The 47,410-nt window shown below is 72.4% G+C and carries 42 protein-coding genes, 1 pseudogene and 1 riboswitch; of the genes and pseudogenes, 16 read left to right on the forward strand and 27 right to left on the reverse strand.

Annotated elements, in window-relative coordinates:
• Positions 1 to 353: 353 nt before the first annotated feature.
• From fxsA to ACFVIM_RS05900, 4 genes are all read right to left on the reverse strand, one after another.
• Positions 354 to 956: an FxsA family membrane protein gene (fxsA, locus tag ACFVIM_RS05885; RefSeq protein ID WP_384298977.1), complete on the reverse strand. Its 603-nt coding sequence runs from the start codon at positions 954 to 956 to the stop codon at positions 354 to 356.
• Between the two features lie 122 nt (positions 957 to 1,078).
• Entirely contained in the window at positions 1,079 to 1,864 is a 786-nt protein-coding gene (locus tag ACFVIM_RS05890) for a polyprenol monophosphomannose synthase (RefSeq protein ID WP_384298980.1), read from the reverse strand.
• Positions 1,865 to 2,441: 577 nt separating this feature from the next.
• On the reverse strand, positions 2,442 to 4,091 hold the full coding sequence (locus ACFVIM_RS05895) for an amidohydrolase (RefSeq protein WP_384298982.1): 1,650 nt from the start codon (positions 4,089 to 4,091) through the stop codon (positions 2,442 to 2,444).
• A 79-nt stretch (positions 4,092 to 4,170) separates the two neighbouring features.
• Complete coding sequence (locus ACFVIM_RS05900) at positions 4,171 to 4,611, reverse strand: Lrp/AsnC family transcriptional regulator (RefSeq protein ID WP_384298984.1); 441 nt, start codon at positions 4,609 to 4,611, stop codon at positions 4,171 to 4,173.
• Between the two features lie 202 nt (positions 4,612 to 4,813).
• Between ACFVIM_RS05900 and ACFVIM_RS05905 the strand changes: the two genes are divergently transcribed.
• A complete protein-coding gene (locus ACFVIM_RS05905; protein WP_384298987.1) occupies positions 4,814 to 5,281 on the forward strand; it encodes a hypothetical protein in 468 nt (155 codons plus the stop codon).
• Between the two features lie 354 nt (positions 5,282 to 5,635).
• Here the strand turns inward: ACFVIM_RS05905 and ACFVIM_RS05910 are convergent, their stop codons facing one another.
• The 4 genes from ACFVIM_RS05910 to ACFVIM_RS05925 form a co-directional block, all read right to left on the reverse strand.
• The gene (locus tag ACFVIM_RS05910; RefSeq protein ID WP_384298989.1) at positions 5,636 to 6,808 is read right to left on the reverse strand and encodes an acyl-CoA dehydrogenase family protein; all 1,173 of its coding nucleotides are present in this window, start codon (positions 6,806 to 6,808) and stop codon (positions 5,636 to 5,638) included.
• Between the two features lie 188 nt (positions 6,809 to 6,996).
• On the reverse strand, positions 6,997 to 7,689 hold the full coding sequence (locus ACFVIM_RS05915; RefSeq protein WP_384298991.1) for a TetR/AcrR family transcriptional regulator: 693 nt from the start codon (positions 7,687 to 7,689) through the stop codon (positions 6,997 to 6,999).
• Between the two features lie 108 nt (positions 7,690 to 7,797).
• A complete protein-coding gene (locus ACFVIM_RS05920; protein ID WP_384298994.1) occupies positions 7,798 to 7,953 on the reverse strand; it encodes an SCO1431 family membrane protein in 156 nt (51 codons plus the stop codon).
• A gap of 140 nt (positions 7,954 to 8,093) precedes the next feature.
• Complete coding sequence (locus tag ACFVIM_RS05925; protein ID WP_384298996.1) at positions 8,094 to 9,434, reverse strand: C39 family peptidase; 1,341 nt, start codon at positions 9,432 to 9,434, stop codon at positions 8,094 to 8,096.
• A gap of 196 nt (positions 9,435 to 9,630) precedes the next feature.
• Between ACFVIM_RS05925 and ACFVIM_RS05930 the strand changes: the two genes are divergently transcribed.
• Positions 9,631 to 10,308, forward strand: a complete 678-nt coding sequence (locus ACFVIM_RS05930; RefSeq protein ID WP_384298998.1) for a uridine kinase — start codon at positions 9,631 to 9,633, stop codon at positions 10,306 to 10,308.
• A gap of 282 nt (positions 10,309 to 10,590) precedes the next feature.
• On the forward strand, positions 10,591 to 12,495 hold the full coding sequence (locus tag ACFVIM_RS05935; protein WP_384299001.1) for an AAA family ATPase: 1,905 nt from the start codon (positions 10,591 to 10,593) through the stop codon (positions 12,493 to 12,495).
• Positions 12,496 to 12,698: 203 nt separating this feature from the next.
• Here ACFVIM_RS05935 and ACFVIM_RS05940 read toward each other — a convergent pair whose 3' ends face one another.
• The 3 genes from ACFVIM_RS05940 to ACFVIM_RS05950 form a co-directional block, all read right to left on the reverse strand.
• Positions 12,699 to 13,769 carry a hemolysin family protein gene (locus ACFVIM_RS05940; RefSeq protein ID WP_384299003.1) on the reverse strand — a complete coding sequence of 357 codons (1,071 nt, stop codon included), beginning with the start codon at positions 13,767 to 13,769 and terminating at the stop codon, positions 12,699 to 12,701.
• Positions 13,766 to 15,145, reverse strand: a complete 1,380-nt coding sequence (locus tag ACFVIM_RS05945; RefSeq protein ID WP_384299005.1) for a hemolysin family protein — start codon at positions 15,143 to 15,145, stop codon at positions 13,766 to 13,768. The genes ACFVIM_RS05940 and ACFVIM_RS05945 overlap by 4 nt, the downstream gene beginning before the upstream one ends.
• 409 nt (positions 15,146 to 15,554) lie before the next feature.
• Positions 15,555 to 15,998: a PH domain-containing protein gene (locus ACFVIM_RS05950; RefSeq protein WP_384299008.1), complete on the reverse strand. Its 444-nt coding sequence runs from the start codon at positions 15,996 to 15,998 to the stop codon at positions 15,555 to 15,557.
• Positions 15,999 to 16,013: 15 nt separating this feature from the next.
• On the opposite strand from ACFVIM_RS05950, the gene ACFVIM_RS05955 reads away from it, so the two are divergent.
• Positions 16,014 to 16,208, forward strand: coding sequence for a hypothetical protein (locus ACFVIM_RS05955; RefSeq protein ID WP_384299010.1), 195 nt, complete (start codon positions 16,014 to 16,016; stop codon positions 16,206 to 16,208).
• 31 nt (positions 16,209 to 16,239) lie between these two features.
• Here the strand turns inward: ACFVIM_RS05955 and hisG are convergent, their stop codons facing one another.
• The 7 genes from hisG to ribD form a co-directional block, all read right to left on the reverse strand.
• Positions 16,240 to 17,088 carry an ATP phosphoribosyltransferase gene (gene hisG, locus ACFVIM_RS05960; RefSeq protein WP_384299012.1) on the reverse strand — a complete coding sequence of 283 codons (849 nt, stop codon included), beginning with the start codon at positions 17,086 to 17,088 and terminating at the stop codon, positions 16,240 to 16,242.
• A 76-nt stretch (positions 17,089 to 17,164) separates the two neighbouring features.
• Positions 17,165 to 17,437 (reverse strand): phosphoribosyl-ATP diphosphatase, encoded by a 273-nt coding sequence (locus ACFVIM_RS05965; RefSeq protein WP_384299015.1) that lies wholly within the window; start codon positions 17,435 to 17,437, stop codon positions 17,165 to 17,167.
• Between the two features lie 285 nt (positions 17,438 to 17,722).
• Complete coding sequence (gene ribH, locus ACFVIM_RS05970; protein ID WP_384299018.1) at positions 17,723 to 18,208, reverse strand: 6,7-dimethyl-8-ribityllumazine synthase; 486 nt, start codon at positions 18,206 to 18,208, stop codon at positions 17,723 to 17,725.
• Between the two features lie 147 nt (positions 18,209 to 18,355).
• On the reverse strand, positions 18,356 to 19,795 hold the full coding sequence (locus ACFVIM_RS05975; protein ID WP_384299021.1) for a bifunctional 3,4-dihydroxy-2-butanone-4-phosphate synthase/GTP cyclohydrolase II: 1,440 nt from the start codon (positions 19,793 to 19,795) through the stop codon (positions 18,356 to 18,358).
• A complete protein-coding gene (locus tag ACFVIM_RS05980; RefSeq protein WP_384299022.1) occupies positions 19,792 to 20,433 on the reverse strand; it encodes a nicotinamide riboside transporter PnuC in 642 nt (213 codons plus the stop codon). Before ACFVIM_RS05980 ends, ACFVIM_RS05975 begins: the two co-directional genes overlap by 4 nt.
• Positions 20,430 to 21,038, reverse strand: coding sequence for a riboflavin synthase (locus ACFVIM_RS05985; protein ID WP_384299025.1), 609 nt, complete (start codon positions 21,036 to 21,038; stop codon positions 20,430 to 20,432). The genes ACFVIM_RS05980 and ACFVIM_RS05985 overlap by 4 nt, the downstream gene beginning before the upstream one ends.
• 1 nt (position 21,039) lies before the next feature.
• A complete protein-coding gene (ribD, locus tag ACFVIM_RS05990; protein WP_384299028.1) occupies positions 21,040 to 22,287 on the reverse strand; it encodes a bifunctional diaminohydroxyphosphoribosylaminopyrimidine deaminase/5-amino-6-(5-phosphoribosylamino)uracil reductase RibD in 1,248 nt (415 codons plus the stop codon).
• 186 nt (positions 22,288 to 22,473) lie between these two features.
• A riboswitch (FMN riboswitch) is annotated at positions 22,474 to 22,604 on the reverse strand.
• Between the two features lie 752 nt (positions 22,605 to 23,356).
• On the opposite strand from ribD, the gene ACFVIM_RS05995 reads away from it, so the two are divergent.
• The 3 genes from ACFVIM_RS05995 to ACFVIM_RS06005 all read left to right on the forward strand — a co-directional run bounded on the left by ACFVIM_RS05995 (position 23,357) and on the right by ACFVIM_RS06005 (position 26,392).
• Positions 23,357 to 24,244 (forward strand): peptidase S1, encoded by an 888-nt coding sequence (locus tag ACFVIM_RS05995; protein WP_384299030.1) that lies wholly within the window; start codon positions 23,357 to 23,359, stop codon positions 24,242 to 24,244.
• An 806-nt stretch (positions 24,245 to 25,050) separates the two neighbouring features.
• Positions 25,051 to 25,296: a hypothetical protein gene (locus tag ACFVIM_RS06000; protein WP_384299032.1), complete on the forward strand. Its 246-nt coding sequence runs from the start codon at positions 25,051 to 25,053 to the stop codon at positions 25,294 to 25,296.
• The gene (locus tag ACFVIM_RS06005) at positions 25,289 to 26,392 is read left to right on the forward strand and encodes a response regulator (protein WP_384299035.1); all 1,104 of its coding nucleotides are present in this window, start codon (positions 25,289 to 25,291) and stop codon (positions 26,390 to 26,392) included. Before ACFVIM_RS06000 ends, ACFVIM_RS06005 begins: the two co-directional genes overlap by 8 nt.
• A gap of 384 nt (positions 26,393 to 26,776) precedes the next feature.
• On the opposite strand, the gene ACFVIM_RS06010 is transcribed toward ACFVIM_RS06005, so the two are convergent.
• A complete protein-coding gene (locus tag ACFVIM_RS06010; RefSeq protein WP_384299037.1) occupies positions 26,777 to 27,958 on the reverse strand; it encodes an ROK family transcriptional regulator in 1,182 nt (393 codons plus the stop codon).
• Positions 27,959 to 28,058: 100 nt separating this feature from the next.
• Between ACFVIM_RS06010 and ACFVIM_RS06015 the strand changes: the two genes are divergently transcribed.
• Complete coding sequence (locus ACFVIM_RS06015; protein ID WP_384299040.1) at positions 28,059 to 29,276, forward strand: MFS transporter; 1,218 nt, start codon at positions 28,059 to 28,061, stop codon at positions 29,274 to 29,276.
• A gap of 34 nt (positions 29,277 to 29,310) precedes the next feature.
• Here ACFVIM_RS06015 and ACFVIM_RS06020 read toward each other — a convergent pair whose 3' ends face one another.
• Complete coding sequence (locus tag ACFVIM_RS06020) at positions 29,311 to 30,642, reverse strand: alginate lyase family protein (RefSeq protein ID WP_384299042.1); 1,332 nt, start codon at positions 30,640 to 30,642, stop codon at positions 29,311 to 29,313.
• A gap of 170 nt (positions 30,643 to 30,812) precedes the next feature.
• On the opposite strand from ACFVIM_RS06020, the gene ACFVIM_RS06025 reads away from it, so the two are divergent.
• The gene (locus tag ACFVIM_RS06025) at positions 30,813 to 32,267 is read left to right on the forward strand and encodes a uracil-xanthine permease family protein (RefSeq protein WP_384299044.1); all 1,455 of its coding nucleotides are present in this window, start codon (positions 30,813 to 30,815) and stop codon (positions 32,265 to 32,267) included.
• Between the two features lie 239 nt (positions 32,268 to 32,506).
• Positions 32,507 to 33,226, forward strand: a complete 720-nt coding sequence (locus tag ACFVIM_RS06030; RefSeq protein WP_384299047.1) for a DUF5995 family protein — start codon at positions 32,507 to 32,509, stop codon at positions 33,224 to 33,226.
• Between the two features lie 79 nt (positions 33,227 to 33,305).
• Here the strand turns inward: ACFVIM_RS06030 and ACFVIM_RS06035 are convergent, their stop codons facing one another.
• The gene (locus ACFVIM_RS06035) at positions 33,306 to 34,055 is read right to left on the reverse strand and encodes an SDR family NAD(P)-dependent oxidoreductase (RefSeq protein ID WP_384299049.1); all 750 of its coding nucleotides are present in this window, start codon (positions 34,053 to 34,055) and stop codon (positions 33,306 to 33,308) included.
• Positions 34,056 to 34,177: 122 nt separating this feature from the next.
• Here ACFVIM_RS06035 and ACFVIM_RS06040 point away from each other — a divergent pair, with 122 nt between their 5' ends.
• On the forward strand, positions 34,178 to 34,798 hold the full coding sequence (locus ACFVIM_RS06040) for a TetR/AcrR family transcriptional regulator (RefSeq protein ID WP_384299051.1): 621 nt from the start codon (positions 34,178 to 34,180) through the stop codon (positions 34,796 to 34,798).
• Between the two features lie 135 nt (positions 34,799 to 34,933).
• Here the strand turns inward: ACFVIM_RS06040 and ACFVIM_RS06045 are convergent, their stop codons facing one another.
• Complete coding sequence (locus tag ACFVIM_RS06045; RefSeq protein WP_384299053.1) at positions 34,934 to 35,122, reverse strand: hypothetical protein; 189 nt, start codon at positions 35,120 to 35,122, stop codon at positions 34,934 to 34,936.
• 360 nt (positions 35,123 to 35,482) lie between these two features.
• Here ACFVIM_RS06045 and ACFVIM_RS06050 point away from each other — a divergent pair, with 360 nt between their 5' ends.
• Positions 35,483 to 38,380 carry a BTAD domain-containing putative transcriptional regulator gene (locus ACFVIM_RS06050; RefSeq protein ID WP_384299056.1) on the forward strand — a complete coding sequence of 966 codons (2,898 nt, stop codon included), beginning with the start codon at positions 35,483 to 35,485 and terminating at the stop codon, positions 38,378 to 38,380.
• A 108-nt stretch (positions 38,381 to 38,488) separates the two neighbouring features.
• Positions 38,489 to 39,364 (forward strand): annotated as a pseudogene (locus ACFVIM_RS06055) (IS481 family transposase); the annotation flags it as partial.
• A 41-nt stretch (positions 39,365 to 39,405) separates the two neighbouring features.
• Here ACFVIM_RS06055 and ACFVIM_RS06060 read toward each other — a convergent pair.
• Positions 39,406 to 40,401, reverse strand: a complete 996-nt coding sequence (locus ACFVIM_RS06060; RefSeq protein WP_384299058.1) for a recombinase family protein — start codon at positions 40,399 to 40,401, stop codon at positions 39,406 to 39,408.
• Positions 40,402 to 40,997: 596 nt separating this feature from the next.
• Here ACFVIM_RS06060 and ACFVIM_RS06065 point away from each other — a divergent pair.
• Together ACFVIM_RS06065 and ACFVIM_RS06070 are read left to right on the forward strand one after the other, a co-directional pair.
• A complete protein-coding gene (locus ACFVIM_RS06065) occupies positions 40,998 to 41,519 on the forward strand; it encodes a SigE family RNA polymerase sigma factor (RefSeq protein WP_384299072.1) in 522 nt (173 codons plus the stop codon).
• Complete coding sequence (locus ACFVIM_RS06070) at positions 41,516 to 42,100, forward strand: PASTA domain-containing protein (RefSeq protein ID WP_384299060.1); 585 nt, start codon at positions 41,516 to 41,518, stop codon at positions 42,098 to 42,100. The genes ACFVIM_RS06065 and ACFVIM_RS06070 overlap by 4 nt, the downstream gene beginning before the upstream one ends.
• Here ACFVIM_RS06070 and ACFVIM_RS06075 read toward each other — a convergent pair.
• The 3 genes from ACFVIM_RS06075 to ACFVIM_RS06085 all read right to left on the reverse strand — a co-directional run bounded on the left by ACFVIM_RS06075 (position 42,009) and on the right by ACFVIM_RS06085 (position 45,740).
• Positions 42,009 to 42,803 carry a Tn3 family transposase gene (locus tag ACFVIM_RS06075; protein WP_384299074.1) on the reverse strand — a complete coding sequence of 265 codons (795 nt, stop codon included), beginning with the start codon at positions 42,801 to 42,803 and terminating at the stop codon, positions 42,009 to 42,011. The two genes, ACFVIM_RS06070 and ACFVIM_RS06075, sit on opposite strands and share 92 nt — an antisense overlap.
• Before the next feature lie 395 nt (positions 42,804 to 43,198).
• A complete protein-coding gene (locus ACFVIM_RS06080; RefSeq protein ID WP_384299063.1) occupies positions 43,199 to 44,890 on the reverse strand; it encodes a flavin monoamine oxidase family protein in 1,692 nt (563 codons plus the stop codon).
• A gap of 52 nt (positions 44,891 to 44,942) precedes the next feature.
• On the reverse strand, positions 44,943 to 45,740 hold the full coding sequence (locus ACFVIM_RS06085; RefSeq protein ID WP_384299065.1) for a carbon-nitrogen hydrolase family protein: 798 nt from the start codon (positions 45,738 to 45,740) through the stop codon (positions 44,943 to 44,945).
• Positions 45,741 to 46,141: 401 nt separating this feature from the next.
• On the opposite strand from ACFVIM_RS06085, the gene ACFVIM_RS06090 reads away from it, so the two are divergent.
• Positions 46,142 to 46,699 carry a Repetin gene (locus ACFVIM_RS06090; RefSeq protein WP_384299067.1) on the forward strand — a complete coding sequence of 186 codons (558 nt, stop codon included), beginning with the start codon at positions 46,142 to 46,144 and terminating at the stop codon, positions 46,697 to 46,699.
• Between the two features lie 51 nt (positions 46,700 to 46,750).
• On the opposite strand, the gene ACFVIM_RS06095 is transcribed toward ACFVIM_RS06090, so the two are convergent.
• Positions 46,751 to 47,206 (reverse strand): Lrp/AsnC family transcriptional regulator, encoded by a 456-nt coding sequence (locus ACFVIM_RS06095; RefSeq protein WP_384299070.1) that lies wholly within the window; start codon positions 47,204 to 47,206, stop codon positions 46,751 to 46,753.
• Positions 47,207 to 47,410: the final 204 nt, after the last annotated feature.

Below are 47,410 nucleotides of genomic sequence, written 5' to 3' on the forward strand. Positions count from 1 at the left end.
CCACCATCCGGGTCCTGCTCGGCCTGCTGCGCGCCGACACGGGCACGGCCACGCTGCTCGGACGTGACACGGCCCGCGGCTTTTCTGTCGCTACGGCTCCGCCAATCCGGCCGAGCTACGGTTTCGCCGACCCGGCCGCCGTGGCCCCGCTCCCTGGCCGCTACGGGGCCTCTCCCGGCCCGCCACTCCCCCACTCCCAGGGGCCCGGCAACGGGGTCAAGCCCTCTCGTACACGCTCCTCCCGGACGGCACAGCGGGCCGCCAGGGGGCCACACGGAGGCGGGCACCCGGTCCCGCACGGACCCCAGGTCCCTGCGGGACCGGCATGGACCCCAGGGTCCGGCCAGCCGGTCTCAGGGCGTCAGCGGCGGCCGGGGCCCGTCCCCGGAGGAACGGCCCCCATCCCCATACGCACCGCCGCGCGGATGGTCCGGGCGGTCCGGGTCGATCACCTCGCCCGGGACGACCTTCCCGTCCGGACGGTGGATCCTGGCCTGCTGGAAGGCGTCGCCCAGGGAACCGGGCGAGGCCGCGCGCATCCGGCGCTCCAGCGAGCGCTCCGCGTACCGCGCGAGCGCCGCACGGACCGGGGGCACCAGCAGCACGAGTCCCACGGCGTCGGAGATCAGCCCGGGGATCATCAGCAGCAGCCCGGCGAGCATCAGGAACCCGTTGCCCTCGCCCGCGGGCGGGGCCTGGGGAACCTCCCCGGCCTGGGCCCGCTGGAGGGTCTCGCTCAGCGACTGGAAGGCCCGGCGGCCCGCACGTTTGATCACCGCACCGCCGACCACGGCTCCGCCGATGAGCAGGGCGAGCACGGTCAGCGCGCCGGTCGCCTGGGCGACCAGGGCCAGCAGCCAGATCTCCAGGACCAGCCAGGCCAGGATGGCCAGCGGCGTGATGCGTCGGGCGCGGGAGCGCTTGGGGGTGGTCGGGGGCATGGCGCCGGTCGTCATGCCCCCAGTGTGCCTGGGTGGCCGCCGGAGCGGCGTAAGGGGGTGATCAAGAGGCATCCGGCCCCTCAAGCCCGCCCCTGCCACGCCCCGGCGCCTCCGGGCCCGCCGACCGGGGCCACGGCTCAGGAGTGCGGCCGGCCCCGCAGCTTGCCGGCCCGGTCCGACAGACCCCAGCCCGCGACACGCCAGAGCGCCTCGACCGCGATGTCACGGTTCATCTTGGAGTCGCCCAGCTCGCGCTCCACGAAGGTGATGGGCACCTCCACCACCTGGTACCCGGCGGCGACCGCCCGGCGCGCCAGGTCGACCTGGAAGCAGTAGCCCTGGGAGGAGACCTGGTCCAGGCCGAGGCCGCGCAGGGTCTCGGCGCGGAAGGCCCGGAATCCCCCGGTGACATCGCGGATGGAGAGTCCGAGCAGCAGCCGGGAGTAGGTGCTGCCGCCGCGGGAGAGGAACTCGCGGTGCTTGGGCCAGTTCACCACCCGTCCACCGGGCACCCAGCGCGAGCCGAGGACCAGATCGGCCCCCTTGAGCGCGGTCAGCAGCCGGGGCAGTTCCTCGGGCTGGTGGGAGCCGTCGGCGTCCATCTCGACGAGGACCCCGTAATCGCGCTCCAGGCCCCAGGCGAAGCCCGCCAGATAAGCGGCGCCGAGGCCCTCCTTGCCCTTGCGGTGGAGGACCTTGACCCGCTCATCGACGGCGGCCAGCTCGTCGGCGAGCTTGCCGGTGCCGTCGGGGCTGTTGTCGTCGGCGACGAGGACGTCGGCGTCGGGCACGGCGTCGCGCACCCGGGCGACGATGGCCTTGATGTTCTCGGCCTCGTTGTAGGTCGGAATGATCACCAAGGACCGGCCGAGCGGTCCGTACCGCTTCCCCTCGGCTTCGCTGACCCTAGCGCCGTCGTTCACTGCTGCCCCTTTAATGTCCGTGCACAGAGCCCCACCATAGCGACCGCTGGACACGGCTCCACGGCGGCCGGGATCTGGGGTGTCGAACGGAATGGGCCCGTCCGGGTGGATCGCGCTCGGACTCATGGCCGGAAAGCGCGGTCGGGCGCCCCTCGGGGTGTCCGCGCGGGGGTGCGGAGCGGGGTCCGGCGTCCTTCGGGCCGACCTGGAACCCGCTGGCTGCGGGTCGACCGAGAGCCGTTGTCTACTGAACGCCGGACCCCATCCGGGTCGCACCTGCCGTCCGGCTGAAACCTTCCCTCGCCCCCGAGGCGCGGGCGCTGGACCTGGCTCCCAGTGGCAGTGCCCCGGTGCGGCGCACTGCCCCATGGCCCAGCGGCGTTCGACGACTGCGTGGAGATCCAGCCGGCCGGACGTCCTGTGGTGGACTCGGCCGAACCTACCCGTCCGCAGGCGCTCCGTGTCAACAGTCGTGCGATCTGCGCGGTTTGCCTCATTCAGCCGGTCCCATCGGGAAGATCCGCAGGTCGGCGAGGAGCGTCCGGAGCGGCGACGGACGGTGCGAAATGTCCGTATGTCACTCGTTTGGGCGCTCTTCGCTTGCCCAGACCGTTTCCCCGGCCACGGCCGTCCACAGACAGACCGGCAGCTCGGCTCCGGGGCTGAGGTCGGGGAGTCCCGGAGTGCCCGAGCGGGGGTCCGTGGACCACCGGGCGACCCGGTCGTCGGGCGCCTGGACCAGCAGCTCCCCGGTCCGCCACACCGCGTAGTCGGCGGGCGCGCCCGGCACCAGGATCCCCGCGTCGTCCCGGCCGACCGCGCGCCAGCCGCCACGGGTGTGGGCGGTGAAGGCGGCCCGTACGGAGATCCGGTGCTCGGGGGTGCGGTGGAAGGCGGCCGCACGGACCGTCCCCCAGGGGTCCAGCGGGGTCACGGGGGCGTCCGAGCCGAGCGCCAGCGGCACCCCGGCCCGCAGCAGCGCGGCGTACGGATTGAGGGTCCGCGCCCGCTCCACCCCGAGCCGCTCGGCGTACATCCCGCCGTCCCCACCCCAGGCCGCGTCGAAGGCAGGCTGTACGGAGGCGGTGAGCCCGAGTTCGGCGAAGGCGGCGATGGTCTCGGGGGTGAGCATCTCGGCGTGCTCCACCCGGTGGCGCGCGGCCCGCACCCGGGCCAGCCCGACCTTCTCGGCGGCGGCCCGCACCCCCGCCACGACGGTGGTGAGCGCGGCGTCGCCGATGGCGTGGAAACCGGCCTGGAGCCCGGCCTCCGTACAGGCGGCGACATGGGCGGCGACGGCGTCCGCGTCGAGATGGGCGAGCCCGGTGTGGTTCCCGTCGGTGTAGGGCTCGTGCAGACAGGCGGTGTGGGAGCCGAGGGAACCGTCGACGAAGAGGTCGCCCGCCGCGCCCAGGGCCCCCAGCCCGCGGATCCGCGCGGCCCCCTCGGCGTCGGCGATGGCCTCGGCCCAGTAGCCGACGACCCGGGGGCCGGGCCGGGTCCGCGCCAGCTCCAGCAGGGCGCCCAGATCGGCCTCGTCGGAGATGTCGGGCCCGGCGCACTCGTGGACCGTGCCGATGCCCAGGGAGACGGCCCGCTCCAGGGCGGCGCGCTGGGCGGCGTCCCGCTGCGCGGGCGTGATCGCGGCGTGCGCGGCGGCCCGTACGGCGTGGTGGGCGGCGGCCGTGAGCGGCCCCTCCGGGTGATAGCCGGCCAGGCCGGTGACCCCGGGTACGAGATCGAGCAGCGCCGTGGTGACGACGGCCGAGTGGACGTCGATCCGGGTCAGGTAGAGCGGTCGGCCACCGGCGGCCTCATCCAGTTCGGCCCGGCCCGGGTGGCGCCGCTCGGGCCAGCGGCTGGCGTCCCAGCCGTGCCCGAGGAGCACCCCACCGCCCGGGTGCGCGCGGGCGTGCTCCCGCACCCGGCGCAGCGCGTCCGCGAGGCTGTCCGCCATGGACAGGTCGAGCCCGGTCAGGGCGATCCCGGTCGCGGTGGTGTGGACATGGGCGTCGGTGAACGCGGGGGTCACCAGGGCCCCGTCGAGGTCGACGACCTCGTCCACCCCGTCGGCGAAGGCGTCGGCCGCACCCTCGGAGCCGACCCAGGCGACATGACCCCGTTCGACGACCATCGCGGTGGCGAAGGGGTCGGCGGGGCTGTGGACTTCGCCACGGCGCAGCAGGATCGTGCGGGGGTCGCCGTGCGGGGCGGTGCTCTCGGTCATGGGCCCAGCCTAGGCAGTGCGCCCGGCCCCCCGGGGACCGGGCTCGGGGCCCGCGCCGCCCCCGGCGCGGGAAGGGTGTTCAGATGCGTGGCGGCCGGGCCTCGTACGGGGTGGAGAGGACCACGGTGGTACGTGTGGAGACCCCGGCGAGCGAGCGGATCCGGGTGAGCAGGTGTTCCAGCTCCAGCGGAGTGGCGACGCGCACCTTGAGGATGTAGTTCTCGTCGCCCGCCACGCTGTGGCACGCCTCGATCTCGGGGACGCCCGCGAGTCGCTCGGCGATGTCGTCGGGCGCGCTGGGGTCGAAGGGCTTGGCCGAGATGAACGCGGTGAGCGGCAGCCCGACCGCCTCGGGGTCCACGACGGCGGCATAGCCGCGGATCACTCCGCGCTGCTCCAGCCGGCGGACGCGCTGATGCACCGCGGAGGTGGACAGGCCGGTGGCCTTGCCCAGATCCGTGTAGCTCATGCGCCCGTCCTTGACAAGCAGTTCAACGATCTGACGATCCAGCTCCTCCATGCGGATCAACTTAATTGCCCAGGTCGTCTCCGCACAGCCGGAAGCGTCTCACCGGGGCATCTGCGGCTGGCATGTGACGAACGCCACACAATCGGTGGCCCCTCGGCCGTGACCTCATGGTTACCGGCAGGGGGCATGGGGAAGTGCTTGCTGTGGTCGGGGCCACAGACGCCCGTCCGGCCCACCCGAGGGGGAGAAACCCATGCAGAGTGTGAAGAACGTCCGCCCCGAATCGGAGCCTCTCGATCCGGCTGACGCCGCCGAGGTGGACGAGCTCGACGAGTACGACACCTTCGAGATGTACCGGGTCATCTGCGCGGACTGTGCCCAGCCCATCGCTCTCCTCCCGGGCGAAGAGGTCCTTCCGGAGCACGCGCTGTGCCCCACTCCCTGGAAGCCGTTCGGCCTCACCGTCTGTGCTGGAACCGGTCGCTCCGCCTCCTCGGCCCAGCCCGCCGACGAGTCCCTGGAACCCCAGGAGCAGGACATGGGGCTGCTGCTGACGCTCCCTCAGGGACTGGACTGGCGGATGCAGCCCTTCTCCCACGTGGGTGGTCCCGGCTCCCGCCCGCTGCGGCCGCGCGTGGCCATGCCCCCCGTCCCCGCCACCGCCGTGATTCCGGTCCCGGCCCGCGACCGTAGCGCCCAGACCCACCGCCGCGCGGCCTGAGCCCCGGTCAATGGTCGTCCCCGACCGGACGCGAGGCTCCACCGCGGCTCCCGAAGACGTCCCCGGCACCGGCGCCGAAGCGCCCGGTCCACCCGGCGGACTCGATGGCCTGACGCCCCTGACGGCGTCAGGCCCTTTCTTATGCGCGCCCCTCGCGTCTTCTGACCCGCACCCCTCGCCTCGCCGCCGGTGCCCGGTGGACGCCCGTTCCCGGTATACGCCGTCGTACGGACGCCGGAACCCCGGACGGTCCGTACGGGCTCCGCGACCACGGGCGCGCCACACCGGTTCCGCGACCGCGGGCCCGCGCCGTGGCGGGCCGCCGACACGGTCCCGCCTGCGGCCAGCGGCCCGTCAGCGGCTCTCGGGGCCCAGCAGATGGCGGGCGATGACCATCCGCTGGATCTGGTTGGTCCCCTCCACGATCTGGAGGACCTTGGCCTCGCGCATATAGCGCTCGGCCGGGAAGTCGGCGGTGTAGCCGTAGCCGCCGAGCACCTGGACGGCGTCGGTCGTGACGCTCATCGCCGCGTCCGTGCAGAACAGCTTGGCCATCGCGGCCTGCCGGGAGAAGGGCCGGCCGGCGTCCCGCAGCCGGGCCGCGGCCAGGTAGAGCGCCCGGCCCGCCTCGACCCGGGTCGCCATGTCGGCGATCAGGAAGCGCAGTCCCTGGAAGTCCGCGATGGGCCGTCCGAACTGCTCCCGCCCGGTGGCGTATCCGCGCGCCGTGTCCAGGGCCGCCTGGGCGACGCCCACGGCGCAGGCGGCGATCCCCAGCCGCCCCGCGTCCAGGGCGGCGAGCGCGATCGAGAAGCCCTGTCCCTCCTGGCCGACGCGGCGGTCGTCGGAGACCCGCACGCCGTCGAAGTGGAGCTGGGCCGTGGGTGAGCCCTTCATCCCCATCTTCTTCTCCGGGGCGGCGGCCGCAAGGCCCGGCGCGTCCCCGGGCACCAGGAACGCGGTGATCCCCCGGGAGCCCTCCTCGCCGGTGCGGGCGAGCACGGTGTAGAAGTCGGCGACTCCCCCATGGGTGATCCACGCCTTCGTCCCGCTGATCACCCAGTCGTCGCCGTCGCGGACCGCCTTGGTCCGCAGGGAGGCGGCGTCGGAGCCGGACGCGGGCTCGGAGAGGCAGTACGCGCCGAGGAGACCGCCGCCGAGCATGGCGGGCAGCTGCTCGGTCAGCTGCTCCTTGGTGCCGTACCCGGCGAGGGCGTGGCAGGCGAGGGAGTGCACGCTGACGCCGAGGCCCACGGTGAGACGGGCGGCGGCCAGCTCCTCCAGGACCTGGAGGTAGACCTCGTAGGGCTGGTCCCCACCGCCGTACTCACCGTCGTACGGCAGTCCGAGGAGACCGGACTCCGAGAGGAGGGTGAAGAGTTCACGGGGGAAGAGGCCCGCTTCCTCCTCCTCGGCGGCGCGCGGGACGATCTCCCGCTCGGCGATATCACGGACCAGGCCGATCAGTTCCCTGGCCTCTTCGGTGGGCAGGGGACGCTCCACCTGCTGCGGGGCGCGGTCGGGCATTGCGGCGCTCTCCTCCCTGTACGGGGCGTCACGGCGTCGCGCGCCGGGGTCTGGGCGCGGCACCCGCCGGTCGTGCTGCCAGGCCGATGCTGCCCTTCTGGATCACAGAAGAACCGCGGTGGACGGCCCGTGGCGCGACGAGTATGCCCGATCAGCGGATTTACGTCACGGGTCACAGCGACGCGTGATCACGGCGCCGCGGCCCCCGACGGCGGGGGGACGGCGGTCCCGTGCTGCGGATAGGGCGGAGGTACGTACTCCAGGGGCGGCTGGGGGCAGCCGGGCTCGAACTCCTCGATCGTCGCCAGCGTGGCCCGCAGCAGCCGGATCAGCAGGGCGCACAGCAGCTCCCGGTCCACCTCCTGGTGGGAGAGCCAGTCGAGGGTGATCTGTTCGACGCTGCCGAGCCAGCCGAGGAGCGCCAGCCGGGCGAGGACCGGCACGTCCCGGGTGCCGTAGGCGCCCTCGGCGATGGTGGCGGCCAGTTCCTCGCGTACCGCGCCGCGGATGGACTGCACCTGGGTGTCGAAGCCGACACCGCCCGTGACGATGGCGCGGAAGGCGGCCTGGTGGGTCTGGGCGTACCGCAGATAGCCGTCGATGGTTCCGCGCAGCCGCTGGGCGCGGGGAAGTTCGGGGTGACCGGCCGCACGGGAGAGGAGATCGGCGACGGAGTCCTCGATGATGGCGAGGTAGTAGCCGCGTTTGCTCTCGAAGTAGTAGTAGATCAGGCCCTTGGCGACGCCCGCGTGTCGGGCGATGTCGTCCATGGAGAGGGCGTCGTACGAGGTGTCGGCGAACAACTTCCGCCCGATCGCGAGCAGTTCCGCCCGGCGGGCCCGGGATCTCGCGGTCGTACCGCGCCGTTCACCCTGATGCATGTACGCCCTTGTCTCACAGGGACGGGGGATCTTCGCAGTATGGCAGACCCGCCAGGGGACCTTCCGGAGGTGCGGGCCGGGTCCTCCGGCGGGCCGGCGATACGCGGATCAGAGCAGACCGAGGCGGGTGACGAGCATCGCGACCACGACCACGAGGATCCAGCCGAGGACGTGTTCGAGCAGTTCCGGCCCGTCGTCGGGGCCGCCGGTACGGGAGCGGGGAACGGCGGGCGCGGTGGGGTGCGCTGAATTCGCTGAGTTCACTGAGTTCACTGCGTTCACAGCGTTCACAGCGGTCATGGGCGTCTCACGGGGTCGTACGGTGGGGGGCCGCCCCGGTGGCACCCGGGGGCTGTGACCACAGTGCCAGCCGGGGCCCCCGAGGGGTAGAGACGCGGGTCACGTCAGCGCAGGCCGAGACCGGCGAGGACCCGGCGCTGGGGGCTGGTGAGGCCCTGGGGCCAGTAGAGGTAGCAGACCCCGCCGCTGCCCGAGCGGACCCGGCCCTGGGCGTCGTAGCGCTTGGTGCGCAGCCAGATGGTCTCCCACTCGCGACGGCGGTAGACCCTGCGTACGGCCGCGTTCCCCGGGGAGGCGGGATCGTTGGCGATCACGTCGCCATCGGGTGTGAAACCGACCACGGTCATCAGATGGCCCGTCGTGCCGTAGCCCGCGCCGGTGAGCTCGGAGGCGAGGAAGGACTGGGAGGTGATCACCGGGATCCCCGCCGCGACCAGGCGTTCGACGTCGGCCAGCGAGGATAGCCGGGTGACGGCCGCGTTCATCCCGGGGTAGGTGGCGGCATAGGCGGCGTTGAAGGGCCAGTTCCCGCACCCCTGGTACTGGTGGTCGTAGGTGGCGCGGGCGGCGTGGCAGATCTGGGGGTCGTCATAGGCGGGGTCCACCCAGGCCAGCTGTTCGGGGGTGGCGCGGCGGCCCCAGTACTCGATGATCATCTGGGACGAGGTGGGGCTGCACCAGGCCTGGCCACCGTTGTCATACTCGGGGTAACGCCCGATATGGACATTCTGGGAGTACCGGGGCACGGACAGTTCCCCGGAGTGCCGGGGTACGGAGGCGGGGACCGTGAAGCGCGCCGGGACGTCGGACGCCATCGCGCCGACCCGCCAGACCAGCGGCGTGACGGCGCCGCCGGGGGTACGGAAGAGGGTGAGCCGCAGCCGGTGGCCGGTCAGCCGGGTGCCCCCGTCCGCGTCATCGACCGCGAGCGTGTCGGTCCATACGCTCGCCCGGCCGTCGCCCTGACCGTCGACGGAGGTCCGCCGCAGCTCGCTGTCACCGGACGCCCAGCGCCCCATCACGAACCAGGGGGTGTCGGTGCCGTCCGCGTACGTGCCGGAGAGCTCCAGCTGGATCCAGGTGCCCGCCGGGGTGTGGGCGTTCCAGGAGGCGATCAGCTCGGTCGCCGGGACCGTGGAGCGATGGCGGGGCGAGGTCCAGGTGGCGTACTCCCAGGCGGTGGTGGTCCCCGTATGGGGGTCGGTGTGGTCGATCCGGCCCACCGGACGGCCGATGACGATTCCGGGACGGCGGCCGGGGACCGCGCGGACGCCGTCGGCGTCACCCCGGCGCCAGTCGGACCAGGTACTCCAGAAGCGGTTCTCCACCAGCGGCGGCGTGGACCGGGGGCGCGGAGGGGCGGCATGGGCGACGGAGGTGGACAGAGCGCCGGCGCCCGCGGCGGCGAGGGCGGCCGACAGCACGTTTCTGCGCGTGGTAGCCATGGATCTCCCATGATCGTCGTTGGACAACGGCCTCACTATCACCTGAGCCCCACCCACCCCACCAGCACCCGGGAGCGGTGTTTTTACGGCCGTGCGCCGTCCGGGCCGTATTCCTTCCCGTTCCCCGCCGCCAGGGGAGCGAGACATCGCGGGGACCCGGCGCGGGGAAAACCGACCACCGGCATAGGCTGGGTGGATGGACGGTCTCGAACGGGTGACATCGTGGGTGCGGGCGCGGCCCCCCTCCTGCGGCCCGGTGCGCCTCGTCGCCGTCGACGGCCACGCCGGTTCCGGCAAGAGCACCTTCACCCGCCGTCTCGCCGCGGCCCTGGGGGAAGCCGCCACCCCCGTACTCCACCTCGACGACCTCGCCACCCACGAGGAACTGTTCGCCTGGACCGACCGCGTGCTCACCCAGGTCATCACCCCCCTCGCACACAGCCGCACGGCCCACTACACCCCCTATGACTGGGTCCGGCGCGGCTTCGGACCGCCCCACCCCCTCCCTGCGGCCCCGGTGGTGCTGGTGGAGGGCGTCGGCGCCGGACGACGGGCGCTGCGGCCGTATCTGGCGGGGCTGCTGTGGATGGACCGGGCGGCCGAGGACTCCTGGCGGCGCGGCCGGACCCGGGACGGACGGGAGCAGTCCGCCTTCTGGGACGGCTGGACAGTGGCGGAGACTCGCCATTTCGCCAGCGACCCGTCCCGCCCGTTCGCCCATGCGCTGATACGAGAGATTCCCCTGGGATACGCGGTGCGTCCGGGGCCCGCCGCACCACCCGGACCCCACCGGAAGATCACTCTGAGTAGCGATACTCCAGGGACATACCAAGCAGTCGGAAATCTGACGGAAGAGGGCCGGAACTCTGCTTGACCCCTGGGGCGTAAAGGTCTTACGTTCTCAATGTGCGGCCTGTTGAGCCGCCTCAGACGCGAAGCCCCCGGTTGTTCCCCCGTGATCGGGGGCTTCGTTCTGCCCGCGGCCACCCCGTACGGGCCCGCGAAAGCCGCTCCGAAGCCCCGATTTCCTCACCCTCGGTCACCGAAGCTGGATCATCTCGCGCCCTTCGGCTGAGCCTCCCTGCGCAGGTACGATGCCCTTCGGTGGGGTCAAATCCCGTCCACCGCACGGCGGTTGCACTTCGTGGGGGATCTGATGGACATCGGCACGCAGGGCGCACCGGCCCCGGCCGACCTCGCCTGGGTGCGCGGCGTGGACGCCTACACCATGGGGGCCTACCCGCAGGCCGAGGAAGAGTTCCGGACAGCGGTGCGGCTCGATCCCGGGATGGCCGACGGCTGGCTCGGACTGCACGCGCTGCGCGTCGACCCCACGACCGCGCTGCTGCGGATGCACCGCGCCCGCGAACGCTTCGGCGAACAGCGCTCCCGCCATCGGCGCACCCTCAACTCGTGGTACTGGCTGGGCTGGTGGGTCCAGCCCGTACTGGAGAGCCAGCGGGACCTCCTGCTCGCCCATGCCTCCCACTGGCTCGACGGGCGCCATGTACCCGAGCTGGACCGGGCACTCGCCGCGCTGCCGCCCGTCGACGCCGACCCCCAGGTCCGCTTTCTGCACGCCTGCCGCTCCTATCTCGTCAAGGACTGGGAGCAGCTCGTCCGCCACACCGAACCGCTGGTCAACGACGCGCTGCTGGGCATCGAGGCCGGGCTGTTCGGCGGCATGGCCCGGGTCCGGCTGGAGATGTACGCCCAGGCCGAGCCCCTGCTGACGGCCGCCCTGATGCGCTGCCGCAGCGAGCAGCCACAGCGCAAGGAGCTGCGGTACTGGCTCGCCCGCGCCCATGAGGGCAACGGCCGCAGCGCGGCGGCGCTCCCGCTCTACCGCGCGGTGCACCGGGTGGACCCGGCGTTCATGGACACCTCGGCGCGGCTGGCCGCCATCACGGACTACGACGGCATGGACGGCATGGACGGCTACGACGACTCCACCGGGCTCGCCGTCTCCCTCGCCGGGTTCGGCCAGGACTCCTCCGAGGAGCGGCTCGACGCGGACCCCGCCCCGGCCGCCGAGACCCGTTTCGGCTACGACACCCAGACCCAGGTGCCCGGCGCCGTCACTCCCGTACCGCTGCCGGAGATCATCCGTCAGCGCTCGGTGCTGCCCGTGGAGCCGGTGCCGCCGGTCTTCCCCCAGGGCCCCACCGATCCGGAGCTGCTCGCCAGGACCCTCGCGGAACTGGACGCGATGGTCGGTCTGGAGCCGGTGAAGCGGCAGGTGAAGGCGTTGTCGGCACAACTGGAGATGGCGCGGCTCCGCGCCGGTCAGGGCCTTCCCGTGGCGCCGCCGAAACGACACTTCGTCTTCTCCGGCCCCTCCGGGACCGGAAAGACCACCGTCGCCCGCATACTCGGCCGGGTCTTCTACGCCCTCGGGCTGCTCGGCGGCGACCATCTGGTGGAGGCACAGCGCTCCGACCTGGTCGGCGAGTTCCTCGGCCAGACCGCCGTCAAGGCCGGTCAGCTGATCGACTCCGCCCTCGGCGGTGTGCTCTTCGTGGACGAGGCCTACAGCCTCTCCAACACCGGCTACTCCAAGGGCGACGCCTACGGCGACGAGGCCCTCCAGGTACTGCTCAAGCGCGCCGAGGACAACCGCGACCAGCTCGTGGTCATCCTGGCCGGGTATCCCGAGGGCATGGACCGGCTCCTCGCCGCCAACCCCGGGCTGACCTCGCGCTTCAACACCCGGGTCGACTTCCCCTCGTACCGCCCGCTGGAACTGACCGCGATCGGGGTGGCCCTCGCCGCGCAGAGCGACGACATCTGGGACGAGGAGGCCGTCGAGGAGCTGCGCTCCATCAGCGGCCATGTCGTCGACCAGCGGTGGATCGACGAACTCGGCAACGGCCGCTTTCTGCGCACGCTGTACGAGAAGAGCTGCGCCTACCGCGATCTGCGGCTCTCCGGCTACCCGGGCACCCCGACCCGGGAGGACCTCGCCACCCTGCGACTGCCCGATCTGATGCAGGCGTACGGGGAGGTCCTCTCCGGCCGCGGCCCCCTCGGCAAGGGGCAGCAGGAGCCACCGGCGAGCTGAACCGGGCGGCCAGACGGGCTCCTACAGTAGGGCGTGTTTCGAAAGTCCCGCCTGGCCCGCGACGCCCGGCACGCACACTCGCCGCGTTGTCGGAATCGCCCAAGTACGTCCAGTACGAGGGCGACCCTCCGCCTTGCGATTGCACGCACCGGACGCCGCAGGCCCCGCCCTGCGGGCGGACGCCGCTACTTTCGAAACACGCCCTAGCTCGCCAGCGCGATCTCCTCCGGCCGGGGGTGCGGGGGGTCCCGGTGGGACGGGTCGCGCACCTCGCCGACCAGGGTCTCCAGCACATCCTCCAGCGCCACCAGCCCCAGCACCTCCCCGGTGCCGTCGGCGACCTGCGCCAGATGGGCCGCGGCCCGGCGCATCACGGTGAGCGCGTCGTCCAGCGGCAGTTCGGCGCCGAGGGTGACCATCGGCCGCCAGACCCGCTGGGGCACCGCCCGGTCGGGTTCCTCCAGGTCAAGGACGTCCTTGACATGGAGATAGCCGAGATAGGGACCCGGCCCCTCACCGCGCACCGGGAAGCGCGAGTATCCCGTCCGTACCGTCAGCGCCTCGATCTGGCGGGGTGTCACCGAGGGCTCCACGGTCACCAGGGACGCGCGGATCATCACCACCTCGCTCACCCGGCGGCTGCCCAGGCCCAGGGCGTCGGCCACCCGTTCCCGTACGGCCGGGTCCAGCAGCCCCGCCTGGCCCGAGTCCTCCACCAGGCGGCTGAGCTGGGCCCGGGTGAAGACGGTGGCCACCTCGTCCCGGGGTTCGACACCGCAGCGCCGCAGCACCCAGTCGGCCGCGGCGCCGAAGGCCGCGGTCACCGGATGGCTGAGCCGGGCGAACGCGACCAGCCCCGGGCTGAGCCAGAGCGCGGTCCGCTCGGGGGCGGCCAGCGCGAGGTTCTTGGGCACCATCTCCCCGATGACGAGGTGGAGGACGACGACCACCGCGAGCGCCCCGGCGTACCCCAGCGGGTGGACCAGCCCCTCGTCCACCCCCACCAGGGGGAAGAGAGGTTCCAGCAGATGGGCCACGGCGGGTTCCGCGACGGCGCCGAGGGTGAGGGAGCAGACCGTGATGCCGAACTGGGCCGCCGCCATCATCCGGGGCAGGTTCTCCAGCCCGTACAGCACCCGCCGGGCGCGCGCCGAGGTCACGGCGAGCGGCTCGATCTGACTGCGCCGTACGGAGACGAGCGCGAACTCGGCCCCCACGAAGAAGCCGTTGGCCAGCACCAGCAGCGCGGCCAGGGCCAGTTGGCAGGCGCTCACCGCCCGGCCCCCGCCACCGGGGCGCCGACGGACGGCACCGGGGCCCGTTCCGGCGGCGGCGCTCCCGGTTCCACCCGTACCAGGCGGACCCGGTCGGCGCGGTGCCGGTCCACCTGGCGGACCGAGAGCAGCCATCCGGGCAGTTCGGCCCGGTCGCCGGGGGCCGGGATGCGGCCGAGCAGTCCGGCGACGAGCCCCGCGACCGTCTCGTACGGCCCGTCGGGCACCTCGACGCCCATCCGCCGCAGGGTGATCACCCGGCAGCTTCCGTCCGCCTCCCAGACCGGGGGGCCGCCGTCGGCGGCGAGGGGCGACAGCTCGGGCCGGTCGGCGCCGTCCCCGTCGTGCTCGTCCCGGACCTCGCCCACCAGCTCCTCCACGATGTCCTCCAGGGTGACCACCCCCGCCGTACCGCCGTACTCGTCGACGACGACGGCGATCGGCTGTTCGCTGCGGAGCCGGTCCAGCAGCCGCTGCGCCGACAGGGTCTGGGGCACCAGCAGGGGCGCGACGGCGAGTGCGGCGACCGGGGTGCGGGCCCGCTCGGCGGCGGGGACCGCGAGGGCGTCCTTGAGCTGGACCATGCCGATGACCTCGTCGATGCGCTCCCGGTAGACAGGGAAACGGGAGAGGCCGGTGGCACGGGTGAGGTTGACGATGTCAGCGGCGGTGGTGTCACTGCGCAGCGCCACCGTCTCCACCCTCGGGGTCATCACATGGCGCACGGTGAGCCCGCCGAGGGAGAGCGCCCGGACGAAGAGGTCCGCCGTGTCCGGTGTCAGCGCGCCCCGGCGCGCCGAGTGCCGGGCGAGGGCCACCAATTCACCGGGGGTACGGGCGGAGGCCAGCTCATCGGCGGGCTCCACCCCGAAGAGCCGTACGAGCCGGTTGGCGACCGTGTTCAGCAGGGTGATCATGGGCCGGAACACGGTCGCGAAGAGCTGCTGGGGTCCGGCGACGAACCGCGCGACCTGGAGCGGCCGGGAGACGGCCCAGTTCTTGGGGACCAGTTCCCCGACGACCATCTGGACGGCGGAGGCACACAGCATCCCGACCACCACCGCCACACCGGGGACCACCGCGCGAGGCAGCCCGGTCGCCGTCAGCGGCCCGTCGAGCAGCCGTCCGAGCGCGGGCTGCGCCAGCATGCCGACGGCGAGGGAGGTGAGGGTGATGCCGAGCTGGGTGCCGGAGAGCTGGAACGACAGCTCGCGCAGGGCCGAGACCACCCGGCGGGCGCGGCGGTCACCGTCGGCCGCGGCCCGTTCGGCCTCCGGCCGTTCCACGGTGACCAGGCCGAACTCGGCCGCCACGAAGAAGCCGTTGGCGAGAATCAGCAGCAGGGCGAGAGCGAGGAGGGAGAGAGGAACGATCATGCCGCCACCCCGGCGGAGGGGGCGGCGCGGGTACTGCCGGACGGTCCGTCCATGGCCGGAGGGTGTCACTCCCCTGGTCGCAGGAGCCCCGCGGGCCGCGCTCGGCGGTCGCGTCGGCGGACGACGCGTGGGCGGCGGACGCGCGGACGTGGCTGGCCGTGACCGCCGCGACGGCGGACGGATCCACGACACTCGCGTCAGGACGGTCGTGTCACGGAGGTCGCCGGTCGGGCGACGGGCGCGTCACGAGGGTCGTCTCGCCACGGCCGCCGGGAGCGGCCGCCGAGCGGTGCAGGACAGCGGGACGGGGCGCACGGGGCGCCGCCGCCACCAGAGTAGTCACGCCCCGTGCGCATCCGGTGACATCAGCGCGCCACCAGGGCGGCGCGGTGGAGTGCGCGGATGCGCGCTACGGCCGTGCCGCACCGCGCGACTCGACAAGCGCCTTCAGCGCGCGGGCGTCCTGGATCGCGCGCTCCCGGGCGATTCCCGGCTGGATACCGAGCACGGGCTGGCTGGTGCCGTCGCTCAGATCGAGGAAGACCCAGGGATCACCCGGACGGAGGTTCACCCGGAGGATCTCCGCCCACGCCAGTCGGCGCACCCGGGTGAAGTTGACGACGGTGACACCCTCCTCGTCGGCGACCACCTTGGGCCTGCTGAGGACCCAGAGGGCACCGGCGAACAGCAGCGCGGTGAAGACGAAGCTGATCCGCTCCCCCAGGCTGAGCCGCTCCAGGATGACGGCGACGGCGACGATCACGGTCACCATCACCGCGCCGACGGCCAGGAGTACGGCCCGGGTGCGGTTCGGCCGGAAGACCACGGGGAGGGCGGGGATGGTGGTGGGCATGGTGTCGCTCATTCGTTGCTCGCCTGGTGTGTCGCGGGGGCCTGGTGTGTCGCGGAGGTGCTGAGGGGGTCCGGGGTCCGTGCGGCCGGCCCGGCCACGATCGCCGCCGGGGCCATCGCCGGAGCCGGAGTCATCACCGGTGCCGGATCCGTCGAGGCCGAGGGCCGGGCCGAGAGCCGGGCCGAGGTCGTCGCCGGGACCCCGGCCTGAGCCATGGCCGGGGTCAGGGCGCGGGATCCGGTCAGAGCCTGCACGCGTGGATGGCCGTGGTCAGGATGGCGCGCGCGCCCAGCTCATAGAGATCGTCCATGATCCGCTGCGCCTCCTTGGCGGCGACCATCGACCGGACCGCGACCCAGCCCTCGTGGTGGAGGGGCGAGATGGTCGGGGACTCAAGACCGGGGGTGAGCGCGACCGCGCGCTCCAGGTGCTCCACCCGGCAGTCGTAGTCCATCATCACGTAGGAGCGGGCGACCAGGACGCCCTGGAGACGGCGGAGGAACTGCGCCACCTTCGGGTCGTCCTCCGCGGCGCCGGTACGCCGGATGACCACGGCCTCCGAGGTCATGATCGGCTCGCCGACGATCTCCAGACCGGCGTTCCGCAGCGAGGTGCCGGTCTCGACGACATCCGCGATGACCTGGGCGACCCCCAGCTCGATCGCGGTCTCCACCGCGCCGTCGAGGTGGACCACGGAGGCGTCGGTGCCGTTGTCGGCGAGGTGCTTGGCGACGATCCCCTCGTAGGAGGTGGCGATCGTCATCCCGGCGAAGTCCGCGAGACCGGTGGCCGTGCCCGGCTTGGCGGCGTAGCGGAAGGTGGAGCGGGCGAAGCCGAGCTGGAGGATCTCCTCGGCGTTCGCGCCGGAGTCCAGCAGCAGGTCACGGCCGGTGATGCCGATGTCGAGACGGCCGGAGCTGACGTAGATGGCGATGTCGCGCGGGCGGAGGTAGAAGAACTCCACCTCGTTCACCGGGTCCACGAGCACCAGCTCCTTGGACTCCTTGCGCTGCTGGTACCCGGCCTCATGGAGCATCGCCGACGCAGGTCCGGACAGTGAACCCTTGTTGGGGACGGCGATGCGCAGCATGAGATGGGCTTCCTTACGTCGATGTGGTGGGGGAACGTGCGGACGTGCTTCGGGTGGTGCTCGGAGAGGGTGACGCTCAGAGATGGGCGTAGACGTCGTCAAGCGAGATCCCGCGCGCCACCATCATCACCTGGACGTGGTAGAGCAGCTGGGAGATCTCCTCGGCGGCGGCCTCCTTGCCCTCGTACTCGGCGGCCATCCAGACTTCGGCGGCCTCCTCGACGACCTTCTTGCCGATGGCGTGGACCCCCTTGTCCACGAGCTCGGCGGTACGGGAGGTGGCGGGGTCGCCGTTCTGCGCCTTGAGCTGGAGCTCGGCGAAGAGCTCTTCGAAGGTTTTGTTCGCCATGATGGTCTTTAGGGTACGGGGTCGCGGGCGCGGCGGGGTCCGAGGGGCGCCCGCAGAACCGCCTCCGTACGAGAAGGGCGGATCGCTCCGTACGGGAGCGGAGAATCGGCCGATACGAACGGAACGGATCGCTCCGTACAGCCGGGGCAGAGCGCCGGGGCGCGCGGGGCGCCCCGGTCCGTACGGGAGCGGGGAAGGGAGCCACTGCGGTGAGGGGCCCCCGGGCCATCGGGCCCAGGGGTGCGAGTACCAGGGCGCGTGAGCCCGGCACGGTCCATCAAAGCGCTAGCGCCAGGGCTCGCTCACCGTGCGGAGCGTCGCCGCCGTCGCCACCGCCGCCGTCACGGCCTCGTGGCCCTTGTCCTCGGTGGAGCCCTCGATCCCGGCCCGGTCCAGGGCCTGCTCCTCGGTGTCGCAGGTCAGCACGCCGAAGCCGATGGGGACACCGGTCTCCACGGCGACCTGGGTGAGCCCCTGGGTGACGCCCTGGCAGACGTAGTCGAAGTGCGGGGTGCCGCCCCGGATGACCACGCCGAGCGCCACGATCGCGTCATAGCCCCGGCCCGCGAGCACCTTGGCGACCACCGGCAGTTCGAAGCTGCCGGGGACCCTCAGCAGGGTGGGCTCGTCGATACCGAGCTCGCGCAGGGCGCGCAGGGCGCCCTCGACCAGCCCGTCCATCACCTTGTCGTGCCACTGGGCGGCGATGACGGCCACCCTCAGGTCTCCACAGTTGCGTACGGACAGTTCGGGTGCGCCCTTGCCGCTCACGCTGCTCTGCCTTTCCTCGGGGCCGCGCCGGAGGCCCGGCGGTGGTCCCCGGCTCTGTCGGGGGTCAAAAGGGTGATGAAAAGGGTGATAACGGTGATGAGGAGGGTGATGAGAGGGGTGCTGACGTGAGGGTGCGGCGGAGCCGCGTCACGGTGCCTCGCGGCACGCCCCGCTGGCGACGCCGTCGAGTCCGGGCAGGTCATGCCCCATCCGGTCGCGCTTGGTCCGCAGATAGCGCAGGTTGTGCTCCCCGGCCTGCACCGGCACCGGCTCCCGTCCGGAGACGGTCATCCCGTGTCGTACCAGCGCCGTGACCTTGTCGGGGTTGTTGGTCATCAGCCGGACGCTGCGGACACCGAGGTCGGCGAGGATCCGCGCGCCCGCCTCGTAGTCGCGGGCGTCCGCGGGCAGCCCGAGTTCGAGGTTGGCGTCGAGGGTGTCGTGACCGCGCTCCTGGAGTTCGTACGCGCGGAGCTTGGACATCAGCCCGATGCCACGGCCCTCGTGACCGCGGAGATAGACCACGACGCCCCGGCCCTCGCGGGCGACGCGCTCCAGCGACGCCTGGAGCTGGGGGCCGCAGTCGCAGCGCAGGGAGTGCAGGACATCGCCGGTCAGGCACTCGGAGTGGAGCCGGACCAGAAGGTCCTCGCCGTCGCCGACCGAACCGTGGACGAGGGCGACATGCTCGACGCCGTCGGCGGTGGCGCGGTAGCCGTAGGCGGTGAAGCGGCCGTGGGCGGTCGGCAGGTCGACCTCGGCCTCCCGGCGGACGACCGGACCGGCGGCGGCGCGGCGGTAGGCGATCAGATCCTCGATCGAGATGATCGCGAGCCCGTGCGCCCGGGCGAAGGGGATCAGCTGGGGCAGCCGCAGCATGACCCCGTCCGCGCCCGCGATCTCCACGATGACACCCGCCGGGCGCAGCCCGGCCAGCCGGGCGAGGTCGACCGCGGCCTCGGTGTGGCCGGGGCGCGCCAGCACCCCGCCGGGCCGGGCGCGGAGCGGGAAGATATGACCGGGCCGTACGAAGTCGTCGGGCCCCGCGGTCCCGCCGGCCAGCAGCCTCAGGGTGGTGGCCCGGTCGGCGGCGGAGATCCCGGTGGTCACCCCGTGCTCCGGACCGGCGTCCACGGAGACGGTGAACGCGGTCCGCATCGACTCGGTGTTCCGCTCGACCATCTGCGGGAGCCGGAGCCGGTCCAGTTCCTCGCCCTCCATGGGCGCGCAGATCAGTCCCCGGCACTCGCTCATCATGAAGGCGATGACCTCGGGGGTGACCTTCTCGGCGGCGATCACGAGGTCGCCCTCGTTCTCCCGGTTCTCGTCGTCGACGACCACGACGGGCCGTCCGGCCGCGATGTCGCGGATGGCGCGCTCGACGGGGTCGAGTCCCGGGGCCGGGGCCGACGCCTCGGGCGGGTCCTGTCCGTACCAGGGCAGGGACGGAACGGAACCGTCCGCCGCCAGACCGGCACCGGGGGCGTCGGTGACGGCGGAGGCCGCGGCGTTCGCGGGGCGGGACCCGGGAGCGTCCACGAGGTCGGGCACGGGCTGGAGGGTCATGCCGGGACTCCTTTCGGTCATGCCGGGACTCCTTTCAGAGCGGGGCCGCGGGAGCGCTGCCACCAGTCGCGCAGCCCCCACAGAACGAGCGCGAAGTAGATCACGTAGACCAGGCCGGAGAAGGCGAGGCCACCGCTGAAGGCCAGCGGCACACCGACGATGTCGACCAGGAGCCAGGCGAACCAGAACTCGACCAGCCCCCGGGCCTGCGCGACCATCGCGACGATGGTGCCGACGAAGATGTACGCGTCCGCCCAGGGGCTCCACGACAGCTCCGGATAGAGCGTGAACAGTCCGACCACCGCGAGGGTGCCGAGGGCGGCCCCGCCCGCGAGCAGCCCGCGCTCCCGCCAGGTCGCGAAACGGACGGCGATCGAACCGTCCCTGGCCTGGCGTCTGCCCAGCGTCCACTGGCGCCAGCCCCAGGCGGCGACCGCGATGACCAGCAGTTGCTTGCCGACACCACCGCTCAGTCCGGCCGAGGCGTAGGCCGCGACCAGGACCAGGCCGGAGAGCAGCTGGGCGGGCCAGGTCCAGATGGAGCGGCGCCAGCCGAGGGCGAGCGCGATCAGACCGATGACGTTGCCGACCATGTCGGTCCACTTGATGTGCTGGCCGAAGGCGGTGAACGCCTCGGAGTTCAGCCAGTCCAGGGTCATCGTGGCTCTCCCGGGGCGCGCTGGCCGAGCAGCCGCTCGACATACTTGGCGATCACGTCGACCTCCAGGTTGACGGGGTCACCGGGGCCCTTCACCCCGAGGGTGGTCAGGGCGAGGGTGGTGGGGATCAGGCTGACGGTGAAGTCCTCCTCCCCCGCGTCGACCACGGTGAGGCTGACGCCGTCGACCGTGATCGAGCCCTTCTCGACCACATAGCGGGCGAGGTCGGCGGGGAGGGAGATCCGTACGATCTCCCAGTGCTCGGAGCGGATCCGCTCGACGACGGTCCCGGTGCCGTCGACATGGCCCTGGACGATATGGCCGCCGAGGCGGGCGCCGACGGCGGTGGGCCGCTCCAGGTTGACCCGGGACCCGGTGTCCAGGGCGCCGAGGCTGGAGCGCTTGAGCGTCTCCGCCATCACATCGGCGGTGAACTCGCCGTCCCCCGGTTCCACGACCGTGAGACAGACGCCGTTGACGGCGATGGAGTCACCGTGGCGGGCCCCCTCGGTCACGACCGGGCCGCGCACGGTGAAGCGCGCGGAGTCACCCCGTCGCTCGACGGCGGCGATCTCACCCAGTTCTTCCACGATTCCGGTGAACACTTCAGCGCTCCTTCGGGACGGTCACGGGGACGGCGGTGATCCGCAGATCGGGTCCGACGCGTACGGCCTCGGTCATATCGAGCCGCAACGCGTCCGCGATGGTGGAGATTCCGGACCCGGCGAGGGCGGCGGGCCCGGCACCGAGGACCGCGGGCGCCAGATAGCCGACCACCTTGTCGACGGCGCCCGCCGCGACGAACGCCCCGGCGAGGGTGGGTCCGCCTTCCAGCAGTACGGAACGGATGTCCCGGGCGTACAGCGCCGCCAGCAGCGCGGGCACGGACAGACCCGCGCGCGGGCCGGGCGCGGTGGTGGCGGCGGTGGCGGCGGTGGTGGCGGTGTGGCCGACTCGGCCGGGGGCGCCGGGACTGGTGGTGCTGGTGGTGCGGTCGGCTCGATCGGGCGTGCCGGGAGCGGCCGTCTGGTCGGGGCTGTCGACCGCGCCCGCGCGGGGCAGCCGCAGCACCTCGGCGCCACCGGGCGGGCGGTAGTCGGGGAGGTCGTCGGCGACGGCGATCAGGGTGGGGGCGGCGGAGTCCAGGACCCGGGCCCCCTCCCGTACGGCCGTGCCCTCGGTGTCGAGGACCACGCGCAGCGGCTGGGTGGCGCCCTCGATCCCGCGCACCGCGAGGTGGGGGTCGTCGGCGCGCTGCGTCCCCGCGCCGACGATCACGGCGTCGGCCTCGGCACGCAGCCGGTGCACGTCCGCGCGCGCCTGCGGCGAGGTGATCCAGCGGCTCGTGCCGTCCTCGGCCGCGATCCGGCCGTCGAGGGTGGCGGCGTACTTCCACAGCACATGGGGACGGCCGAGGCGTACGGAGGTGAGCCAGGCCGCGTTGACGGCGGTGGCCTCGTCGGCGAGAAGCCCGGCGTCGACCCGGACCCCGGCGGCGCGCAGGGTGGCGCCGCCTCCGCCCGCCGGGCCGTTCGGGTCGGGCACGGCGTAGACGACCCGGGCGATCCCGGCGTCGAGGAGCGCCAGGGAGCAGGGGCCGGTGCGGCCGGTGTGGTCACAGGGTTCGAGGGTGACGTAGGCGGTGGCGCCCCGGGCCCGCTCCCCCGCCGCGCGCAGGGCGTGGACCTCGGCGTGCGGACCGCCCGCGCGCTGGTGGTAGCCCTCGCCGAGGGTCTGGCCGGAGTCGTCGGTGATGACACAGCCGACGACCGGATTGGGGCTGGTGCCGCCGAGTCCTCGGGCCGCGAGTGCGACGGCGCGCCGCATGGCGCTGATGTCGGCCGCTGTGGCCACCGGGTCCTCCTGCCTGCTGGGGCACGGACTCCGGGGCGCCGATGACGGCGGAGAGCGGGATACGGCGGAACATGCCCGCCGACGGAAAACGCCCGGTGCTCACACCGGGCCGATGAGCCGACGGACCGCCCCCTGGAGGGGACGATCAGCCGCCCGACGGCCGGCGCACCGGAAACGGTCCACCCGCCGCGCACTGCCTCCCATCCGGACTTTCACCGTCGGTCCAGGAATTTCACCTGGTCAACCGGCCGCTGGCTGCGGACGGGTCGCGGACTATAACCGCCGGTTCGGAATTACACCGACCCCGGAGTGCGCTGCTGCTGATACAGGGCCAGTGTGCCATGGGCGACTGTCGGCCGAACGAGTGATCGGTGTGGCCTGACTCACAACTGGCCGGAACTTGCCTTGTCACCGGCTTGATTCCGCCCTATTGACCCGAGTGGTCTAGTCCTTTTAGGCTCTGCGAACTCCGCTCGCGCGCGGGGTGGTTGGTCGCCCGGCGGCGGAGTCCCGGCCCTTGCCGTCGTCGGGCTTCCCTCCGTACCCGAATAGCGCGCACGCGAGCGGAGGCAGGCCGGCGGCCACGCCGAAAGCGCTGGTGGAGCGGGCACGGGCGGGGAGCGTCGCGGAGTGGCGACCACCGGCGGCCGACGGGAGCAGCCGGGCGGGGCAGTCCGGGTCGCTCCGGGTCGCTCCGGGTCGCGAGTCCGCCATCCGGGCCCGCTGGCGCGACAGGCCGGGCATCAGGGGCCTTCACGGGGCGCGACAGGGCGCGCACGGGCGCCCGGACCGAATTCCGCACGCGGGAACAAGAGGGCGCGCACGCCGGTGGCGAGCCACAGGGCAACACCTCCAGAAATCCTGGAGCATTACCCGATCGAGTGATTCTGATGGATGAGCGATGGCCCGCCACCTCAGCGCGCCCTTGCCCAGGACAACGTCAACCCGCGTACTCACTCGATCGGGTGACCGCGACAGGGGACGTCTCCGGCTGTTCGACTCTCGGCCAAGGCTCCCCCGTCCCGGGGCAGCCGACCAGTCCTGGTCTCCTCACCCGGAGGTTCGATTCATGAGCATCAACGGGAAGCTGCTGTCCGCCGCCGCGGCGGTGACGGCTCTGGGACTCGCGGTCGCCGGACCGGCCACCGCCGCGCCGAAGACCGTCTCAGGTGACGGCGGCAACCGTATCGGCGTCCGCCTCGGCGACGGCATCGCCTACGCCAAGCAGGGCGCCCTCGACGCGGCCTGGGTCCGCCAGAGTGCCCACGTCAAGCAGATCACGCTCGCGGGCGACCGTATCGGCGTCCTCACCGACGACGGCGTGGCATGGGTCAAGGACGGGGGCCTGGGCGCCGCCTGGGTCCGCCAGTCCACCCAGGTGCGGCAGATCGCGCTCGCCGGAAACCGGATCGGCGTGGTGCAGGCCAACGGCAACGCGTATGTGAAGGACGGCACCCTCACCGCCTCCTGGGTGCCACAGGCCCAGAACGTCACGGAGCTGGAGCTCTCCGGCAACCGGGTCGGGATCGTGCAGAGCCACGGCGCCGCCTGGGCCAAGCAGGGCACCCTCACCGCCTCCTGGGTCAAGCAGGCCGACAACGTCGTGGACATAGACCTCGCGGGCGACCGCGTCGGGGCCTTCCAGGGCAACGGTGCCGCCTGGGTCAAGGAAGGAGCGCTGAGCGCGACCTGGGTCCGGGTGGGCGGCCAGGTGGTCCAGCTCGAACTCTCCCGCGACCGTATCGGCATCCTCCAGTCCAGCGGCGCCGCCCATGTGAAGGACGGCGCCCTCACCGCGCCCTGGGTGAAACAGGGTGACGGTGTCGTCCAGATCGCCCTCTCGGGCAACCGCGTCGGCGTCGTCCAAGGGGGCGGCGTCGCTTCCGTGAAGCAGGGCACCCTCACCGCGCCCTGGGTGCGGGAGGCGAGCCGGGTCGCGGAGCTGGCGTTCTCCTAGACCCTGTCCCGGGGCGCGGGAACACAAGGCGGCGCTCTACGGGGAGACCGGGCGCGACGGGGCGCGGCCCTGAACGCGAGGCGCGACGGAGGCGGCGCGGCCCAGGCGGCGTGGTCACCGGGGACCACCGGGGGGCTGATCACCGGGTCACCGGAGGCCTGGTCACCGGCGGCCGCCGCCCCACTCCGGCGGGGCGTACGGGGCGGCGCCCCGGAGCGGCCGGGCGCCGGGGAGCACGACGAGGGTGGGTCATGCGCGGGGCGCGTGACCCACCCTCCGCGCGCACCGCCCCCTACCGGGCCGGGGGACATGTGCCCGCCCGGTCCGGTCGCCGCGCACACCCCCCGGCACCCTTCACCGGGGACGGCGGGTCTCCCCGGCGACTCCCCCGGGACCCTCCGCCCGGCAGCTCCCAGCGGCCGGGTCTCACGATTCACCACGGCACGACCACCACGACGTGACCTCGTGCTTCACCCGGTCTCATACCCAAGCGTCGCCGCCGGGCGTCGGGGCCGATGATCCAGGCGCCCGCGCCCGGCACCACATGCCGGGTGCCCGGTGTTGCCTGGCAACGCCGCTGCCGCATCTGACGCTCCGCGGCCGGTGTACCCCTTCGTACCGCGCTGGCCTGGGGCGACGGCGGGCGCATCGCGAGAGGACGGTCCTCAGCCGCGACACCACCGTTGCCAGTCTCGCGTATCGCGCGTGCAACACCCACACCACGCTCCATGCTGTGGCACACCTTCCGGCAACCGTCAGGAAGCGTGTGTCGCGCCCGGTCGCCACCGGGCGGCGAAAGGGGAGCCATGGACCGTCCGCTGCTGTCGTTGAGGGCCACGCTCGTCTTACTCCTCACCGTCCTGGCGGGACTGGGGGCCGGGGTGCTCGCCGGACTCGCGGGTGAGGGGGCGGCCCGCAGTGCGCTCTGCGCGCTCGCCGCGGCGGGAGCGGCGGTACCGCTCTTCAACGGACTGGTGGCGGTCGAGCGGCCGGAACCGGGGTGTCGCGCATCACGGACCGGTGACGCGGAGGGCGGCGACGGACATGCCTGAACTGCGGCCGCTCGCCCAGGACCTCAACCAGGAGTCCCGGGCGCTCGCCCAGGCGCTGCGCGAACTCTTCAGCGGTCTTGAGGTGTCCGTCCGCCGCTACGCGGCACGGCGGGTGCGGGACGCGGGAACGTTCTCGCGCTATCTCAACGGCACCCGCGTACCCCCATGGGACGTGGTGACGGACCTCTTCACCGACCTCGCGGAGCGCCGTGGCACCGCCGCCACTCCGGAGGCCATCGAGCTCCTGCGGGGGCTGCACCAGGCGGCCGTCGCCACCAGCGCCTCCCCCAGACGCGCCGTGGAGGTACTGGAACAGCAGTTGGCCGACGCCGACCGGGTCTCCCGCCGCTCCTCGGTGCGCGGCGACGTCCTGGGCGAGGCTCTGCTCGACCGCCAGCACCGCATCGCCGATCTGGAGGTACGGATCAGCCAGCTCGAAGCCGAGTGGAGCGCCGAACGGGAGCGGGCCGACCGTCTCGCCGCCGCCTCCCCAGACGTCTCGGAGCTGCTGCGGGAACGCGACACCCTCCGGAACGAGGTGGGGCGGCTCACCGAGGAGCTGGTCGCGGCGGAACACCAGCGTGATCTCGCGGAGGCCCGCTGCGGTCTGCTCGAACGGCAGCTGGAGGCCATCGAGCTGGCCCAGCGGTCCGCCGCCCTGCCGACCGTCCCACCAAGCGCTCCGGCGCCCCAGGGGCTGCCGAAGGTGCTCGTCGTGGATGACCAGGCGGACAATCTGTTCGCGATGACGGCGGTCCTGTCCACCCTCGACCAGGAGCTGGTCGCCGTCTCGTCCGGCCGGGAGGCCCTCAAGGCCCTCCTCGACCACGACGACTTCGCGGTGATCATCATGGATGTTCAGATGCCGGACATGGACGGCTACGAGACGGCCGCCCATATCAAGCGCCGTCCCCGCGACCGCGATGTGCCGATCATCTTCCTGACCGCCATGGGCGCCTGCCCCGAGCACTCCGCCCGTGGTTACGCCGCCGGCGCCGTGGACTACATCGGCAAGCCCTTCGACCCCTGGGTCCTGCGCGCCAAGGTGGCCGTCTTCACCGGTATCTACCTGGAGCGCCGCTCGCCTCCGCGCTGACCCGGCGTCCGCGCCCGACCGCCCGGCCCGTCCACCGCTCGCCCCACCGCGGACGACGCTAGTGCTGTGACCGGAAAGGTTCACCGGCCCGCGACGCCCGGCACGGCACCTCTCCCCCTGGGCCTTCGGCCCGGGGGTACCCCCTGCGTTGTCGGACCACGCAAGTACGTCCAGTACGAGCCGTGGACCTCCGCCTTGCGATGCGTCCCCTCGGCCCACGCGGGCCTGGGGAGACCCCAACCCTCGGCCCACGCGGGCCTGGGGAGACCCCATACACCGGACGCCGCGGGCCTGGGGAGACCCCATACACCGGACGCCGCGGGCCTGGGGAGACCCCATACACCGGACGCCGCGGGCCCACGGCAAACCCTTCCGGCCACAGCACTAGTCCGCGTCCGCCGGCCCGAAGAGGTCGTCCTGCGCCCGGTCCTGGGCCGTCAGCAGGGCGCCCCGCAGCACCGCCGTACCACCCAGGCAGCCCGCCCGCACCTGGGTGGGCAGCGGGTTGAGGTCGGCGAGCACGCGCTCCACCCTGCGGGCGAGCTCGGGGCCGCCCGCGAGACCGACCTCGCCGCCGAGGATCACACAGCCGGGGTCGAGCACGGACACCACCGCGGCGGCGCCCAGCGCGAGCCGCTGGGCGAGCGCGTCCAGGAACCCCTCCGCACCTGTCGTGAGGGCATGGGCGACAAGGGCCGAGCCGGCGGTGTGATGGGGCGAGGTGTCCTTGACCGAGACGCCGAACTCCTCGGCCAGCCCCTGGATCGCCGTCGACCCCGCGAGCGAGTGGAAGCCACCGTCACACCGGCTGGCGGACGGCAGCCCCCCGGTGTCCGGTACCGGAAGGAACGAGATCTCCCCCGCGCCACCGGAGGCGCCCCTGCGGAGCCTGCCGTCGAGGAAGAGCGCGGCACCGACCCCGTAGCCCAGCCAGAGGAAGGCGAAGGTCTCGCGCCCCTCGGCCGCCCCGGTCCGGGATTCCGCGAGTGCGGCGAGATTGGTCTCGTTCTCCAGGACGACCCGGGCGGGCAGCCGCCGCTGGAGCTCCGCGGCGAGCCGACCGTGCCAGGCGGGAAGTCCCGAGGCGGCCCTGAGCTCCCCGGTCGCGGGGTCCACCAGGCCCGGCACCCCGACAGCGACCGTATGCAGCCGGGTCGCCCCCGCCTCGTACACCGTCCGCTCCAGCAGCGCGGCGGCCTGTTCGACGGCGGGTTCCGTGCCGGTGTCCCGGCTGATCGGGAGCGACGCCTCGGCGAGAGTGGTGCCGAGCAGGTCGGCGACGACAAGGGTGACGCCCTGGGTGCGGACGTCCAGGGCGGCGAGATGGGCCCGGTCGGCCACGATTCCGTACACCCGCGCGTTGGGTCCGCGCCGCTGCGCCCCGGACTCGCCGACGACCTGGATCAGCCCGCGCTCCTGGAGACGGTCCAGCAGGTCGGCGACGGTGGGCCGGGACAGACCGGTCATCGCCTTCAACTGGGTCGCCGTCAAAGGACCCTGACTCTGCAACAGTTGGAGGGCGAGCCGATCGTTGATGGCCCTGGCGGTGCTCGGGGATGCGGGCATGCCGGAATCCTTCCAGATCGGGACCCCGGCCGTTAATCACTAACTATCAGGCAGGCTTCCTGATAGTTTACGCGGACCATTTCTACGGAGGGGCACAGGCATGGTGGAACACTCGGACGGACTCAGCCCACGGCGGCTGATCCAAGCGCGACGCGCGGTGGCGGCGACCTTCCTCGTCCATGGCGCGGTGACCGGCAGCTTCGCCACGCGCATCCCCTGGATCCAGGACCACGCGGACGTCAGCGCCGGACAGCTCGGGCTCGCCCTCGCCTTCCCCGCCCTCGGCGCGTCGCTGGCGATGCCTCTGGCGGGGGCGATCATGCACCGCTTCGGCGCCCGCGCCGCCCTGCGCGGACTGCTCTCCCTGTGGACCCTCGCGCTGCTGCTGCCCTCCCTCGCCCCCAATCTGCTGACGCTCTGCGGCGCCCTCTTCGTCTACGGAGCCACCGCGGGCATGTCCGACGTCGCGATGAACGCCCTCGGCGTCGAGACCGAGAACCGGCTCGGCCGCTCGATCATGTCCAGCCTCCACGGCATGTGGAGCGTAGGAGCGCTCATCGGTTCGGCGGGCGGTACCTTCGCCGCCCATATCGGCAGTGACGCCCGGCTGCACCACGCCCTCGCCGCCGTCGTCCTCACCGTCCTCGGACTCCTCGTCTGCCAGCGCGTCCTCGATCTGCGCAGCGCGCCCGGCGAGGAACCGCCGCCGCGCTTCGCGCTGCCGCCGAAGTCCGCCGTCATCATCGGCGCGGTCGGCTTCTGCGCGGTGTTCGCCGAGGGAGCGAGCCTGGACTGGTCGGCCGTCTACCTCCGCGACGAACTGGGCACCTCGGCCGGACTGGCAGCGGCCTCCACCACCGCCTTCGCGCTCACCATGGCGGTGGCGCGCCTGGCGGGCGACCGGATCGTCGATCGCTTCGGCCCGGTGCGCACCGTCCGCTGCGGCGGCGCCCTGGCCACCGCCGGAGGCTTCCTGGTGGTCCTCGCCCCCCACCCCATGGCGGCGCTGGCGGGCTTCGGCCTGATCGGACTCGGGGTGGCCGTGGTCGTACCGCTGGCGTTCGCCGCCGCGGCGCGCAGCGGACCGCGACCGGCCCAGGCCATCGCGGGTGTCGCGACGATCACCTACACCTCCGGCCTGATCGCGCCCTCGGCGATAGGGGCGGTGGCGGACGCGACCAGCCTGGTGTTCTCCTTCGGCCTGGTCACCCTGCTCGCCTTCGGACTGGTGCTGGGCGCGGGGGTACTGCGCTCGGCGCGTGGCGAGGCGGTCGTCGCGAAGACCCCGGACCCGGCCGCCCCCGCACCGCGCGTCTGAGACCACCCCGAGGCACCGGGGAACGGAGAGATCCTCACCCCCCGGCCGCGATCGAGTCCAACTGCTCGGCGGCGGGACGCAGCGCCCAGAGGTCGCCCCCGGGCGGCGACTCCAGCCGGTGAACCGCCGCCTTGGCCAGGAGATCGCCGCCGTCGGCCGCGGCATGGACGACATCGGTGGCCGCGTAGCGCAGGAACCGCAGCTCCGGATGGGTCCACGCGGCGGCTCCGGTCGCCGCGGGCAGCAGATACCGGACGGCCGCGCGCAGCCCCTGTCCCGCCGGCCCCCGATAACTCCACAGGTCCACCCCGACCCGCTGACCGATGGCGGCGAGTCGGGCAAAGGCCACCAGCGAGAACGTGGAGTAGTGCCAGCTCCTCGTCCGGCGCAGTTCCTGGGGCTGTGCGCCGTCGGCGGCTATCTGCGGATCGACGCGCTTGGCCCTGGCGTCCAGAACCACCTGACGGGCCAGCGCCCGGTCGCCGGTGGCGACCGCCAGCGCGGCGACCTGCATGTCGTGGAACGTGCCGTGGTTGTTCCTGGCGGCGGCCTCCTCCTGACCGAAGGCACTGTTGCGCAGCCATCCCAGGAACGCGGCATTCCAGGCCCGCGTCCCGGCCCGGTCGCTCCCGCCCCAGCCGGGCGCGCCCGTGTCGAGGATCGCGACGGCGTCGAGGACGCTGGTGTACATCTGGGAGAAGTCGATGATCCCGATGGCCCGTCCGTCGAACCGGCACGGGATGAACTGGCCGTGGTTGAGATGCGGGTTCATCCGGGTGGCCGGATCCACGAACCAGGTCCGCAGCACCGTCGCCGCGTGCCTGGCGTACCGCGGGTCACCGGTGTAGTACCAGGCCAGGCTGAGCGTGGTGGAGGCGCCCACGACCTTGCCGATGCCGGGCCGGTCGGTACCGGTGTCGACCTCCGGGTTGCGTTCGCCGTCCCGCTGTACATAGGGACAGCCCCAGGGGTTCTCCGGCGTTCGGGGCTGGGTCGGCCACCAGTAGGGCGCCTGGCTCAGATAGTCGTGCGGGTCACCGCTGGGCGCGGGCCTCGGCTTGTCCACCACGGTCCACGGGCCCTGCCCCAGCCAGCGGTCCGCCTGGACCACGAGGTCCCTCACCGCCCGGCGCAGGGCCGGGTCGCCCCGCCGGAACCGCTCCTTGGCCCGCTGGAGCCGCTCTCCGTCGATCACGGGTGTCCCCGGCGCCGCGACCCCGTCGGCGCCGACCCGTCCGGCGCGGGCGTCGAGCACCCCGGGAGCCGCCGCCGCGACGGCGCCAGCGGGCCCCGACGACAGCAGGACGGCGACGCAGGCCACGATGGCGGCCACAACTCGCCGACACCGTAAGACGCTTATGGCCATCACAACCTCACATCACGTATATGAACAGCGTTCATCCATCCGGTCATCTGAGCGTATGACCGCCCGTACGCGGTGACAACGAGTCCCGCACATTCACGCATAGGACTCCTGGCCGAAAATCGCACTACCATTGCGCCGATCATCGATGACCCCGGAACAGAGGAGCGCCCATGAAGCTCGGCGTGCGCTGGACCCTGCACGGCGACGGGCGGACCCCCGCTCCAGGCGCCGTCGTACGCCCCGACGAACGGCTCTCCTGGCCCCGGACAGTGGGGCTCGGCGCCCAGCATGTCGTGGCTATGTTCGGTGCCTCATTCGTCGCCCCGGTCCTGATGGGCCTGGACCCCAACCTCGCGATCATGATGTCCGGCGTCGCGACGGTGATCTTCCTGCTCGCCACGCGCGGCCGGGTCCCCAGCTATCTCGGCTGCTCCCTCTCCTTCGTCGGTGTCGCGGCCACCATCCGCGCCAGCGGCGGTGACAGCGCCACCGTCACCGGAGCGGTCTTCGTCGTCGGCGTCGCCCTCTTCCTCGCCGGTCTGGTGGTGCAGCGCTTCGGCGCCCGTGTCATCCACGCCGCCATGCCGCCCATCGTCACGGGCGCCGTGGTCATGCTGATCGGCTTCAACCTCGCTCCGGTCACCGCCAGCACCTACTGGCCGCAGGACCAGTGGACCGCCCTGCTGGTGATGCTCTTCACCGGGCTCGCCGTGGTGTGTCTGCGGGGCTTCTTCTCCCGGATCGCGATCTTCCTCGGTCTGGTCTTCGGCTATCTCCTCTCCTGGGCGCTGGACCGGATCTTCGGAAAGATCCACTCCCCCCTGGGCGGCGGCGAGGCCGTCGACCACTGGCGGCTGGACCTGTCCGGCGTGGCCAAGGCGGACTGGATCGGACTGCCCTCCTTCCACGCCCCGAGCTTCGAGTGGTCGGCCATCCTGGTCGCCCTCCCTGTCGTGATCGCTCTCATCGCCGAGAACGCGGGGCATGTGAAGGCGGTCGGCGAGATGACCCGCGAGCCCCTGGACGACAAGCTCGGCACGGCCATCGCCGCCGATGGCGCCGCGTCGATGCTCTCCACCGCCGTGGGCGGCCCGCCGAACACCACCTACTCCGAGAACATCGGCGTCATGGCGGCCACCCGCGTCTACTCCACCGCCGCCTACTGGGCCGCCGCCGGATTCGCCCTCCTCTTCGGCCTCTGCCCGAAGTTCGGTGCCGTCGTCGCCGCGATCCCGGGCGGTGTACTCGGCGGGATCACCGTGATCCTCTACGGCATGATCGGCCTGCTGGGCGCCCAGATCTGGATCAACGCCAAGGTGGACCTCAGCAACCCCCTCAACCTCGTCCCCGCCGCCGCGGGCATCATCATCGGCGTCGGCGGAGTGAGCCTGAAGATCACCGACTCCTTCGAGATCGGCGGGATCGCGCTCGGCACCATCGTCGTCATCACCGGCTACCACGTGCTGCGCGCCTTCGCCCCGGCCCATATGAAGGAGCAGAAACCCCTTCTGGATGCCGGAACCTCCAGCTACGACTCCGACGCCGCACCGGACTCCGGCGTCACCCGGGACCCGGACTCCACCGGGAACCCGGGCACCGACGGCGGGCCGGCCCAGCGCGCCTGAGCCCCGCGCACCGTAGGACCGCGTGCGGCCGGACGACCGCGTACGAGATCCTCCCGACATCCGGGGGTGGGCAAGCCCCACACGGCCCACCCCCGGACGCGCACCCGGCGGGCGACGCGGCAAGACCGCGGAATCCCCCCGTCACCCATGGGCCATGGGCGCCACCGCACCATCCCCCGTTTCGGGGAAGCGCACGGCGGTGCGCCCTCCGAGGGACATCAGCCTGGGACCCTCCCCCCATGTCTCAGAACGAACAGCTCACCGTCCCCCCTCCCACTCCCCTCGGCACCGCCCTGGGCCATCTGCGCGAACTGCACCGCCGCTGGCCCACAACCGATGGCGCGGCCGTCTTCAACCGGGTCTATCTCAGCGCGACGGAGGACTTCTGCCGCCGGATCGACCAGGGCGAACTCCCCAGCGGCATGGCCATCACCCTGCACACCCTGCTGGCCCAGCGCTATCTCACCGCCATGGAGGCGGCGGAGGCCGGGGGCCGGCCGCCCGCCTGCTGGCGCCCGCTGACGCAGCACCGCCGCCACCCCGGCGTACGTCCCGCGCAGTTCGCCCTCGCGGGACTGAACGCCCTCGTCGGTCATGACCTCGCCCTCGCCGTCGTGGACACCTGCCGCAGGCTGCGCCGCGAGCCCGCCGACCTGGCGAAGGAGTTCGACCGGGTCGGGGATCTGCTCACCCTGATGGACGAACGCGTCCGCGAGGATCTGGTGCCGCCCCCCGAACTGCTGGAGATCGCCGATCCGCTGACCCACCTCCTCGGCTCCTGGAACCTCGACCGCGCCCGGGACGCGGCCTGGTCACAGGCCTGTCTGCTCTGGGAGGTACGGCGGCTGCCGACTCTGGCGGACGAGTCCATCGACCGGCTGGACGCCGGCCTGGGGCTGGTCGGGCGCTGTCTGCTCACCCCATGGCCACCTCCTCCCTCGCCCCCTCGGCGCCCCTGAGCGATCTGGTCCCCGCGCCGCGACGGACAAGCCCCGGCCATCCCACCGGGATGTACCCCCTCCCCCGCTCCGGCTCCGCTCAGGCGTTCGTCCCCGCGTCGACCGTGATCGCCGTCCCGGTGATGCTCCGGCCGCCGGGCCCCGCGAGGTGCGCGACCGTCTCCGCCACATCGCCCGGGTCGAGGTATCTCCCCAGGGCCGTCCGCAGCACCTGAGACGCGGCGCCTTCGCCGTCCGCCGGATTCATATCCGTGTCGATAGACCCCGGGTGCACCAGATTGACGGTGATCCCCCGCGGCCCCAGCTCCCGGGCGAGCGCCCGCGTGAGCCCGCCGAGCGCCGCCTTGCTCATCGTGTACAGCGCTATACCGGGGAAGGTGGCTCGGTCCACGAGACCGGTGCCGATGCTGATGATCCGCCCTCCCTCGGGCAGATGCGAGGACGCCTCCTGAGCGGCGACGAAGGCGGCACCCGCGTGGATGGCCAGCGTCCGCTCCAACTCCTCGGCCGTCACCCGCTCGAAAGGGCCATACGGGAACACCCCCGCGTTGTTGACCAGGATGTCCAGGCGGCCAAGCCACGCGGCGGCTTCCCCGACCGCCTGGCGGACCGCTTCGGACGAGGCGGAGTCGGCCTCGATCATCAGCCCCCGCCGACCGAACGCCTCGACCTCCTGCACCACCGTCCGCGCCTTCTCCCGACTCGACGCGCTCACATAGGTGAACGCGACATCGGCCCCCTCCCGCGCCAGCCGCCGCACGATCTCGGCTCCGATCCCCCTGCTGCCGCCCGTGACGAACGCGACCTTCCCCGCCAACGCCCCACTCATCGTCTCTCCGTGATCTCGCAGCCGAATATTTCCGTGCCGATCGACACAGAAAGCGTGGCACACCCGCCCGGCCGGGTCAACGGATATATTTGCCGGACGGCACAGAATTCGAGGAGGCAGCCATGGCCGCACGCGGACGCCCTCGCGGCTTCGACCGCACCACCGCTCTGGAGCGGGCCATGATGACGTTCTGGGAGTTCGGCTACGAGAGCACGTCCATGACCGATCTGACCGCCGCCATGCGGATCAGCTCCCCGAGCCTGTACGCCGCCTTCGGCTCCAAGGAGCAGCTGTTCCGTGAGGCGGTCGCGTTCTACGACGCGACCGAGGGCCGCTCCGCGCACGGCGCCCTCGCCGACGAGCCCACGGCGTACGAGGCGGTCGCCGCCCTGCTCCACCACAACGCCCGCGCCTACACCGGCTCGGACAAGCCCACCGGCTGCATGATCGTGCTGTCCGCGATCAACGGCTCCGAGTCCACCGCGCCCGCCCGCGCGTATGTGGCCGAGTGGCGCAGATCCGGCGTCAGCGATCTGACCGCCCGTCTCGACCGGGCCGTCGACGACGGGGAGCTCCCCCCGGGGGCGGATACCGCCGCCGTCGCCGCCTTCTACACCGCCGTCCTCCAGGGCATGTCCCTCCAGGCCCGCGACGGAGCGGACGGCGACGAGCTCCGCCGCGTGGCCGACCGCGCCCTCGCGGCCTGGGACGCGGTGACCGCCCCCTCGGCGGAACGGCACTGAGGACGCGCCGCCGCCGGCACTCCCGGCCCCGCGGAACCCTCCCCGGTCAACACGGACGGGGCCACGGTGTGTCCACACCGCGACCCCGTCGGGGCCCGGAGCACCAGCCCGTCCGGGCCGGGAGTCAGCGGGGAATCAGAGCGTGCCGCCCGCCGGACGCCTCGCGTGGAGGACCGCCGGAAGGGCGTCGAACAGCGCGGCGAGCACCTCATGTGACGCGGAGAGCCGATGCCGCCGGGCCGGTGCCGGGACAAGGTGCGTGTTCAGCGCGAAGCTGGCGAGTGCCGGGAACACGTCGACGGCGGATGCCACGGATGTGGTCAAGATGATGAAGGAGAAGCCTCCTCGCGCATGCGCCCAGTCCCCATGATGCCGAGACGCCGTCTCGGACGGCCCCCGTCAGCGCCCCCTGGCGCGGAGGTCCCGGGACATCGTCCTGGCAGCGCATCAGCGCGGAAAGAGCGCCCAAGAGCGTTGCACCGCGACAGGCTTGGAGGAAAAAATGGCAAAGCGAGACACTCTGGGGAGCCACCCCAGCAGAGCCTCACCTGCCTGAACGTGTCCCACGGAACGGACAGGGCACGTCCGCGAACAACACGTCCTTCATCGTCACCCCCGGAGACATACGATCGATATACCCCCTGGAAGAAACGGGAAGAAACGCGGCTGGAGGGTGCGCGGACGGTGACGGCGGAGGGCACGGAAGGGCCGCGTTTCAGTGTGCTCGGGCCGGTACGCGCCTGGCTCGGCAGCGAACCGCTCCCCACGGGCTCCCCCCAGCAACGCGCGCTCCTGGTGGCCTTGTTGCTGCGCCAGGGGCGCACCGCCACCGCGGCCGAGCTGATCGACTCCATCTGGGGCGAGAACCCCCCGGTCCAGGGGCTCGCGGTCACCCGTACCTACGCCTCGCGGCTGCGGAAGGCCCTCGGCCCGCGCACCGTGGTCAGCGAGTCCGGTGGCTACGCCGTACGGTGCGAACCGCTCTCCCTCGATCTCCATGTGGCCGAGGAACTGGCGCTGGAGGCGGAGAAGGCGCGTGCCGCCGGGTCGCCCGACCAGGCGCGGACGCTGCTGAACAAGTCGCTGGGGCTGTGGGACGGTGAACCGCTGGCGAGCGTTCCGGGTCCCTACGCGGAGCATCAGCGCGCCCGGCTCGACGAGTGGCGGCTGCGGCTGCTGGAGACCCGTCTCGATCTCGATCTGATGGTCGGGGCGCATGCCGAGGCCGTCTCCGAACTCACCGCCCTCACCGCCATCCACCCCTTGCGGGAGCGGATGCGTGAGCTGCTGATGCTCGCGCTCTACCGCAGCGGCCGCCAGGCCGAGGCCCTCGCCGTCTACGCCGACACCCGGCGGCTGCTGGCCGAAGAGCTCGGTGTCGACCCCCGCCCCGAACTCTCCGAGCTGCTCCAGCGCATCCTGCGCGCCGACGAGGAACTGGCCCAGCCCACCACCCGCAAGACGTCGACGGCCCCCGTCATCCGACCGGCCCAGCTTCCGCCCGCTGTCCCCGACTTCACCGGGCACACCGCCCTCATACGGGAGCTGAGCGACCGGCTCGCCACCGCCGAGGGCGCGGTGATGGCGGTCTCCGCGCTCGCGGGCATCGGCGGCGTCGGCAAGACCACCCTCGCCGTCCATCTGGCCCACCGGGCCCGGCCCCAGTTCCCGGACGGACAGCTGTACGTCGACCTCCAGGGCACCACGGGCCGCCCCCTGGCGCCCGTCGTCGCCCTCGGCACGCTGCTGCGTTCCTTCGGCATCGCCGACGCCCGGATCCCGGAGTCACTCGACGAACGGACCGCCCTGTACCGCTCTGTGCTGACGGGTCGGCGTGTCCTCGTCTTGCTGGACAACGCCCGTGACGCGGCGCAGATCCGGCCGTTGCTGCCGGGGTCGGCGGGGTGCGCGGCGCTGGTCACCAGCCGGGTCCGGATGGTCGACCTGGCCGGAGCGCATCTGGTCGACCTCGATGTGATGTCCCCGGAGGAGGCGCTCCAGCTCTTCACCCGGATCGTGGGTGAGGAGCGGGTCGGGGCGGAGCGGGAGGCGGCGCTGGACGTGGTCGGCGCGTGTGGGTTCCTGCCGCTGGCGATCCGGATCGCCGCCTCGCGGCTGGCGGCCCGCCGTACCTGGACCGTCTCCGTCCTCGCCGCCAAGCTCGCCGACGAACGACGCCGACTGGACGAACTCCAGGCCGGTGACCTCGCCGTCAAGGCCACCTTCGAACTCGGCTACGGACAGCTGGAGCCCGCCCAGGCCCGCGCCTTCCGCCTGCTCGGCCTCGCCGACGGCCCCAGCGTCTCCCTCGCGGCGGCCGCCGCGCTGCTCGACCTCCCCCTCCACCAGGCGGAGGACCAGCTGGAGGCCCTCGTGGACACCTCCCTGCTGGACTCCCCCGCCCCCGGCCGCTACCGCTACCACGACCTCGTACGCCTCTACGCCCGCGCGTGCGCCGAACGCGACGATACGCCGGACACCATCGAGGGCTCCCTCTCCCGGCTGCTGGACTTCTACCTCGCCACCGCCCGGCGGATGTACGCATCCGTCTGGCCCGGCGACCGGTTTCCCGAGCACATGGAGCGCGCCGAGCATCCTGGACTCTCCTTCGCCAGCCGCAAGGAGGCCCTGGACTGGCTCTACACCGAGGCCCACTCCCTCCTCGCCTGCGCCCGCCAGTCCACCGTCGGCGGACGGCTGCGCCACGCCGTCGACCTGCTGTGGATCGTCAGGGATCTCGCGGAATCGGGCACGAGTCCGCATCAGTACGAGGCCACCGCGCGAGCCGCCTTGGCCGCGGCGCGGGCGACGGGCGATACGCGTTCCCTAGGACGCGCGTACGCCATCCTCTCCACCGTCCATCTGGTCATGGGACGTTACCTACAGGCCGATGACCACGCGCGGCGCGCCGACGAGCTGGCCGAACAGACGAGGGATCAGGCGGTGGCCTTCTCGGTCCATGTCGACCGGGGCGTCATCGCGCTCAACCGCGGCGCCCACGCCGAGGCCGAGGACCACCTCCACCGGGCGATCACGGACGCACGGGCCGACGGGAACACCCTGGGCGAGGCCGTGGCCCTGTGCCGGCTCTCCCCGGTCTCCCTGGCACTCGGGCGGACCGAACAGGCCATCGACGTCGCGGCGGCGGCCCTGGACATCTACGAACGCACCGGCACCACCCTGCGGCTCGCCGGCGCCCGCTACGCGCTCGGGGTCGCGCTCACCGCCGCGGGACGCCCGAAGGAGGCGCTGGAGCAGTTGTACGGGGCTCTCAGTGGCTTCGAGGCCAGTCGCCAGCGGCTCTGGGAAGGGACGACCCATTTCCGTATCGCCCAAGCCCTGCTCCGGACGCTGCGCCCGGCGCGTGCCAGCGCGCACGCGGAGCTGGCTCTCGCGCTCGGCTGCATCGGCGGTGAGCACACCAAGGGAAGCGTGCTCGTCACCCTGGGGCGCGTGCTGGCGGCGCTCGACCACCCGGACCGGGCGCGGACCTGCTGGCTGGAGGCGCTCTCCCTGCACGAGAAGTGGGACATTCCGTTCGATGAGGAGGTGGAGCGCCTTCTGACGACGCAGGCCAGCTAGGTGTGTTGTCCCGGGACGTTGGTGACACGCGTGCTGGGTTGTTGAAATGGGTGAGGGCCTCTGGGTTTGGTGTGGATTACGACATCTGCACCAGACCTGGAGGCCCTCGTGTCCCACCGTAACGCCCCGCTGACCGAGACCGGCCGCTGGCGTCTGGCCCGCTGTGTCGTGGACGACGGCTGGCCCCTGCGCCGGGCCGCGGAACGCTTCCAGGTCAGCCACACCACCGCCGCCCGCTGGGCCGGCCGCTACCGCCTCCTTGGCATCGCCGGAATGAGTGACCGCACCAGCCGCCCCCACCACCAGCCACTACGGACCCCACACGAGGTGGAGGAACGGGTACTGCGCCTGAGACGCGAGCACCGGATCGGCCCGCTCCGGCTGGCCGTCCGCTGCGGGATCGCCCCCTCGACCGCCCACCGCATCCTCACCCGCCACGGCCTGCCGCCCCTGGCCGCGCTCGACCGGGCCACCGGCGAACCCGTCCGCCGCTACGAACGCGCCCGCCCCGGAGAACTGGTCCACATCGACGTCAGGAAACCCGGCCGGATCCCCGACGGCGGCGGCCACAGGACCCTCGGGCGGGCCGAAGGACGCCGCAACAAGACCGGAACCGGCTGGGCCTACCTCCACACCGCCCTGGACGACCACACCCGCCTGGCCTACACCGAAGACCTCCCCGACGAGACCGCCCCCACCTGCGCCGCCTTCCTGCGCCGGGCCACCGCCTGGTTCGCCGAACGGGGCATCACCATCGAACGGGTCCTGACCGACAACGCCTGGGCCTACACCAAGAACACCTGGCGCCAGACCTGCGATGACCTGGACATCAGCCCACGCTGGACCAGGCCCTGGCGGCCCCAGACCAACGGCAAGGTCGAACGCTTCCACCGCACCCTCATGGACGAGTGGGCCTACCAGAGGCCCTGCACCTCAGACCACAAACGCCAGGAAGCGTTCACCGACTGGATCGACTGGTACAACTAGGCCCCTTGGGAGGATCGGACCGGTGAGTAGCGGCTCCGTCAGGCGCTGGTCGGAGTAGCCGTCGACCGCTGGCGCAGCGCGGCGAAGTCGGCCTGTGCAGCCTCGACGGCTTCGGGGTACACCGCCCTCTTCTCGTGCTCGGCCAGCGCCCGGTAGATGCTTGCGACGGAGGGGCTGTGTCCCTTGCGCTTGCCGGTGGGGATGATTAGGTCGGGTTGGATCTGCTCGACGGATTCCCCGGCTGCACGGCGGCGTAGGACCGTGTGGAGCATGTCGTCGGTGATGACCGGGGGCCGGCCGCCGTGCCTGCCCTTGCGGACGGCGGTGTCGAGCCCTTCGAGGGTGGACTCGCGGATGTTCTCCCGTTCGGTCTCCGCCATCGCGGCGAAGAACGCGAACAGCAGCCGGCCAGGCCCGCAGGGGTCGTACATGCCGGGCAGCGGTCCGGCGAGCATCTCCAGGACCAGGCCGTGGGCGGTGAGGTGGTCGGCGAGCGCGGTCAGCTCGGCGGCGTCGCGCCCGAGCCGCTTCATCTCGTACACGGTGAGGATGACACGGCAGTGCGGGGCGTGGGCCTTGATGTCGCGGGCGGCGGCGAGGGCTGCTTCGAACTGGGGGCGGACCCGGATGCGGGTGCTGATCTTCTCGCTGAACACCTTCTCGCGCGGGACGCCGTGCGCGGTGAGGGCGTCGACCTGGGAGTCGAGTTCCTGCCCGAGGGTCGAGCAGCGGGCGTAGCCGATCCGAATGTCCGCGCCTGGGGTGCTCGGGTCGACCGGGGCCGGCGGCGGGGTGCCGGGCCGCCAGGGCTGTCCAGGGCTGCGGTCGGCGGGGGTCTGGACCCGTAGGAGCTCGGCGAGGCGGGGCACCTTGGTGAACCGGCCGGTGTGGTAGGTCCCGGCGACCGCGCCGCCGCGGGAGCGGCAGGGCGATCCGGGTGCGGCCGAGCACCGCGGGCAGGGGTGACGCTCGACGTCGTCGGCGTCGGCGTCGGCGTCGGCGTCGGCCGCAGTGGGGTCGTGAGGGTCCGTCATGACTCCGCATGTTCTCACAACTCAGTTCTCAGAACGGGGTGCCGCCCACTCTTGAGTGAGAACGGGTTGTGAGAACCGATCCGGCTCCGGGACGGCTTCTCGGGCCTTCCGTTGATCTTGCTCTGGGAAAGGACCGTTTGCGAGAGGGGAGGGGTGAGGCTCTGTGATTGCCTGACTGCGCACCGCGTTTGGCCCCGGCCTGCCGGAGAGCTACCTGGGGTCCAGCCAAGGTGGGCCCAGAAGGGGCAGTGAGACGATCTTGAAGGCGTGAGCCCGCGTTCCGGGCCTACCACCGAGGGCTTGGCCCTGTCCGTCGCCGACGTCGGCGAACGTAGTATCTGGCAAGAGGCGCCCCCGTTCTTCTCGGCCGACTGCGGGCCGCCCGCCCGGCGGCCCTCCGCTTCGCCGGACCCCGCCCGCACCCCGGGCGGCAGCGGCGCGAGGTCCTGGGACACCCTTCCGTCCCGGCTGTGATTCACGTCACTGCCGGCGGCTCGGTGCAGCACCCGGCCCCGTTCCGCCGTCATGGGGGCAGTGATCGGGACGGGACGAGGAGAGGAGGTCGGCGGGTGAGGTTTCGCAGGAGCGGTCCGGGCATCGGATTCACGGAGTTCGTCGCACAGCGGTCGGGAGCGTTGTTCCGCACCGCGTATGCGCTGACCGGTGACGTGCACGTGGCCGAGGATCTGGTGCAGGAGACGCTGGAGCGGGCGTGCCGACAGTGGCGGAAGGTCGCGGTGGCGGACTCGCCGGAGGCGTACGTGCGCAAAGTGCTGGTCAACCTGGCCAACGACCGCTGGCGGCGGCTGTCGCGCCGGGGCGAGCGCCCCGGGCTGTCGGGGGTGCCCGAGACGGCCGACCCCCGGGACCGGTTCGGGCAGGTGGATCTGCGCGCGGAACTGATCGAGGCACTGCTCGGGCTGCCGATGGGCATGCGCAGCGTGGTGGTCCTGTACTACCTGCACGATCTGGACGCCCGGCAGGTCGCCGACGTCCTGGACATCTCTTCGAGTGCGGTGAGGTCCCAGCTCGCCCGCGGCCTGGCCAAGCTGCGCGATTCCGTATCGGCCGCCCAGGCGCCGCACACGCCGTCGGCCGCTTTCGGAGGTACGAAGTGAGGAACACGTCGTCCGGACCGGCCCCGTTCGAGCCGGGCCTCGAAGCCGAGCTGCGTGCCGCGGTGGCCTCCTTCGCCGACGGGCCGACGGCGCCGGTCGTCGACGCGGCCGCGATCGAGCGAGCCGTCAGCCGCAGCCGCACCCGCCGGGCGCTCCTCGGCACCGCTGCGGCGTGCTGCGTGCTGGCGTGCGCCACGGTGGGGTTCTTCGCGCTGAAGCCCGTGCCGCCCGCGCCCGGCGCCTCCCCGTCCCTGTCCCTGTCCCCACCGGCGAACGGGGCGTGCACCCCGCTCGCCACCGGCACCCCCAAGAGCGGAAGCGCCGATGCGACTCCGACACAGGAGCAGGAGCAGACCGCGGGAGCGGGCATCGCGCTACCGGACCTGGCCGGCATGCCGGTCGAACAGGCCGGAAGCCTGCTGCGCGGACTCGGACTGAGCTGCACGATCATGCGGCACACGGACTGGAACGCTCCCGCCGGGCAGGTGATCAGCAGTCAGCCCCGGGGCGGCGCAGAACCGGTGGCACCGGGCTCGTCCGTCCTCCTGCTGGTCTCGACGGGCAAACCCGGCGGAACCTGAGCGACCGGGCCCTTCGGCCCGCGCACCGGCCGAGTGACCCAGGGGCCGGTGCCGGGCAGTCCGTCGACCGCGACGCACCGGCTGGACGCCCGCCCCTCCGGGCTGCTGCTGGACTTTTCCGAGGGGCGCGTGCGGGGAGGGGAGTGGGGGGAGGGCTCCTGCCGGTGGGGCGCAGGGCCGTGGCGTCGGCGGAGCATGCGCGCACAGACGCTCCGCCCGTGCGCGCGCCGACCGCCGACTCCCCGTCCCGGCCGCGCCATGGCCTCGTCACGGTCCAGCGACAACGGCACCGCCGCACCCTCGCTGCAGCAAACGTACTGACGTTCTCCAACGTTGACCTGGCAGTTCCGGATGAAGGATCGACCTCCACCCTTTCGGTCGCGGTGATCGCCAAGTCAACCGCCGGGCAAGGGGACGTGAGCCTGCTCGTCTCGGCGCGCAGGTAGCCCTGGTCGACCTGAACCAACCGGCCCCGGGTCAGCGCGGGCACGTTCGGCTTCACGACCGGGGTCAAGCCGACGTTGCAGGCCTCGGAGAGCAGCAGGGCGCAGACGCTCAGCTCGAACTCCTCCATCGAGGGGTAGGCGCCGGAGATGTGCGTGAACGCCGAGGTCATGCCGGTCAGGTCGGCGACCTCCAGGAGCAGCTCGGGGAAGTCGACGTTGGGGAGCATGTTGTTGGCGAGCTGACGGAAGGCAGGCATCAGCTTCGGCTCCGTAGCCGGGCCGAGGCGGTCCAGGGACAGCTTGCCGTCCTTCACCGACACCGCGGTGTTGCCCGGGAGCCCGGCGACGACCTGGTGGTAAGCGCCGTGCAAGGCTCCGGCGAGTTCCGCAAGGTGGGCGGCGGGCTCCGCCTCCAGCCCGAGCGCGGTCAACACGGTTGGCTGCGCGGACTCCCAGCGGTCCCCGGACAGGAGCTTCGCGCGCGGGTCACCCCACCGGTCCGCCCTGCGCGCGTACACGTCCCGTCGCCGCAGGGCCCAGGGGTGGGGGCACCTCCCGGGCCGCAGGGCCCAGGGGGAAGCGCCCGTACACCCGACCCCAGCGCGACCCGGATGAGAGTACGAGCATCCCTGGAGCCGTGTACGTCCGCGCCTCAGTCCTCCGGCAGCTCCACCGGCGCGATCTCCTCGTATACGTCTCCAGGTCCCGGGTTACCCCCGTCGGTCGCGCCACCCAGGTGGTGCATCACGCCCCAGACGGCGTTGAGGGCGGTCTGGACGGCGCCCTCGGCCCAGCCCGCCGTCCAGGAGATGTCGTCGCCCGCGAGGAAGATGCCGCGCTTGTCCGCGGGGAGTGTGTCCTGCATGAAGTGGGTGAACAGGCGCCGCTGGTAGCGGTAGTGGCCGGGGAGGTTGGCCTTGAACGCGCCCATGAAGTAGGGCTCGTTCTCCCAGGAGACGGTGACCGGGTTGCCGATGATGTGACGGCGGATGTCGACCTTCGGATAGATCTCGCCGAGTGAGTTCAGCATGACCTCCATGCGCTCGTTCGCCGAGAGCGGGAGCCACTTCAGGCTGTCGTCGCACCAGGTGTAGGAGAGACAGATGACGGCGGGCTTGTCGGGCCCGTTGTCCAGCAGATAGGTGCCCCTGGTCATGCGGTCGGTCAGGGTCATCGACATGGTGTCGCGGCCGGTCTCCTCGTCCTTGTCGAGCCAGAACGGCCGGTCGACGGGGACGAACAGCTTGGACGACTCCATGTAGTGCGTACGCTCGATCGCCGTCCAGTGGTCGATGGGGAAGAGCGCGTCATCGCAGGCGATCTTGGAGAGCAGCATCCAGGACTGCGCGGTGAAGATCGCCGCCTGGTAGGTGCGGATATCCCCGGTGGCGTCCGTGACGGTGATGCGGTTGCCCGCCGTGCGGTGCAGCCGGGTGACGGCGGGCTTGGGCGCACCGCCGTGGAGCGAGGAGAGGGAGGTCCCCTGCGCCCAGTGGGTGATCTTCTCGGGCGCGCGCTCCCACAGGCGCAGCGGCAGCTGCTGGCTGCCCTCGACGATGCCCTGGTGGTGGTCGTCGGCCTCGGAGTAGACGACGCGCAGGATCTCCAGGATGGAGTTGGGGAAGTCGGTGTCCCAGCCTCCCGTACCGAAGCCGACCTGCCCGAAGATCTCCCGGTGCCGGAAGGAGCGGAACGACTCCGAGTCGCACAGGAAGCCGTAGAAGGTCTGGTTGTCGAGCTTCTCCACCAGGCGCGCCCAGATCTCGCGGATGCGCGGCACGTCACGTTCGCGCATGGCGCGGTTCATGTCGGAGAAGTCGGCGCCCTCCTCCAGGCACGCGTTCCAGGCGTCCATCACATCGCGGTAGACCTGCGGCAGGTCGTCGATGGTCTCCGCGTAGTGCGTCTCACCCTTGAGGTCGACGACGGTCGACGGGGTACCGGGGGCGAGCGGGTTGGGGAAGGGCGTGGTGGTCAGGCCGACGAGGTCGATGTAGTGCTGGAGCGCGGTCGAGGACGGCGGGAAGCGCATCGCCCCCATCTCGGCGGTCAGCTCGGGGTCGCTTCCCTCGAATCCGACGGTGCGCAGCCGTCCGCCGATCTGGTCCGCCTCGTAGACGACGGGCTTGACGCCCATCTTCATCAGCTCGTACGCGGCGACCAGGCCGGAGAGCCCGCCGCCGATGACGGCGACCTCGGTGCCGTGCTCGGTCGCGGGGATCTGGCCGAGCCCGGCCGGATGGGCGAGGAAGTCGTCGTAGGCGTACGGGAAGTCCGGGCCGAACATGGTGATCGGCGGCTGGGCCTCGGTGTGCTGGACGGCGGTGGGCACCGTGGACGTCATGGTGCGGACTCCTTGCGGGCGGAGGGTGATGTTCCGGGGGGTACGAGGGGGCTCAGCCGAGCGTCGGATACAGCTCGGGCCGGCGGTCACGCAGATACGGGTTGGCCGCGCGCGAGCTGTCCAGGAACCCCCGGTCCACCTCGCCGACGACCAGTTCCCCGCCCCGTCCGGCGCGGGTGCGGACCGTGCCGTCGGGACCGGCCAGACAGCTCAGCCCGACGAACTCGAACGCGCCCTCGTGCCCGGTCCGGTTGACGTACGCGATGTACATCTGGCTCTCGAAGGCCCGTACGGGCACGAGTGACTCGGCGACGAACTGGAAGGGGTGCATCTGGGCGGTGGGCACCAGCAGGAGGTCGGTCCCGGCCAGCGCGTGCGCCCGGACGTTCTCCGGGAACTCCACGTCGTAGCAGATCAGCAGGCCGATCCGGAGACCGTCGAGCTCGGCCTGGACGACGGGCCGCTCGCCCGGGGTGAACCAGCGCCGCTCGAAGTCGCCGAAGAGATGGGTCTTGCGGTAGTTCGCCAGGCGCTCGCCCCGCGCGTCGATGAGCTGCGCCGCGTTGTACACCCGCGCACCGGAGCGCTCCGGGTATCCGTAGCCGACGGCGAGCCCGTGGCGTTCGGCGATCTCGGCGACGGCGGTGGCGCCCGGACCGTCGGCGGGCTCGGCGAGCTCGGGGACCCGGTCACCGATCGCGTACCCCGTCAGCCACATCTCCGGGCAGACGAGCAGCCCGGCCCCGGCCGCCGCGGCCCGGGCGGCGGCGTCGTCGAGGGCCCTCAGGTTGTCGGCGACCGAACCCGGTCGGCCGGAACTCTGGAGCAGGGCGGTGCGCAGCGGGGGCATGTCGGACCTCGGACGGGACGGGAAAGCGGGAGGGGAACAGGGCGCGGAGGTGCACGGACCCGCCGAACGGCACCGGCCGAGGGCGTGGTCACAGGCGTGAGGGGTTGGGAAAACGGTACGGCCCGCCGCCAGGGCGGGACAAGGCGCGACCGTTGCGCGTCAGCGGACGATCCATTGCGTGATCGGGCCCCTCGGTGGCGATTCGTTGCACGCGGTGGCGGGCGCCGCGTCCGCCCCGGGTAGCACCCGGGTTCCGCCGCGCGGCGGAAGCCGGGTGGCGACCCGCGCGCGATGTGTCCCGGCGGCTCGGGCGGAAGAGTGGTGGCTGTCCGGTCAGCCCGCCGGACCGCTCCGGAACACCCGCGGCGCCCGGCCACGGGACACGATCGAGAGGACCCGTCGTGAAGCACACCGTCCAGACCCGTACGAAGGTCATCGCCTTCGCCTCCGCCCTGCTGATCGGCGCGGGCGCGGCCGGGACGGCCATCGCCGCCCCCGACGGGGAGGCGCCCGCCGAGCGGCCCCGCCTCGCCGCCGCGCTCACCGGCGAGGCCAAGCTCTTCCGGTCGCTCGGCGACGACATCACCTTCACCTTCGACGCGCGGCTGGCGGCGAAGGACACCAAGAACCCGCGGAAGGCGACCGGTACCTTCTCGTTCAGCCACTACCGCGACGGCCGGGGGGCCAAGGCGACGGCCCGGGTCGACTGTCTGGTGACCGGCGGCAAGGTCGCCGTGGTCACCGGGATCATCACCGAGTCGGACCTCCCGGGGGGCCGGGGAAAGCGGGTCGGTGTGACCGTCCACGACACGGGTGGTACGGACCGCCTCGGCTACAGCTGGGCCGCCGGCTCGATCTCGTCCATGGATGTGCCGCCGTGTGTCTCGTCGGCGCCGTACGAGAAGGTGAAGGAGGGCACGGGCGACTTCACGGTCGTACCGTGGCGGCCCGCGCTCTGAGCCCGCGCGCCCGGCGGACCGTCGTACGGATCAGGCGGACCGTCGTACGGATCAGGCGGGCGGACCCGAGGAGAAGCGGCGCAGCAGCGGGGAGAGCACCAGCACCGACTTGGTGCGCTCCACGAAGGGCTCACCCGCGATGCGCTCCAGGACCCGCTCGAAGTGGCGCATGTCGGCGGCGAAGACCTGGATGATGGCGTCGGCCTCACCGGTCACGGTGGAGGCCGACACGATCTCCGGGTAGCGCTCAAGACCGCGCTCGATGGCCTCGGGGGAGGTGTTGCTGCGGCAGTACAGCTCGATGAACCCCTCGGTCTCCCAGCCGAGCGCGCCGGGGTCGACCCGCACGGTGAAGCCGGTGATGGCCCCGGTGGAGCGCAGCCGGTCCACGCGCCGCTTCACCGCGGGCGCGGAGAGCCCCACCGCCGAGCCGATGTCGGCGTAGGAGCGGCGGGCGTCCTCGGCGAGGGCGTGGACGATGCGTTCGTCGAGATCGTTGAGTCGCACTGCGGATGGGTCACTTCTCTGCCGTGGGCCGGGCGGGGCGCGGTGATACGCGGGCGCCCCCACCGCAGTAGAACACGGCCGGGACACGGCGGAGGAACGGGCCGGGAACCGGGGATCGCCCAGACCGACGGGGGTGGTGTGGGCGGTCACCGGGACACGGCCGTGGGCCGGGCGGCAAAGCCCTTTCGGGAACGGCCCGAGGGC

The sequence above is a fragment of the Streptomyces sp. NPDC057638 genome (assembly GCF_042800315.1).
GTDB lineage: Bacteria > Actinomycetota > Actinomycetes > Streptomycetales > Streptomycetaceae > Streptomyces.

Excerpts from the sequence above, each read along its gene's own strand:
- fxsA (WP_384298977.1), bottom strand. The coding sequence starts at position 956 with ATGACGACCGGCGCCATGCCCCCGACCACCCCCAAGCGCTCCCGCGCC.
- ACFVIM_RS05895 (WP_384298982.1), bottom strand. The coding sequence starts at position 4,091 with ATGACCGAGAGCACCGCCCCGCACGGCGACCCCCGCACGATCCTGCTG.
- ACFVIM_RS05900 (WP_384298984.1), bottom strand. The coding sequence starts at position 4,611 with ATGGAGGAGCTGGATCGTCAGATCGTTGAACTGCTTGTCAAGGACGGG.
- ACFVIM_RS05905 (WP_384298987.1), top strand. The coding sequence starts at position 4,814 with ATGCAGAGTGTGAAGAACGTCCGCCCCGAATCGGAGCCTCTCGATCCG.
- ACFVIM_RS05910 (WP_384298989.1), bottom strand. The coding sequence starts at position 6,808 with ATGCCCGACCGCGCCCCGCAGCAGGTGGAGCGTCCCCTGCCCACCGAA.
- ACFVIM_RS05915 (WP_384298991.1), bottom strand. The coding sequence starts at position 7,689 with ATGCATCAGGGTGAACGGCGCGGTACGACCGCGAGATCCCGGGCCCGC.
- ACFVIM_RS05925 (WP_384298996.1), bottom strand. The coding sequence starts at position 9,434 with ATGGCTACCACGCGCAGAAACGTGCTGTCGGCCGCCCTCGCCGCCGCG.
- ACFVIM_RS05930 (WP_384298998.1), top strand. The coding sequence starts at position 9,631 with ATGGACGGTCTCGAACGGGTGACATCGTGGGTGCGGGCGCGGCCCCCC.
- ACFVIM_RS05935 (WP_384299001.1), top strand. The coding sequence starts at position 10,591 with ATGGACATCGGCACGCAGGGCGCACCGGCCCCGGCCGACCTCGCCTGG.
- ACFVIM_RS05945 (WP_384299005.1), bottom strand. The coding sequence starts at position 15,145 with ATGATCGTTCCTCTCTCCCTCCTCGCTCTCGCCCTGCTGCTGATTCTC.
- ACFVIM_RS05950 (WP_384299008.1), bottom strand. The coding sequence starts at position 15,998 with ATGCCCACCACCATCCCCGCCCTCCCCGTGGTCTTCCGGCCGAACCGC.
- hisG (WP_384299012.1), bottom strand. The coding sequence starts at position 17,088 with ATGCTGCGCATCGCCGTCCCCAACAAGGGTTCACTGTCCGGACCTGCG.
- ACFVIM_RS05965 (WP_384299015.1), bottom strand. The coding sequence starts at position 17,437 with ATGGCGAACAAAACCTTCGAAGAGCTCTTCGCCGAGCTCCAGCTCAAG.
- ACFVIM_RS05975 (WP_384299021.1), bottom strand. The coding sequence starts at position 19,795 with ATGACCGAAAGGAGTCCCGGCATGACCCTCCAGCCCGTGCCCGACCTC.
- ACFVIM_RS05980 (WP_384299022.1), bottom strand. The coding sequence starts at position 20,433 with ATGACCCTGGACTGGCTGAACTCCGAGGCGTTCACCGCCTTCGGCCAG.
- ACFVIM_RS05995 (WP_384299030.1), top strand. The coding sequence starts at position 23,357 with ATGAGCATCAACGGGAAGCTGCTGTCCGCCGCCGCGGCGGTGACGGCT.
- ACFVIM_RS06000 (WP_384299032.1), top strand. The coding sequence starts at position 25,051 with ATGGACCGTCCGCTGCTGTCGTTGAGGGCCACGCTCGTCTTACTCCTC.
- ACFVIM_RS06005 (WP_384299035.1), top strand. The coding sequence starts at position 25,289 with ATGCCTGAACTGCGGCCGCTCGCCCAGGACCTCAACCAGGAGTCCCGG.
- ACFVIM_RS06010 (WP_384299037.1), bottom strand. The coding sequence starts at position 27,958 with ATGCCCGCATCCCCGAGCACCGCCAGGGCCATCAACGATCGGCTCGCC.
- ACFVIM_RS06015 (WP_384299040.1), top strand. The coding sequence starts at position 28,059 with ATGGTGGAACACTCGGACGGACTCAGCCCACGGCGGCTGATCCAAGCG.
- ACFVIM_RS06020 (WP_384299042.1), bottom strand. The coding sequence starts at position 30,642 with ATGGCCATAAGCGTCTTACGGTGTCGGCGAGTTGTGGCCGCCATCGTG.
- ACFVIM_RS06025 (WP_384299044.1), top strand. The coding sequence starts at position 30,813 with ATGAAGCTCGGCGTGCGCTGGACCCTGCACGGCGACGGGCGGACCCCC.
- ACFVIM_RS06030 (WP_384299047.1), top strand. The coding sequence starts at position 32,507 with ATGTCTCAGAACGAACAGCTCACCGTCCCCCCTCCCACTCCCCTCGGC.
- ACFVIM_RS06035 (WP_384299049.1), bottom strand. The coding sequence starts at position 34,055 with ATGAGTGGGGCGTTGGCGGGGAAGGTCGCGTTCGTCACGGGCGGCAGC.
- ACFVIM_RS06040 (WP_384299051.1), top strand. The coding sequence starts at position 34,178 with ATGGCCGCACGCGGACGCCCTCGCGGCTTCGACCGCACCACCGCTCTG.
- ACFVIM_RS06060 (WP_384299058.1), bottom strand. The coding sequence starts at position 40,401 with ATGACGGACCCTCACGACCCCACTGCGGCCGACGCCGACGCCGACGCC.
- ACFVIM_RS06075 (WP_384299074.1), bottom strand. The coding sequence starts at position 42,803 with ATGCCTGCCTTCCGTCAGCTCGCCAACAACATGCTCCCCAACGTCGAC.
- ACFVIM_RS06080 (WP_384299063.1), bottom strand. The coding sequence starts at position 44,890 with ATGACGTCCACGGTGCCCACCGCCGTCCAGCACACCGAGGCCCAGCCG.
- ACFVIM_RS06085 (WP_384299065.1), bottom strand. The coding sequence starts at position 45,740 with ATGCCCCCGCTGCGCACCGCCCTGCTCCAGAGTTCCGGCCGACCGGGT.